37 protein-coding genes (1 of these 37 cut by a window edge) are annotated in these 53,262 nt (G+C 70.3%); 12 read left to right on the forward strand and 25 right to left on the reverse strand.

Annotated features, from left to right (window positions below; translation table 11 throughout):
- From BKH33_RS09055 to panC, 3 genes are all read right to left on the reverse strand, one after another.
- Positions 1–1,512, reverse strand: partial view of a lysine--tRNA ligase gene (locus BKH33_RS09055; RefSeq protein ID WP_003780545.1) — the 5' portion only. Its footprint begins 195 nt before the window's first position; the window shows 1,512 of its 1,707 coding nt (coding positions 1–1,512); its start codon is at positions 1,510–1,512; the stop codon falls past the left edge of the window.
- 105 nt (positions 1,513–1,617) lie between these two features.
- Positions 1,618–2,073: an aspartate 1-decarboxylase gene (gene panD, locus BKH33_RS09060; RefSeq protein WP_003780527.1), complete on the reverse strand. Its 456-nt coding sequence runs from the start codon at positions 2,071–2,073 to the stop codon at positions 1,618–1,620.
- Positions 2,074–2,173: 100 nt separating this feature from the next.
- Positions 2,174–3,214 carry a pantoate--beta-alanine ligase gene (gene panC / locus BKH33_RS09065; RefSeq protein ID WP_003780541.1) on the reverse strand — a complete coding sequence of 347 codons (1,041 nt, stop codon included), beginning with the start codon at positions 3,212–3,214 and terminating at the stop codon, positions 2,174–2,176.
- Between the two features lie 278 nt (positions 3,215–3,492).
- Here panC and BKH33_RS09070 point away from each other — a divergent pair, with 278 nt between their 5' ends.
- Complete coding sequence (locus tag BKH33_RS09070; protein ID WP_003780530.1) at positions 3,493–4,461, forward strand: Rossmann-like and DUF2520 domain-containing protein; 969 nt, start codon at positions 3,493–3,495, stop codon at positions 4,459–4,461.
- A gap of 1 nt (position 4,462) precedes the next feature.
- On the opposite strand, the gene BKH33_RS09075 is transcribed toward BKH33_RS09070, so the two are convergent.
- Genes BKH33_RS09075 through folP form a run of 5 tightly spaced genes read right to left on the reverse strand, consistent with a single transcriptional unit; the run spans position 4,463 to position 10,821 of the window.
- Positions 4,463–6,235, reverse strand: coding sequence for a PH domain-containing protein (locus BKH33_RS09075; RefSeq protein WP_076142702.1), 1,773 nt, complete (start codon positions 6,233–6,235; stop codon positions 4,463–4,465).
- Positions 6,232–6,744, reverse strand: a complete 513-nt coding sequence (locus tag BKH33_RS09080) for a PH domain-containing protein (RefSeq protein WP_003780542.1) — start codon at positions 6,742–6,744, stop codon at positions 6,232–6,234. The genes BKH33_RS09075 and BKH33_RS09080 overlap by 4 nt, the downstream gene beginning before the upstream one ends.
- Positions 6,741–7,241, reverse strand: coding sequence for a DUF3180 family protein (locus BKH33_RS09085; protein ID WP_075407857.1), 501 nt, complete (start codon positions 7,239–7,241; stop codon positions 6,741–6,743). Before BKH33_RS09085 ends, BKH33_RS09080 begins: the two co-directional genes overlap by 4 nt.
- Entirely contained in the window at positions 7,241–9,943 is a 2,703-nt protein-coding gene (gene folK, locus BKH33_RS09090; RefSeq protein WP_076142703.1) for a 2-amino-4-hydroxy-6-hydroxymethyldihydropteridine diphosphokinase, read from the reverse strand. The genes BKH33_RS09085 and folK overlap by 1 nt, the downstream gene beginning before the upstream one ends.
- Complete coding sequence (folP, locus tag BKH33_RS09095) at positions 9,940–10,821, reverse strand: dihydropteroate synthase (protein ID WP_003780528.1); 882 nt, start codon at positions 10,819–10,821, stop codon at positions 9,940–9,942. The genes folK and folP overlap by 4 nt, the downstream gene beginning before the upstream one ends.
- Positions 10,822–11,187: 366 nt before the next feature.
- Between folP and BKH33_RS09100 the strand changes: the two genes are divergently transcribed.
- The 3 genes from BKH33_RS09100 to BKH33_RS09110 all read left to right on the forward strand — a co-directional run bounded on the left by BKH33_RS09100 (position 11,188) and on the right by BKH33_RS09110 (position 17,352).
- Positions 11,188–13,686, forward strand: coding sequence for an ABC transporter permease (locus BKH33_RS09100; RefSeq protein ID WP_076076149.1), 2,499 nt, complete (start codon positions 11,188–11,190; stop codon positions 13,684–13,686).
- A 409-nt stretch (positions 13,687–14,095) separates the two neighbouring features.
- Positions 14,096–14,869, forward strand: coding sequence for an ABC transporter ATP-binding protein (locus tag BKH33_RS09105; RefSeq protein ID WP_003780537.1), 774 nt, complete (start codon positions 14,096–14,098; stop codon positions 14,867–14,869).
- On the forward strand, positions 14,869–17,352 hold the full coding sequence (locus BKH33_RS09110; RefSeq protein ID WP_003780523.1) for an FtsX-like permease family protein: 2,484 nt from the start codon (positions 14,869–14,871) through the stop codon (positions 17,350–17,352). The genes BKH33_RS09105 and BKH33_RS09110 overlap by 1 nt, the downstream gene beginning before the upstream one ends.
- Before the next feature lie 44 nt (positions 17,353–17,396).
- Here BKH33_RS09110 and BKH33_RS09115 read toward each other — a convergent pair whose 3' ends face one another.
- Positions 17,397–18,071 carry a response regulator gene (locus BKH33_RS09115; RefSeq protein ID WP_076070268.1) on the reverse strand — a complete coding sequence of 225 codons (675 nt, stop codon included), beginning with the start codon at positions 18,069–18,071 and terminating at the stop codon, positions 17,397–17,399.
- A 42-nt stretch (positions 18,072–18,113) separates the two neighbouring features.
- Between BKH33_RS09115 and BKH33_RS09120 the strand changes: the two genes are divergently transcribed.
- Complete coding sequence (locus tag BKH33_RS09120) at positions 18,114–19,331, forward strand: sensor histidine kinase (protein WP_076142704.1); 1,218 nt, start codon at positions 18,114–18,116, stop codon at positions 19,329–19,331.
- A 382-nt stretch (positions 19,332–19,713) separates the two neighbouring features.
- On the opposite strand, the gene BKH33_RS09125 is transcribed toward BKH33_RS09120, so the two are convergent.
- The 9 genes from BKH33_RS09125 to dacB all read right to left on the reverse strand — a co-directional run bounded on the left by BKH33_RS09125 (position 19,714) and on the right by dacB (position 29,238).
- A complete protein-coding gene (locus tag BKH33_RS09125) occupies positions 19,714–20,037 on the reverse strand; it encodes a DMT family transporter (protein WP_003781084.1) in 324 nt (107 codons plus the stop codon).
- The gene (locus BKH33_RS09130) at positions 20,034–20,507 is read right to left on the reverse strand and encodes a DMT family transporter (RefSeq protein WP_428978950.1); all 474 of its coding nucleotides are present in this window, start codon (positions 20,505–20,507) and stop codon (positions 20,034–20,036) included. Before BKH33_RS09130 ends, BKH33_RS09125 begins: the two co-directional genes overlap by 4 nt.
- Positions 20,504–20,914 carry a YvaD family protein gene (locus BKH33_RS09135; RefSeq protein WP_003781072.1) on the reverse strand — a complete coding sequence of 137 codons (411 nt, stop codon included), beginning with the start codon at positions 20,912–20,914 and terminating at the stop codon, positions 20,504–20,506. The genes BKH33_RS09130 and BKH33_RS09135 overlap by 4 nt, the downstream gene beginning before the upstream one ends.
- A 49-nt stretch (positions 20,915–20,963) precedes the next feature.
- Entirely contained in the window at positions 20,964–21,536 is a 573-nt protein-coding gene (folE, locus tag BKH33_RS09140) for a GTP cyclohydrolase I FolE (RefSeq protein ID WP_003781077.1), read from the reverse strand.
- Between the two features lie 52 nt (positions 21,537–21,588).
- Positions 21,589–23,655 carry an ATP-dependent zinc metalloprotease FtsH gene (ftsH, locus tag BKH33_RS09145; RefSeq protein WP_003781090.1) on the reverse strand — a complete coding sequence of 689 codons (2,067 nt, stop codon included), beginning with the start codon at positions 23,653–23,655 and terminating at the stop codon, positions 21,589–21,591.
- An 815-nt stretch (positions 23,656–24,470) separates the two neighbouring features.
- The gene (locus tag BKH33_RS09150; protein WP_003781075.1) at positions 24,471–25,781 is read right to left on the reverse strand and encodes a hypothetical protein; all 1,311 of its coding nucleotides are present in this window, start codon (positions 25,779–25,781) and stop codon (positions 24,471–24,473) included.
- Between the two features lie 215 nt (positions 25,782–25,996).
- Positions 25,997–26,551 (reverse strand): hypoxanthine phosphoribosyltransferase, encoded by a 555-nt coding sequence (gene hpt / locus BKH33_RS09155; RefSeq protein ID WP_003781095.1) that lies wholly within the window; start codon positions 26,549–26,551, stop codon positions 25,997–25,999.
- A 113-nt stretch (positions 26,552–26,664) separates the two neighbouring features.
- Entirely contained in the window at positions 26,665–27,792 is a 1,128-nt protein-coding gene (locus BKH33_RS09160) for a zinc-dependent metalloprotease (RefSeq protein WP_232621476.1), read from the reverse strand.
- Between the two features lie 54 nt (positions 27,793–27,846).
- Positions 27,847–29,238, reverse strand: a complete 1,392-nt coding sequence (dacB, locus tag BKH33_RS09165; protein WP_003781767.1) for a D-alanyl-D-alanine carboxypeptidase/D-alanyl-D-alanine endopeptidase — start codon at positions 29,236–29,238, stop codon at positions 27,847–27,849.
- A gap of 236 nt (positions 29,239–29,474) precedes the next feature.
- Here dacB and BKH33_RS09170 point away from each other — a divergent pair, with 236 nt between their 5' ends.
- Positions 29,475–29,975 (forward strand): inorganic diphosphatase, encoded by a 501-nt coding sequence (locus tag BKH33_RS09170; protein ID WP_003781763.1) that lies wholly within the window; start codon positions 29,475–29,477, stop codon positions 29,973–29,975.
- Between the two features lie 54 nt (positions 29,976–30,029).
- Here BKH33_RS09170 and BKH33_RS09175 read toward each other — a convergent pair whose 3' ends face one another.
- Positions 30,030–31,439 (reverse strand): C40 family peptidase, encoded by a 1,410-nt coding sequence (locus tag BKH33_RS09175; protein WP_081392077.1) that lies wholly within the window; start codon positions 31,437–31,439, stop codon positions 30,030–30,032.
- 789 nt (positions 31,440–32,228) lie between these two features.
- On the opposite strand from BKH33_RS09175, the gene BKH33_RS09180 reads away from it, so the two are divergent.
- The 4 genes from BKH33_RS09180 (at position 32,229) to BKH33_RS09195 (ending at position 37,293) form a co-directional block, all read left to right on the forward strand.
- Positions 32,229–33,608 carry an O-acetylhomoserine aminocarboxypropyltransferase/cysteine synthase family protein gene (locus BKH33_RS09180; RefSeq protein WP_003781760.1) on the forward strand — a complete coding sequence of 460 codons (1,380 nt, stop codon included), beginning with the start codon at positions 32,229–32,231 and terminating at the stop codon, positions 33,606–33,608.
- Positions 33,609–33,619: 11 nt separating this feature from the next.
- Positions 33,620–34,840, forward strand: a complete 1,221-nt coding sequence (gene metX / locus BKH33_RS09185) for a homoserine O-acetyltransferase MetX (protein WP_003781766.1) — start codon at positions 33,620–33,622, stop codon at positions 34,838–34,840.
- A 264-nt stretch (positions 34,841–35,104) separates the two neighbouring features.
- Complete coding sequence (locus tag BKH33_RS09190) at positions 35,105–36,064, forward strand: alpha/beta fold hydrolase (protein WP_003781765.1); 960 nt, start codon at positions 35,105–35,107, stop codon at positions 36,062–36,064.
- Positions 36,065–36,222: 158 nt separating this feature from the next.
- Positions 36,223–37,293, forward strand: coding sequence for an alpha/beta hydrolase (locus BKH33_RS09195; protein WP_003784837.1), 1,071 nt, complete (start codon positions 36,223–36,225; stop codon positions 37,291–37,293).
- A 19-nt stretch (positions 37,294–37,312) separates the two neighbouring features.
- Here the strand turns inward: BKH33_RS09195 and BKH33_RS09200 are convergent, their stop codons facing one another.
- The 5 genes from BKH33_RS09200 to BKH33_RS13890 all read right to left on the reverse strand — a co-directional run bounded on the left by BKH33_RS09200 (position 37,313) and on the right by BKH33_RS13890 (position 45,795).
- The gene (locus BKH33_RS09200) at positions 37,313–37,960 is read right to left on the reverse strand and encodes a response regulator (RefSeq protein ID WP_003784842.1); all 648 of its coding nucleotides are present in this window, start codon (positions 37,958–37,960) and stop codon (positions 37,313–37,315) included.
- On the reverse strand, positions 37,957–39,210 hold the full coding sequence (locus BKH33_RS09205) for a sensor histidine kinase (protein ID WP_003784840.1): 1,254 nt from the start codon (positions 39,208–39,210) through the stop codon (positions 37,957–37,959). Before BKH33_RS09205 ends, BKH33_RS09200 begins: the two co-directional genes overlap by 4 nt.
- A 43-nt stretch (positions 39,211–39,253) precedes the next feature.
- Positions 39,254–41,233 carry a serine hydrolase domain-containing protein gene (locus BKH33_RS09210; protein WP_232621477.1) on the reverse strand — a complete coding sequence of 660 codons (1,980 nt, stop codon included), beginning with the start codon at positions 41,231–41,233 and terminating at the stop codon, positions 39,254–39,256.
- A gap of 356 nt (positions 41,234–41,589) precedes the next feature.
- On the reverse strand, positions 41,590–43,551 hold the full coding sequence (locus BKH33_RS09215) for a serine hydrolase domain-containing protein (protein ID WP_232621478.1): 1,962 nt from the start codon (positions 43,549–43,551) through the stop codon (positions 41,590–41,592).
- Between the two features lie 180 nt (positions 43,552–43,731).
- Entirely contained in the window at positions 43,732–45,795 is a 2,064-nt protein-coding gene (locus BKH33_RS13890; protein ID WP_076076168.1) for a restriction system modified-DNA reader domain-containing protein, read from the reverse strand.
- Between the two features lie 503 nt (positions 45,796–46,298).
- Between BKH33_RS13890 and BKH33_RS09230 the strand changes: the two genes are divergently transcribed.
- Both BKH33_RS09230 and BKH33_RS09235 read left to right on the forward strand, forming a co-directional pair.
- Positions 46,299–48,869 (forward strand): bifunctional lysylphosphatidylglycerol flippase/synthetase MprF, encoded by a 2,571-nt coding sequence (locus tag BKH33_RS09230; protein ID WP_043539892.1) that lies wholly within the window; start codon positions 46,299–46,301, stop codon positions 48,867–48,869.
- Positions 48,862–50,340, forward strand: coding sequence for an alpha/beta hydrolase (locus BKH33_RS09235; RefSeq protein ID WP_003785364.1), 1,479 nt, complete (start codon positions 48,862–48,864; stop codon positions 50,338–50,340). Before BKH33_RS09230 ends, BKH33_RS09235 begins: the two co-directional genes overlap by 8 nt.
- A gap of 51 nt (positions 50,341–50,391) precedes the next feature.
- Here BKH33_RS09235 and ppdK read toward each other — a convergent pair whose 3' ends face one another.
- Positions 50,392–53,097, reverse strand: a complete 2,706-nt coding sequence (ppdK, locus tag BKH33_RS09240) for a pyruvate, phosphate dikinase (protein WP_003785367.1) — start codon at positions 53,095–53,097, stop codon at positions 50,392–50,394.
- Between the last annotated feature and the right edge of the window lie 165 nt (positions 53,098–53,262).

The raw sequence follows: 53,262 nt of genomic DNA on the forward strand, positions 1-53,262 counted from the left end.
GCGCTCGCGCTGGACCACGGGGTCGGCGAGCTCGGAGTAGGCGGTGGCGGTCTCGAAGCCGCGCACGTAGAGGTCCCACTTCTCGGTCAGGCCCGGCTTGCTGCGGTGGTAGCGGGTCAGCGGCGAGGTGTCCTCGGGGAAGTCGTAGACGAAGGTGGGCGCCCACAGCTTGTTGCCGACGAGCTCTTCGAAGATGTCCTCGACGACCTTGCCGGCCACGGCGTAGTCGTCGATCTCCAGGCCGATCCTCTCGGCGTGGGCGACGAGCTGCTCGCGCGGGGTCTCCACCGTGATCTCCTCGCCGAGGGCCTCGGAGACGGAGGTGTAGAGGTCGATCTTGTCCCACTCGCCCGACAGGTCGTACTCGGTGCCGTCGGCCAGCGTGACGACCTCCCCGCCCTCGGGCAGGTCGAAGGCGTCGCGGGCCGCCTGCTGGACGAGGTTGCGGGTCAGCTCGGCCATGCCGTCGTAGTCGGAGTAGGCCTCGTAGGCCTCCAGGGCCGTGAACTCCGGGGAGTGGGAGGAGTCGGCGCCCTCGTTGCGGAAGTTGCGGTTGATCTCGAAGACGCGGTCGACGCCGCCGACCACGGCGCGCTTGAGGTAGATCTCCGTGGCGATGCGCAGGTAGAGATCCATGTCGAAGGCGTTCATGTGGGTGATGAACGGGCGCGCGGCCGCCCCGCCGTGGATGACCTGCAGCATGGGGGTCTCCAGCTCCAGGTAGTCGCGGCGGAAGAAGTTCTCGCGGATGGAGCGCACGACGGCGGCGCGGGTGCGCACCATGTCCCGGGCGGCGGGCCGGGTGAGCAGGTCGAGCTCACGACGGCGCACGCGCTGCTCCTCCGAGAGCGTCACCGCCTCGCCGGCCTCGTTGGTCCAGGTCTTGGGCAGGGGACGCAGCGCCTTGGAGGCGATCCGCCAGGCGGGGACCTCGACGTCGTCGTCCCCGGCGGAGGCGACCTCGGCGCCCTCGCGCAGGACGGGCTCGGCCATGACGGACAGCTCTCCGCGACGCGAGGAGATGACGCGGCCGTGGACGAAGAGGTGGTCGCCCAGGTCGACGTCGGCCTTGAAGGCCGCGAGCGCGGTGTGCCCCTCGGCGGGCAGGGCCTTGGCCGAGAGCATGGCCTGCAGGGTGGCGCCGGCCCCGTCCTGGAGGGTGACGAAGCACAGGCGACCGGTGTTGCGCAGGAAGACGACGCGCCCGGCGACGCCGACGACGTCGTCGGTCTCGTCACCGGCCTCGAGGTGGGAGTAGCCCTCGCGCACGGCGGCGATGGTGGTGGTGACGGGTACGGAGACCGGGTAGGGGTCCCAGCCCTCGCCGCGCAGGCGCTCGCGCTTGCCGGCGCGGACCTCGAACTGCTCGCCCGGGCCCGGGTCGGCCTTGGGCTGCTTGGGCTGGTCCGCCAAGCCGTCCGAGGGGTTCGGGGTCTTGGCCGACTTCTGCGACTGGGTGCCGGCGGCGTCGGTGGCGGTCGGGTCGGGGCTGGGGGTGCTCTCGTCTGTCACGTGAAGGAGTCTAACGGCGCCCGCCAGCCCCGGCCGCTCCCTGGGGCCCGAGGACGCCCGAACCACATCCGATCCTGGTCACACCGGGTGGCCGGCGGGGCGGGGTCAGGCTCGGGCCTCGGCCAGGGGGATGCCGGAGGGGCGCAACCCCTGGAGGCGGGCGAGGTCGGAGTCGGCCGGGACCTGACCGGGGTCGGTGCCCCGCTCGACGATCCGGTTGGCCGCGTCGACGAAGACGACATGGGGCAGGTAGGTGCGGGCCTCGGCGTCGGACATCTGGGAGTAGGCGATGAGGATGATGACATCGCCGGGGCTGACCAGGTGGGCGGCGGCACCGTTGACGCAGATCTCTCCGGCGCCGCGCTCGCCGGGGATGACGTAGGTGGACAGGCGGTTGCCGTTGGTGCAGTTGCAGATGTCGACACGTTCGCCGGGCAGCAGGTCGGCCGCCTCGAGCAGGTCGACGTCCACCGTGATCGAGCCGACGTAGTCGAGGTCGGCCTGGGTCACGGTGGCACGGTGGATCTTGGACGTCATCATCGTCCGTGTACGGGCGCTCATCGCGGCTCAGCGTAGACGGCGGTGGGCCCGGCGCACTGTACGGTGCGGCACAGGGTGAGCGACCCGACAGGTACGCGGGCTGCGGGGCACGCCGGGGTGCCTACGGGTGCAGGTCGATGAGGGTGTTGTCGATGAGGCGGGTGGTTCCCACGCGGGCGGCGACGGCGAGCAGGCCCACGGCGGGCAGCCCCTCCCCCGTGTCCTCGCGCACCGGCGCTCGGCGTGGCAGGCCGAGGCCGGCGTCGGTCAGGTCCTCGAAACCGGCGGGGTCGACGAGGGCCACGTAGTCGATCTCGACGCCGTCGGCCGCCTCCAGGGACGCCAGGGCGGCCCGGCGGATCGCGGCCGGGTCGAGGCGGGTGCCGGAGCCGGCCGCCTGCGCCGCAACGTCCTGACCTGCCTGGAGGGCCCGGGAGAGGGCCAGGGCCTGGCGGCGCTGCTCAGGGCTGAGGTAGGCGTTGCGTGAGCTCATGGCCAGGCCGTCGCTCTCGCGGCGGATGTCGACCGGCACGATCTCCACCGGGACGGCGAGGTCGCGCACCATGGCCTCGATGATCGCGAGCTGCTGGGCGTCCTTGCGGCCGAACAGCGCCCAGCGCGGCGCGGTCAGGTGCATGAGGGTGAGCACCACCTGGCACACACCGGCGAAGTGGGTGGGACGGGTGCGGCCCTCCAGGACGGTGGCGATGGGGCCCGGGTCGATGCGAACGGCCGGCTGCCCGGCCGGGTAGATGACCTCCGGGGTGGGGGCGAAGACGACGAGCCGTCCCACACCCAGGGCGCCGTCAACGCCGGTGAGGGTCTGTGTCAGTCCGGCCAGATCCCCCTCGAGGTCGCGCGGGTAGGAGTCGAGGTCCTCGGTGGGGGCGAACTGGAGGGGGTTGACGAAGATGGTCACCACGACGGTACCGGCCGGCCCGACGCGCCGGGCGGCCTCACGCACGAGATCGAAGTGGCCCTCGTGGAGGGCACCCATGGTCATGACGACCGCGCGGGGGTCCGGGGCGTCGGCCAGGGCGGCGGCGAGCTCGTCGCGGCTGCGGGCCAGGACGGTTGCGGCGCCGGCGTCGCCGGGAGCGGCAAGACGTGAACGGGGGGCGGGAACAGGCGTCGGTGCGGGTTCAGTGCTCACGAGCCCCACGCTAGTCGCCCCACTGGGCCGTGCCGAATCCGCCGACCGCAAGCTGGCATAGCACGGTGAAAGTGTCCACGGTGGCGACTTTTCCGAACCGAATCCGAGAACCGAAGCCATCTCGATTCACGTCTTCGCAGGTCACAGGGGTCGACTTGAGCGAGAGTCTGCCGGCGGCCGGTCGAAAAGTCGCCACAACGGACAGAATCGCTTCATGCAGGTCGCTTCGGTCCATCCGATGACGGCGGGCGCGCCGCCGGGAGCGGCGGGCATGAGAGCATCGGGGCATGAGCGAGGTTGGCGGTATGGGTCTCGGCACGAGTCCGAGTGAGCACAGTGGCGCCGGTGCGGCGCGGCCCGGCCGGCTGGGCGTCGGCATCATCTCCGCCGGACGCGTCGGTGCGGTCCTGGGCTGCGCGCTGCGGGCGGTGGAGCATCAGGTGGTCGGCGTCCACGCCGTCTCCGAGGACTCGCGCGAGCGCGCCGAGATGCTGCTGCCGGGCGTGCCGGTCCTGACGGTTGAGGAGATCGTCGAGCGCGCCGAGATGGTGCTGCTGGCCGTACCGGACGATGCGCTCGAGCCACTCGTCCAGGGGTTGGCTGACCTGGGCCGCTGGCAGTCGGGGCAGCTGGTGGCCCACACCTCGGGCCGCTACGGCGCCGCCGTGCTGGCGCCCGCCCGACGCTGCGGGGCGATCCCGCTGGCCATCCACCCGGCGATGACCTTCTCCGGGTTCTCCACGGATGTGGCCCGGCTCGTCGGCTGTCCCATGGCCGTGACCGCCCCGCCGGCGGTGCTGCCCATCGCACAGGCGCTCGTCGTCGAGCTCGGCGGGGAGCCCTTCGTCCTGGAGGAGTCGGCGCGCCCGGCCTACCACGCGGCCCTCGCCCACGGCGCCAACCACCTGCTCACGGTGGTCACGCAAGCCGTCCGGGTGCTGGCGGCCGTTGGGGTCGAGGACGGGGCGGCGACGCTCGGCCCCCTGCTCACGGCGGCCCTCGACCGGGCCCTGCACGAGGGCGAGGCGGGCCTGACCGGCCCGGTCTCCCGGGGCGACGCCGGAACGGTGGCCGCCCACCTGGAGGCACTCGGCTCTCTGCGCGACGGCGAGGGGCAGAGCCTCGACGACGTCGTCGCCTCCTACCGCCGGCTGGCCGCCGCCACCACCGACCGCTGCGAGGCCACCGGTCGGCTTACCGCCGAGCAGGCCCGGCGCCTGCGCGAGATCCTGGCCCCGGAGCAGCTCGAGGGCTGACCTAGGAGGGCTCAGCGGCCTGCGTGCCGGCGACGGCTCGCGCGAGCCACCGGTCGAGCTGCTCGGCGCTGGAGCGGCGCAGCGCCCGCTCGCTGATCCGCGCCGCGAGCGCCTTGGCGTCGGCGGCATCGAGGTTGGTGATCGAGGTGGGGACCTCCTGGGCGACCATGTCGAGCCGGAGGGAGGCCAGGGACCGCCTGCGCGCCAGCGGTCCCTGGCGGAGGCGCAGGGACTGGATGCGTTCGTAGGGGAAGACGGCGACTCGCCGCCGCCAGCGGCCGTGGCGGATGATGACGCAGGTATCGGTGAGGGCGATGGCCGCGCGCCGCCAGGTCAGAGGACGGAAGATCCGCCCGCGGCGGCTGAGGCGCACGAAGCCGCGCTCGGCCGAGCCCGCCGGGGCCTGCGGGTCACCGACGCCATCGTCGTCCCGGCCGGTGAGGGCCTGGGCGAGCAGGGTGTCCGGGTCGGGCACGCCCAGGTCGGGGACCACGAGCCACAGTGCGCGCAGGGCGGTGTCTCGAATCCCCACGGGCAGGAGCAGGTTGCCGAACTGTCGGCTCTGGCCGTCCTGGGACCGGTCCTCGCGACCGGCCACGGTGACGTTCACCTTCCACCAGTCCTTGCCGCGCCACAGGATCGGCCCGGTGAGACCGACACCGTGGACCCGCCCGGGCGGCAGCGTCCGAGAGGTCTCGGCGGTGAGCCCGTAGCGCATCCGGATGCCGCTGGGAGTGGCAGCGGCCTGGAAGTTCCAGGCGCTGTTGAACTGGGTCCACACGATGGTCGCCACCGCGATGACGATCGTGACATAGGAGGAGGTTATCGTCAGTGCTTCGCCGCCGGTCATGGAGTCCGTGATGATGCTGAGGACCCCTACGGCAAGCGTGCCGACGAGCGTCAGCGCAAGCACATAGACCGAGGAGCTGCGCAGCAGGGACCCGAGGAGGGTGGCACCGTCGACGCTGTAGAGCGGTTGCTCCTGGTAGTGGGAGGCCCGCAGCTGCGTCGAGCGCCGCATGGGGACGGGGGTGCTCCCCGGGTCCGCGGTCTCCCCCGGGTCGACGCACGCGGGCCTGGCGGTGGGAGCGGCATCGTCAATACTGCCGGTGTCGCAGCCCGCTCCGCTCGCCCCGACGGCGCTGTCCTCCGGAGCGGGTCCGGGCGCGTCGATCTGTCCGGCGGCCAGGTCGAGGATGCGGTCGCGCAGGGCCTGCAGCTCGCGGGTGGTGAGGAACCCGATGACGACCCGCGAGTCCCGGCCGCCGGCGACCTCGACGGTCAGCTGCCCCAGACCGAGGATGCGCCCGAGCAGGGGATGGACGACGTCGACGGACTGGATGCGCGGCAGACGGGCCGTACGCAGCTTGCGGCTGAGGATGCCCGAGCGCAGGTAGACGCCGTCGGCGTCCACGGCGTAGGCGCGCCGCCACCAGCTGAGCAGACCGAGCCCCGCCCACGCGACGATGAGCGCGACGAGGCCGAGCAGGTAGTAGCCGATCTGGTCCCCCAGGGAGAAGCCGTGCTCGCGGATGAAGCGATAGGCGCGTACGACGTCGTCGAGGTTCTGGACCGTGACGAAGGCGAGGACGCCGGTGGCGATCTTCCAGCCCTCCAGGAGCGGCGTGATGACAGTGACCCGGTGCCAGGTGACGTTCTCGGGCAGGGGCAGGTCCCGGGAGGCCGGCGCCTCGCCCTCCCGCTTGGAGTCCTCATCGGCCTGCCGGGCGGCCTCCAGACGGCTTCCCCAGCTCGAGCCCCGCTCGGGGCTCACAGCCCGGCCATCCTCTCCTCGCCACGCTGGGACAGGACCCGGCGCAGGTTCTCCGCCTCAGCCACCGGCAGACCGTTGATCGTGGCGTCGGTACTGGCCGAGGCCGTGTGGAGCCTGACCTCGGCGATGCCCAGCCAGCGGGCGAGCGGCCCCTGGGAGGTGTCCACGAACTGCATGCGTCCGTACGGGGTGACGGTGATGGAGCGGAACATGACGCCGTGGCGCCACAGAAGGTGGTTGTCCGCCAGGGCGTAACCCATGGCCCGCACCTGGCGCGGAATGAGCCAGAGCTGCCAGACGAGCAGCGCCGCGAAAATCCCCGCCGGGATGAAGAACGCGGAGGAGACGAGCACCCCGGGGACGGCGAAACCGATGACGAGGACGGCACTGACGATGCCCGCCCCCAGGAGACGAGCGGTGATGAGCCTGGACGAGACCGGGTGGAAGACGACGCCGTCGGGGGCGAAGGGGTCGGTGCCGGCAGCGGGCGCAGAGGCGGATGCGGTCACGCGGGCGCCCCCGGTCCTTCGGGGGCTCGCCCGGAAGCGCTGGACGAGCCATCGTCGTCACCGTCACCGGAGATGGAACACCACTGCTCGACGACGAAGCCGACGACGCACCACACCAGGCATGCCGCCATGCAGCCGATCGAGGTCCACGCCAGGTGGGTCATGTCCGGCGAGCGAGGCGTCACCAGGGCCAGGATGAGCCCTCCGGCGTAGACGCCGCCCAGGACCGCGCCCACGATGGCCGAGGCCTGGGCGGCAGCCGCAGTGGTGGCGGCACCGGTGAGGGTGATCCAGGTGCGCTCGCGGGCCCGCAACCGCCGCACCGCCAGGCCGCATACGAGGACGATGCCGGAGATGACCAGCGCGGTCACCGCCCCCCAGGGGGTGAGGACCGGGATCCAGCCGAGGTGGCGCAGAAGGAGGTCTCCGGCCACCCAGGAGGCGACCGCCGCGGCGGTGAACCAGGCGACGGCGCTGGTCCAGCGGGTGCGCCGCATCAGACGTCCTGGCGGGGCCCTGTCCCCTGGGAGCCACCACCGATGACGTCGTTCCACTGGAGGGGGGACTGCCAGGCGTCCCCAGCGGCGTCATCCTGCGGCTGAGCGGCCGGGGCACCCTGCCCCTGCTGGCCGGCATAGTTCGCGTAGCTGCCGACGTCCTGCTGGTTGCTGGGGAACCCGCCTGCACCATCGACCTGCCCGGGGGCGTAGGCGTCCTGAGGACCGGCTGCCCCGGCCGACCCGGATGCCTCAGGGGCCGAGGCCGCCTGGTAGGGCGAGTCGATCTGCGGGGCCTGCCCGGACCAGGCGCCGGCATCGTAGGAGGACTCGAACGGAGCCTGGTCGAAGGGCGCCGGCTCAACCGGTGCCTGCGAGCCGAGGGGCTGCGCCGAGGAGGCCGGTGAGCTGCCGGAGACGCTGTTGGCGTAGTCGGCGGCCAGGGAGGCATTGGCCGCATTGGCCACGGAGGACTCGTCCCGGGTGGCGTCGTAGACCCTCTGCGGCTCGGCGTCTGCGGCCTCCTGCTCCACCGGGGGCTCCACGTAGGGGCCGGTGGGCTTGTCCGGCAGGGAGTCGGAGTCGAGCCAGTCGAAGGCCAGCCACCGCAGGCCGCCACGGTCGGGGGCGTTCTCAGCGAGCTCGGACACGGAGTGCCCGGCCAGCTCGGCGAAGGGGTCGGCCTGGCTCCACGGCACGAGGACGAAGGCGCGCTCGACGGCGTGCGGGTGCGGCAGGGACAGCGCCGGGTCGGCGGAGGTGACGCCCTCGACCTCAATGAGGTCGACGTCGAGGGTGCGCACGCCCCACGGCTCGGTGCGCACGCGGCCGGCGGCGGCCTCCAGGGAGTGGCAGACCTCGAGGAGCTCGCGCGGCGAGAGGGTCGTCATGGCCATGACCACCGTGTTGAGGTAGTCGGGCTGCGGCTCGGCGCCCTCGGCGACGACAGCGACGGTGCGGGCCAGCGGCGCCACCTGCGTGACCTCGATGCCCTCCGTGTTCTTCAGTCCGTGGACGGCCGTGCGCAGGGACTCCACGACCGCGCCGACGTTGGCACCCAGGCTGAAGACGACGCTGACGGGCTGGGCGGGGCGCTCGGCGAGCGGGTCGGCCGGCACGGCGGGAGAGGCGGGCGCCTGCTCGGCTACCGGAGCGGTTCCGGGGGCCGCGATGCCGGGGAACCCGGGCTGCACCGGCGCCGAGGCCTGCTGCGCGGCGTACGAGGCGTCGGCGGGCTGGGAGAAGTCCTCGGAGTAGGAGGGCTCGGAGTAGGAGGGGACGATGCTCTCCTGGCCCTCCTGGCTCCCGGCTCCGGAGTACTCACCGGGCGCGGCGAAGGGGCCGGGCTCGGCCAGGGGCTGGGCGGCTGAGACGGATGAGGCATCGGCGAGGCCGTCTGCGGCAGCCGTCCCGGCGTCGGACCCGAAGCCGTTGAGGGTGGGCAAGGAGCCGTCGGCGTCAGCGCCCGCCGCGTCGACCGGCTCATCGTAGGTTGCTCCGCTGTAGGCGGTCTCGTTGTGGGAGCCGACCTCCTCGGAGGAGGCCACGTGGCGACCCTCGCGGGGCAGCTGAATCGGGAGCTCGCCCGCGGCGGAGGCCGGTTCGGACGGGGCTCCGGCGTCGGCCACCACCTCATCGGCGTAGCTGGGGGCGACGGGCTCCGCCTCCGGCTCGGGGGTGGCCGCCGGTACACCCAGGGCATCGGCTGCCAGGCTCACGAAACCGTCAGCGCCGGCGGTCCGAGCGGCGGAGGTGGCGGTGGGCGCACTGGTCGAGGGGGTGTCCAGCAGGCCCGCCGCGGCGGAGGCATCGGCTGCCGGCGCGTAGGACTCGCTGGGAGGCTCCGGGGCCTGGGAGGAGGACGCCGCCGAGGCGGAGGAGTCCGTGACCCAGTCCGGCACCCAGGACTGGGTCGGCGCGCCGGCCCCGCTGGAAGCGCTGGGCTCGGCCGGCATCGGTGTGGGGACGGAGGGCGCGGCGGCCGCGAAGGAGGATCGGGCCGGTGCCTCAAGCGGAGAGGCGGGCGAGGGCGTCGGGGTGATGGGCGGTTCAGGTGTCGGCACCGTCGGAGCGACCGCAGCGTCTCCTGCGAACGAGGCTCCGGTGAAGTCGGGGACCTCCGTCACGAGGGGGGCCGCGGGAGTGGAGGCGGGCGGCTCGTAGGCGGGCGCCGCGGGCGAGGCGGCGGCCACCGGGGAGGCCGAGGACGAGGGCGTCCCGAAGGACTGGGCGGAGACCGCGACCGGCTCCTCGCCCTGAGCGGCCCAGGCGGCCTGGCTGGTGGCGGGGGCGCCACCGTGGCCCGCGGCGGCATCGGCCACCCGGTGGATGGTCACCGAGACGTCCTCGAAGGCGACGTCGAGGGGCGCCTCGGGCTTGTGCACGGTGACCTCGGCGGCGACGACGCGGGGGAATGACAGGACCCGCTCGGCGATCCGGTCCGCCAGGGACTCGATGAGGTTGACCGGCTCGCCCTCGATGATGCTCACGATGCCGTTGGCCACGCGGGAGTAGTCGACGGCGTCGGTCACCGAGTCGGTGACGGCGGCCACGGCGGTACCGCGCTGCCCCAGGTCGAGGACGACGTCGACCGTGAAGAGCTGGCCCTCCTCGCGTTCGAAGGGCAGGACGCCGTGGTGTCCACGGGCGGACAGTCCGACGAGGCTGATCCGGTCGGTGGTCGCGGAGACGGTGGTGCTCACTGGTGTTCCTTCCAGAGGGAGGCGGTGCGAACGGCGGCCCGGTTGGCCGGGACCTCGTGGACTCTGACGGCCCAGGCGCCGGCGGCGGCGGCCAGGGCGGTGGTGGCGGCGGTGACGGCGTCGCGCTGGACGGGGGTGGCGTCCGCCTCAGCGGCCTGGGCCAGGAAGCGCTTGCGGGAGGAGCCGACCAGGAGGGGCTGCCCCAGGTCGGCAATGAGCCGGGCGGTGGCGGCCAGCAGCTCCCAGGACTGCTCGTGGGTCTTGGCGAAGCCGAGGCCGGGATCCAGGACCACCTGGGAGCGGTCGACCCCGGCGGCGTCCAGCTCGTCCAGGCGCTCGCGCAGCTCGGCCTCCACTCCGGCGACGACGCCGCCCGGGTAGTCGGTGAGGCGGTCCATGGTCTCGGGGTCGCCGCGCCAGTGCTGGCAGACGTAGACGACGCCGGCGCGGGCGATGAGGGCGGGCATGGCGGGGTCGGCCAGGCCCCCGGAGACGTCGTTGATGATGTGGGCACCGGCGTCGATGGCGGCCTCGGCGGTGGCGGCGTGGATGGTGTCGACCGAGACGATCGCGCTGCCGGCAGATCCATCGGTCCCGTCGGCGAGGAGCGCGCGCACCACGGGCAGGACGCGGGAGATCTCGGTGTCGACGTCGACCCTCTGGGCGCCGGGACGGGTGGACTCCCCGCCGATGTCGATGATGTCGGCGCCCTGGGCGATGAGCTCACGGGCATGGTCCACGGCTGCCTCGGGATCGGTCCAGCGGCCGCCGTCGGAGAAGGAGTCGGGGGTGACGTTGAGGACGCCCATGAGGAGCGTCCGGTCGCGAGGCACCCGCCCCGGCAGGGGGGCCGGAGCGGCGTCGGGAAGAATCGTCACGGGGCCAGGCTAACGGTTGGTCCGGCGCTACGGGAGGACCGAAACATCTTCAGCCCGCCGCAAACTGAGAGCCAGGACACGATCCGTTCGGGTCGAGGCGGCCGGCATCGACCAAGAATTCACAGAAGACGCGGAGCCGTGTCGTCCATGAGTTTTTGGTTGAGATTGATGGACCTCACGACCTCGGTGCGACTGACCGGTCGCCCCTCATTCGAAAGGCGGAGACGCCTCCGCAGCCCGTCCCTTCGACGCATTCCGGTTCTTCTCCTTGATTTCTAGCCTCAAGGCATCCACCGATGACTCCGGGACCACGCGACTCGTCCACCACGGCTCCCGCTGGGAAAGAAAATGAGAAGAGGACTGCTGATGCCCGCCCTGCTCGATCTGCGCCGCAGTGCTGCCGCCTTCGTGGCGGTGGCCATGAGCGCGGCCCTCATCGTCTTCGCCTTCATCGTCTCCGACTCCGTTCGGACCAGGGTCACCGAGAGTGCTCGCGCCAGTGTCGGTAACGCCGACGTGGGGGTCCTGGCGGACCGCAAGGACGACGCTGCCGGAGGCAGGATCTCCGAGCGGGCCGTGCAGCAGGTCTCCGCGGCTGACGGGGTCGCATCGGTGCGTCCCTATGTGGAGGGAGGGGTCCTGGCCGGCCGCCAGGGCGCAGCTCAGGAGAGCAGCCTCCTGGTCCTGGACGTACCGGCGCTCACGGGCAGCACCCGCCTGGTGGAGGGCCGCCTGCCGCAGGCGGATAACGAGATCGCCGTCTCGCCCGCCGTCCTGGAGCGGCAGCAGAACGTGAAGGTCGGCAGCGCCCTCACGGTGAAGGCCTCCGAGGACGCCTCCTCCACGACCGTGAACGTCGTGGGCGTGGTCCGGCCCGGGGCTGACGTCACCCGGTACGACGCCGAGGACACCCCCTACATCTTCGCCACGGGCCAGGCGCAGGCCGCCATGGGGCTTCCCGACGACCCCGCCGTCCTCTACGTCACTGGGAAGGCGGGGACCAGCGACAAGGAGCTTCTCAGCTCCGTCACCGAGGCCCTGGCCACCGCGCAGCCAGGCGCACAGGCCTACACCGCCTCCGAGATCGTCACCATGCGCGCCAAGAGCTCCGACGGCGCCGCCTCCAGAACGATCACTCTTCTGCAGATCATCGCTCCCGTGTGCGCCGTCGTCTCCGGGATCGTCATTGCCACGACCTTCACGACGCTCATGGCGCGCCAGACCCGCCAGATCGGTCTGCTGCGCTGCGTGGGCGCGACCCGCCGTCAGGTCGTGGGCTCCGTGCTGCGAGCCGCCCTGCTCACCGGGCTGGCGGGGTCCGTCGCCGGAGCCGTCGTCGGAGCCGCCATCGCGGTACCCGTCATCCGCTCCGGCCTCATCGAGGAGGTCGAGTCCCGTCACCTGACCATCTCCTGGACCTCCTTCGCCCTGGCGGTCCTGGTCGGCACCGTGGTGACCCTGGTCTCCGTCCTGAGGCCGGCGCGCCAGGCCAGCCGGGTGTCTGCGCTCGTGGCGCTGACCGGGCAGACCGCCGGCCATGAGTCGCTGGGCAGACGGCGGGTGGCTGCGGCCGTCGCGGGGGCGGTCGTCGCCGCGCTCGGCCTCGGCCTCATCCACGGCGGAGTTACCTGGCGGGTCCTGGAGATGATCGGGACGGGGGCGGTCGTCGCCGTCCTCGGGATCATCCTTGCGCTTCCCCTGCTCGTCGTCGGGGCGTCCCGCCTCGTCGGATCGGTCTGCGGCCAGGAGCGCAGACCTATCCTCCACCTGGCCACCCGCAACCTGGCCCACAACCCCGGCCGCGCCGCGGCGACCACCGCGTCCCTGCTCGTCGCCGTCGCGGTAGCGGCCGCGATGTCCAGTGGCCTGTCCAGCGTCGCCGCCTCCATGCAGACCTACGTCGGTTACCACACCCCAGTCGACATCACCGTGGGAGAGCTGAGCGCGGGCCAGGCCCCCTCCTCGACCGTTGCGAGGATCGCCGCCGTTGACGGCGTGGAGGGCGTCGTCCCCGTGCCGCGGCTCGAGGTCACCATGACCGGCGGTCGCCAGAACAACCGGAAGGAGACCCTGACCGTCTCCGCTGTCGACAAGGAGAAGGTCTCCCCGGTCCTGCGCTCCCGGGAGGCGCTGGAGGCTCTCGACGACCGGGTTCTCCTGCTGGACCGCACCTACGACATCGCCGACGGAACCCCCGTGACTCTCACGGGGCCCGCCGGCAGCGTTGACCTGACCGTCCGGGTGAAGGAGGGGCTCGACGCCGCCGTCACCCCCGTCGTCGCGGATCGGCTGGTCGGCAACGCTCCGACCGCCTCCCTCCTGTGGGTGCGCGCCGACGGCGATGGCTCGGATCGGGCTCCTGTCTCCGCCGTCCGCGAGGCAGTGGCGGGCAGCGGCCTCTCCGTCGGCGACTCCCAGGAGGGCCGCACCAACCTCACTGATCAGGTCCGCAAGGTCTCCATAGCGATCGGCGCCATGCTGGTCTTCACCCTGCTAATCGCCCTGTCAGGCCTGGCCAACACCATCGATATCAGCGTCCTGGAACGCACCCGAGAGATTGGGGTCCTGCGCGCCACCGGCACCCAGCGCAGCGAGATCAGGCGCCTGCTCATCACCGAGGCCGTCCTCACCGCGCTCCTGGGCGGCACCATCGGCATCCTGCTCGGCTGCGGGGTGGGTGTCGCAGGGGCGGCCGCCCTGCTCACAACCGACTCCACCAGCTTCCTGACCGTCCCGGTCCCATGGCTGGCCCTGATCCTGGTCGGCATCCTTCTGATGTCCGCCGCGGTCGGTGTCCTGGCCTCGCTGCGTCCCGCGGAGAGCGCCAGCCGGATCCCGCCCGTCCGCGCCCTCGCTCAGGACTGAGGAGAGCCACTCTCCGCTCCCTCTCTACCGTCCCTCTGCTCCCCCCTCTGCCATGGGGGCCTGAGAAACGGCTGCCCCGCGCCCTGGAACCAGGGCACGGGGCAGCCGCACCTTCGTACCGCCTCGCCTCCGCCTTTCGGTGGACAGGGGGCTCACGCGTCCCGTCCTTCGACGCATTCCGGTGCGATGGCGCCGTTTCTAGGCTTTTTCACGTCAACAGGGCAGCCCCGGACACGAATCAAGCGACCGACCCTGCCCGCCACACGAGTCAGCCAACGAGAAGGGTCCTGAGATGACGACTCAACCCCAGCCCCCGTCCTCCGGCCACACTGCCAATCCCGCTCCGGTCCCCCAGGGAGCGCCGGTCGCTTCGGGAGCACCGGCGGCACCTGCCGCTGCTGCCGCCCCGATGCGCGTCGTCGAGGCCCGCGGCCTGACCAAGGTCTACGGTGAGGGCGAGGCCCGGGTCGTCGCCCTGGACTCAGCGAGCCTGGTGGTGGGACGCGGCGAGTTCGTGGCCATCATGGGCCCCTCCGGCTCGGGCAAGTCTACCCTCCTGCACTGCCTGGCCGGCCTGGACACGCCGACCTCCGGCAGCGTCCTCATCGCCGGCCAGGACCTGTCCGGCATGAAGGACAAGCAGCTCACCGCCGTGCGCCGCGATCGCCTCGGCTTCATCTTTCAGTCCTTCAACCTGCTGCCCACCCTGAGCGCCGAGGAGAACATCCTCCTGCCCCAGCGCCTGGCCCACCGCAAGCCGAAGCGGGACTGGTACGACGCCATCATCTCCACCCTGGGGATCGGTGACCGCCTGTCCCACCGGCCCAACGAGCTCTCCGGAGGCCAGCAACAGCGCGTGGCCGTGGCCCGCGCCCTCGTGGGCCGCCCCGAGGTGGTCTTCGCCGACGAGCCCACCGGGGCGCTGGACACCGCCTCGGCCGCCTCTCTGCTGGAGACCCTGGCCACTATGTGCGAGCACCTGGGACAGACGGTCGTCATGGTCACCCACGACGAGCAGGCAGCTGCCACCACCAACCGCATCATCCGCCTGCGCGACGGGCGCATCACCGGGGTCGAGGCCGTGCGACGCCCGGCCGGTACTCGCGTGGCCGGGTCCGGCGCGCGCCACGCCGCCGGCCCCTCCCCCGCTGCCGGACCTGCACCCCGGATGGAGGCCCGCTGATGCCCTCGCTGCTCGATCTGCGGCGCACCACCGCCGCTCTCGTGGCCGTGGCCATGAGCGCCGCCCTCATCGCCTTCGCCTTCATCATCTCCGACTCCTTCCGCACTCAAACGCAGACCAGCGCGCGGGTGTCCGTGGGTGACGCCACCGTCGTCGTCCAAGATGGTCGTGGGGCAAACAGCACTGAGAACGCCCTGGACGACGCCCTCCTCAACCGGGTCTCCGCCCTCGACGGCGTCGACTCTGTCCGCGGCGCGCACTGGGACATGCTGTGGCTCGACCTGCCCAAGCAGCTGCGAGGCGCCGCCGGGGTCCAGGTCGCCGCGCAGGACGTCCCGGCACTCACCAAGTTCACCACCCTGAGCAGCGGCCGGCTTCCCGCCGCCACCGGCGAGGTGGCCATCGACTCCATGCTCGCCGAGCAGCAGGGCCTGAGCGTCGGCGACACCATCCGCTTCAGGACCAAGGATGGCGACGACGCCAAGGCTGTCCGCTCGGCCCCCACGGTGGTCGGCATCATCTCCGCCGGGGCCGACAGCAAGGAGACCGGCACCGGCGTCCTCTACGCCACCGCCGAGCAGCTCCAGGCAATGGGCACTCGCATGGACTACCGGAGCCTGTACGTGAACGCGAAACCGGGAACGGACACCGGCGCACTCCTCACCAAGGTGTCTCAGACCGTTCACGCGGTCCAGCCCGCCGCGTCGGTTCAAAGCAGAGACGAGGCCATCGCCCAACGAGCCCAGGCACAGACGGGCGGCACGATGATCGCGACCATCATCAACCTCCTGGCCCCGGTCTGCGCGGTCGTCGCCATCATCGTCATCGCCACCACCTTCAGCACCCTGGTGGCGCGTCAGACGCGCATGGTCGGCCTCATGCGCTGCATCGGCACAACCCGCCGTCAGGTGATGCTCGCCGTCCTGCGCACTGGACTCATGACAGGTCTGGTCGGCTCCGTCCTGGGCGCTGCGCTCGGGACCGGTCTCGGCGCCATCATGGTGTCATCGGGGATCTTCGCGGACCTCAAGGCGGATCAGCTCACCATCTCGCCCGTGTCTCTCGGGCTCACCATCGCCCTGGGGACACTGGTCACCCTCATCGCCGTACTCCGCCCCGCCCGCTCCGCCACCCGCATCTCACCGCTCGTGGCGCTCACCGGACAGGTCGCAAGCACCAAGCAGGCCGGACGCCGAAGGGTGTGGGTCGCCGTCGCCGGAGTCATCGTTGCCGTCATCGGTGCGGCCGTGGTCACCCTCGGCATTCAGGCATCCGATATCTTCATCACAGCATGTGGAAGCGCTTTGGTCGCACTCGGCGCGGTCCTTGGCCTCCCGCTGCTCGTCACCGCCATCATCGGCTTCATCGGCAGAGTCAGTGGCGACACTCGACTCCCGGTGCTGCACCTTGCTACCCGCAACCTGGCTCGTAACTCCGGACGGTCCGCCGCGACCGCCGCCACGCTCTTCGTCTGCGTCCTGGTGGGATCAGCGCTCTTCGTCGGCCTGTCCTCCCTGAACGCCTCCTTCGACGCCATCCTCGGCCACAGCTCACCCGTGGACGCCAGAATCTTCGGGGTCACTCCGCAAACCGATACCGCGCAGCTGACGAAGCAGGTCAAAGCGGTCGATGGCATCAAGGACGTGACTTATGTTCCATCCCTCGGCCTGACCCAGACCATCGATGGAGAGTCGAAGGACATCAATGTCGACGTCATCGACACCGGCGCTATCGCACCTATTGCACGGTCCACCAGCGGCTTGGAAGGCCTCGATGACAAGACCCTTATTGTCGGTGGTATCTATAACATTCCAGATGGCTCCACAGTCACCCTGACCGGCGCTGCCGGCAGCGTTGAGCTGACGGCCCACGTCCAGGAGGGTTGGGGGGCTGTTGTCAGCCCGGCAGTGGCTCAGCGCCTCAACGGCGACACCCCCACCAACACCACCATGTGGGTTCGCTCCACCGGCAGTTCCATGACATCCGATACCGAGCGCTCCCTCAATGCGGCTGTCCGAGGTCAGACTCTGATGGTCCAGGGAAGCGCCGCCGCCAGTGAGCAGATGTCATCCCTCATCACGAGGATGGCCCTGATCGTCTGCCTGGTTCTGGGCGCCGCCCTCGTCATCGCCCTGTCCGGGCTGGCCAACACCACGGACATCTCGGTCCTGGAACGCATTCGAGAGATCGGGGTGCTGCGCGCCACCGGCAGCGCTCGCTCAGAGATCAGGAACCTCATCGTCACCGAGGGAGTTCTCGTGGCGACCGTGGGAGGGGGCCTCGGGCTCCTCATCGGAACGATCCTCGGCGCAGCGGGCACGGTCGCGGCAGGAGGGGCCGCTACGGGCATGTCCGTGCACATCCCCTACCTCGCGCTCCTCGCCCTGTTCGCCGCGACCCTGGCCGTCGGCCTGCTGGCCTCGCTGCGCCCAGCCGGGCGGGCCGCCTCGGTGCCGCCGGTCATGGCCCTGTCCGAGGAGTGAGGAGACGGGTGTTGAGGGCTGCTCCAGTGCCCGGGGCGGAGGGCTCAGGCCCCCTGGGTCTTGTGGACGGCGACGACGAGCTTGAGTCGAGACGGGACGTCGTACTTCTTCATGAGGTGGGAGACGTGGGTCTTGACCGTGGACTCGGCGACGACGAGCTGCTCGGCGATCTCGGCATTGGAGTAGCCCTCGCACAGGAGGGTCAGGACCGCCTGCTCTGCCTCGGTGACGTCGGGGGCCTGGGCCGTCTGCGGAGGCCGCAGGTGGCGGGTGACGAGCCGGGAGGTGGCGGCCGGGGAGATCGTGGTCCCGCCCGCGCTGGCGGCGATGACGGCGCGAATGATCTCCTCGGGCGAGGCGTCCTTGAGCAGGAAGCCGTTGGCGTGCTGGGCGAGCGCGGTCACCATCGCCTCGTCGTCGTCGAAGGAGGTCAGCACGACCACGGCTGTGCGGGGCCACTGCCGGCGCACCCGGGTGAGCAGCTCCAGACCGTCCATCTCAGGCATGCGCACGTCCGTGAGCAGGACGTCCACGCGGATCTTGTGAAGGAAGGCCAGGGCGTCGGCGGCGCGCGAGAAGGTGCTGGCCACCTCGATGCGCTCGTCCGAGCTCAGGTAGGCCCGCAGCGCGTGCAGGACGAAGGGGTCGTCGTCGACGATGGCGACGCGCAGGACCTGCGAGGCGGCAGTGGGACCATCAGTAACGTCGGGGACCGTCATGGAAGAATATTATCCGGATCGGTTCAGGGGAAGGTGGAGACAGTGGCCGACATTCTGGCGGGCCTGCTGCAGCCCACGCGGTACACGACGTGGCGACCGACCTGGCGGCTGCATCTGGCGCACGCCTTCCTGGCCGCACTGATCACTCTGTTCTCGATCACGGCGGCATGGCCGCTGTACACGTCCATGATCGCCTTCGCGATCGTCGGGGGCCTGGCGCTGGCGCTGTGCAGCCGCTTCCCGTGGCCGGGGGCCCTGCTGGGCAGCGCGTCGGCGTGGGCCGGCACATTGATGATGACTGATGTGCCCATCTCCCCGGGCATCATTCCCTGGCTGTGCACCGCGATCCTCGTGGCGCGCGGGTTTCCGCGCATGCCCGCCTACAGCCTGGTGGTCTTCTCACTCGTGCTCTTGATCGCCGACGCCCGGTGGGGCGAGACCAGTGAGGGCTGGGTCTCGCTGCTGGCGTGGTGGGTTGTTGTCGGGGGCGGGGCAATCACTTTGGCCGAGCTCATCCGCAGCCCACGCGACCAGGCCGAGCGCTCCTTGCACACCTACCGCGAGAGCATGGAGCGCCAGCGCCTCCTGGTGGTCACCGAGCTGCATGACACCGTGGTGCGGGACCTGACCCACGCGGTCATGACGGCCGAGCAGGCCCGGCTCGCGCACCCCGAGGACACCGCGTTGGCGCCCGAGCTGGACGCGATGACGGCGGCGGTGCGCGCGGCGGTGGAGCAGATGCGGCACGCGCTGCGCGCCATGAGCGACATCCGTGGAGGCGAGCGGCTGGACATCGAGGCGACCTCCGCGCCGCGTCCCCTGGAGGAGGTCGTTACCGACGCCGCGGCCGCCCTGAGACACCGGGGGGCGCACCTGGAGGTCGAGGGCCTGGAGCTGCTCGGGGTCCCGGTGATCCCGCCGGGCGTGCGCCTCCAGCTGCTGCGGGTGCTGGGCGAGCTGGTGACAAACATGTCGAAGTACACGGCCCCGCAGGGGCGGGCGCGTCTGGTCATCGAGTCCGACGGGCGCTCCCTGGAGGCGATGGCAAGCAATGACGTCGGTTTTCCGGGGCAGGCCGGCGGCGTGTGGGCCAGCGGCGCGCCGGGCAGTGGCGTACCGGGCTATGACGCCTTTTCCTCGGGCCTGGGCCTGGAGGGGGCCCGGCGCCGCGTCGAGGCCCTGGGCGGCAGCCTGAGCGTGAGCCAGGGCGAGGGCCGCTGGACCACCGTCTTCAGCGTCCCCTTCCAAGCGGCCCGCTGAGCCCGCGCCCGTCGGCGCAGTCACCGTTTCCGGGCGGGGACATTCCGCGCGGCCGGGTACGGATGGTGCCCGACGGGGACACGTCGCGCGTTCGGGGACGGTCGTCCTGTCCCCGAACGCGTGGACTGCACCCGTCGATGTCGAATGTCCCCGGCCGAGCGAGCCTTCTGCCCACACCACGTCCCTCAGGGGGCGCTCGGCCAGTCCGCGCGGGACGGGAACGAGCCGATCGTGTCCAAATCGGAGACAAAGGCTCGGAACGGACACACGTTGACGAAAGAAAACCGCATGATTCCGCGGTTCGTATGGGCGGGCAAGGAGTGCTGGCAGTCCTTTGTCACCGATTTGGACATTCTGGCCCGTGATCGCCTTCGGTGCGTTGTCAGTGCGCGCTGCCGAGCTCGACGAGGAGCACGCCCGCCATGATGAGCGCGATGCCTGCCACCATGGTGCGAGTCAGTGGCTCACCGAAGAGAAGCCTTGAGGCGATTGCCGTCACGGCCACTCCCCCGGCCGACCAGATCCCGTAGGCGACACCGAGCCCCAGCCCCTCCTTGAGGGCCAGAGTCAACATGGCGAAGGCCCCAAGGTAGCCGGCCATCACGAGGCCGTACCACCGCAGCCCTCTACCGTCGGAGGCGAGCTTGAGCGAGAGTGTGCCGGTGGTCTCGGAGGCGATGGCCGCTACAAGGTAGACCCCGCTCATGACGCCTCACCGTCCTTGTGCTGCGTGCCTGCGTGCTGCGCCCCGACCTCAACGAGGAGCACCCCGGCCATGATGAGCGCAATGCCGAGGGCGACGAGCACCGTGATCGGCTCACCGAAGACAAGCATCGACAGCACCGCGGCCAGCGCCACACCCAGGGCACCCCAGAGTCCGTAGGCGACGCCGAGCGGCATGCCGGCCTTGAGTGTCAGCGACAGAAGGATGAAGGCCAGCGCGTACCCGATCCCGACAACGATGTAGAAGCCCGGATGGTTCAAGGCCTGGCGCAAGGCGAGGGTCGCCGACACCTCGGAGACGATGGCGCCTCCGAGAGCCGGCCAGGCGCACACGCCGCGGCCCGTTGTCCCCGGGCGATCCTTCAGCGCACCGAGCACCGTCGCGGCTGCGGGCGCGCCTGGGCGGAACGCGTTCCCCCATGTCGACGGGCACAGCGCGTCCTTGACCGTCACGACTGGTTCTCCGCGGTCTCGAGCCGCCGGCAGACCATGGAGCCGAGGGCGAGTGCCGGGATGATCATGAGCAGGGCGTTGGGCCCCCACCACAGCGGGTCGAAGTCACGGTAGAAGGACCAGAAGGAGATCGCCATGAACCCGGCGCAGAAGGTCAGCATGAGCCCGACCGTCAGCACCAGGTCCCCGATCCTGCTGCCCACGCGCGTCAGGTAGGCGCCGAGGAAGACGGTCAGGGCGGCGGCAAGGTCGAGAGGGAAGAAGGACCAGTTCCAGGCCTGGATGACCTGGTTGGAGTAGTCCTTGAACCGCAGGTGCTCGGGAATGAGGTTGAGGAAGACGGCCGTCCAGTAGAGCAGCAGCCCGGCATCGACCGCTACCAGCAACTTTTTGTACGTGGGGCTCATTCGCCCACTATTTCACCGACATTCTCCGGTGTCGAGGCCTCACCAGCCCTCAGGACCGCCGGCCCAGGACCAGGCTCATGGCCTCGGAGCGGGTGGCGGCATTGCGCATGATGCCACGCACGGCGGAGGTGACCGTGTTGGAGCCGGGCTTGCGCACGCCCCTCATGGACATGCACAGGTGCTCGGCCTCGACGACGACGAGCACGCCCCGGCACTCCAGGCGCTCGACGAGGGCGTCGGCGATCTGCCGGGTGAGGCGCTCCTGGACCTGGGGGCGCCGGGCGTAGCCGTCCACGAGGCGCGCCACCTTGGACAGGCCGGTGACGCGCCCGTCCTCGCTGGGGATATAGCCCACGTGCGCCGACCCGTGGAAGGGCAGCAGGTGGTGCTCGCACACCGAGTACATGGGGATGTCGCGCACGAGGACCATCTCCTCGTGCCCGACGTCGAAGACCCGCTCGACGTGCTCGGCCGGGTCCTGCCCGAGGCCGGCGAACATCTCCGCGTAGGCGCGCGCCATGCGCTCGGGGGTGTCGCGCAGCCCGTCGCGGTCGGGGTCCTCCCCGATGGCGACGAGCAGGTCGTGCACCGCCCGCCGCACGCCCTCGGCGTCATAGCTCATGATCGGCCTCTGCTTCCGTGTGCCTGCCGGGCCCGCCGGGGCCCGGGCCGGCTCACTGGTTGTAGCCCCAGAAGTCGTCGCTACCGTGGGAGTCGCCGGACTCACCGCCAGGGGCGGAGGCGGCCTCGACGACGGGCAGTGACTCGTCGCTGCGCCACAGGGGCCGCTCGGGCTGCTTGACGACGCCCGCGAAGATCCTCTCCAGGTCCTTCTCCAGGAGCGTCTCGCGGCTGAGGAGCTCCTCGGCCAGCTGGTCGAGCACGGCGCGGTTGCGGGTGAGGATCTCCCAGGCCTCCCGGTGGGCGTCGTCCAGCAGGGAGCGGACCTCGGCGTCGACGGTGGCGGCAACCTCCTCGGAGAAGTCGCGGTTGGTGGCGTTGAGCCCCAGGACCGTCTCGTTCTCGGTGGTGCCGAGCTTGACGGCGCCCACCGCGCTGGTCATGCCGTAGTCGGTGACCATCTTGCGGGCCGTGGAGGTGGCCTTCTCGATGTCGTTGGAGGCACCGGTGGTGGGGTCGCGGAAGATGATCTCCTCGGCGGCCCGCCCGCCCATGGCGTAGACGAGCTGGTCGAGCAGCTCGTTGCGGGTGGTGGAGTACTTGTCGTCCTGGGGCATGACCTGCGTGTAGCCCAGGGCGCGCCCGCGCGGCAGGATCGTCACCTTGGTGACCGGGTCGGAGTAGGCGCCGGCGGCCGCGCACAGGGCGTGACCGGCCTCGTGGTAGGCGGTGACGCGCTTCTCGTGGTCGCGCATGACGCGGGTGCGCTTCTGCGGGCCGGCGATGACGCGGTCGATGGCCTCGTCCAGGGCCCGGTTGTCGATGAGGTGGGCGTTGGAGCGGGCGGTGAGCAGGGCGGCCTCGTTGAGGACGTTGGCCAGGTCCGCGCCGGTGAAGCCGGGGGTGCGCTTGGCCACGAGGTCGAGGTCGACGTCGTCGGTCAAGGGCTTGCCCTTGGCGTGGACCTTGAGGATGGCGGCCCGCCCGGCCATGTCCGGGGCCTCGACGCTGACCTGCCGGTCGAAGCGGCCGGGGCGCAGGAGGGCGGGGTCCAGGACGTCGGGGCGGTTGGTGGCGGCGATGAGAATGACGTTGGTGTTGGCGTCGAAGCCGTCCATCTCGACGAGGAGCTGGTTGAGGGTCTGCTCGCGCTCGTCGTGCCCGCCGCCGGTGCCCGAGCCGCGGTGACGGCCGACGGCGTCGATCTCGTCGACGAAGATGATGGCGGGGGCGTTCTCCTTGGCCTGGTCGAACAGGTCGCGCACGCGCGAGGCGCCGACGCCGACGAACATCTCGACGAACTCGGAGGCGGCCATGGAGAAGAAGGGCACGCCCGCCTCGCCGGCGACGGCCTTGGCCAAGAGGGTCTTACCGGTTCCGGGCGGGCCGTAGAGGAGGACGCCCTTGGGGATCTTGGCGCCGACGGCGCGGAACTTCTCCGGCTCGGAGAGGAACTCGCGGATCTCCTGGAGCTCCTCGACGGCCTCGTCCTCGCCGGCGACGTCGTCGAAGGTGACGTCGGGCATCTCCTTGGAGCCGACCTTCGCCTTGGAGCGGCCAAAGCCCATGGCACCGTTGCGCCCGCCGCCCATGCGGCTCAGGAGCCACCACATGAAGCCGCCCAGCAGCAGAGCGGGCACGAGCAGCTGGATGAGCGAGGACCACCAGGTGGTGGTGGGCACCACGGAGTTGAAGCCGTCCTTGGGAGCGGCGGCCTGGACGAGGCGGTCGACCTGCTCGGCCTGGGCGTCGGTGAAGGAGAACTCGACCTTCTTGCCCACCGGGCGCGCCTCGACGTCCTTCTTCTTGGGCTGGACGTAGGTGGTCTTGAGGTCCAGCTCGACGCGCTGAGTGCCGTCGATGACGGTGATCGACTCGATCGTGTCCGGCTTGTCCCGCAGGAGCGTCAGGCCGTCGGAGGTGTCGATGGTGCGGTAGCCGAACATCGAGGAGAAAACGGCCCAGCCGAGGATGACGACCAGAAGGAAGGGCACCAACCACAGGAACGGGTTGCCCAGGGTGTCGCGGAGCTTGCGGTCGCGCTTGTTGCGGTCGTTCTTACCGGCCTTGCCCGGCTTCTCCGAGTCCTTGCGGCCGGGCTCGCGCCCAGAATCTTTCATCGTGCGGTAGGTCCCTTCAACATACTGATTCCTCAGACGTTAGCGGATAGCACGGCAAAGGTCCCATTGCGCTTGCTCACGTTCGCGCCGGGCGTGGCCGGGAAGATCCGGGGATGCGGGCCGATTAGCGGCTTCCTTCTCCCGAGAACGCGCCTGAGGGCACGGGGGTTGAGGCCCAGGGATCAGTCTGCGGCCCCTATGGTGCGTCCGCAAGACTATGACTGCCAGCTCCGCGACACCCCCATAGCAGGATTTCTCAGTGCACCTCAGCATCAAGTCGTAATTCGCTGCGAAAGGAACTGCTACCCGGCTTCGTTCGAACTTACAGACAACACCGGGAGACCTCTTCACGGGGTTCGTCGCTGTGGTTGCCAGCAGAGTCAGCGGATGAGCGGCGACCAGTGTCCACACAGCGGACATGAACTCCCCGGAGACACCAGGAGGCGAGCAAGAACCACAGAATTTCAACGCCTTCCACCAGCCACATAGGCTGTGGAACCGGCCATGTCCGCTGTGTGGACACGAAGCACTCGCGCACCGCAGGAGAACGGCCCATCCGACCACAAATCGTTGGCGGCAGGCACCATGCCCGCGTTGCTCTCAGATGGATTCGTGACAGGTGAGCTCGCAGGACTCCAGGAGACGTCACGCAGCCGAAACGCCTATACCGCAGGGATCGGCCAAGCGAACACCAAGAAAAGCGGGCGGCACAAGGAACTCAGCAGCCGCCCGCTCGTCGCCTGCTCACGAGCGGCAGGAAGCCTGTAGACCGGGAGACCGGGCCGGGTGGCCCGAGCCGACCCACGCAACCCGCTTCAGCCGCGGCGCAGGCGCAGGACGATGAGGCCACCGGAGAGCAGGATCGCCGCCATCGACAGCACGCCGATCGCCACACCGGTCACCGGCAGCCACCGCTCCCGGACGTTCTTGGCGGAGGACCGCTCCGCAGCACTCGCGCGCCCCTTGCTGCTCTGGCTGCCACTGGCACCCACGACGACCTCGTTGTGGTCGTCCTTGCCAGCTTCACCCGAGGACTGCGAGCCCGAGCCCGATCCGCCGTCGGGCACCGAGCCACCATTGGCGGACGGAGCCCCCGAAGCCGGAGTCGGCTGAGGCTTCGCCTGAGGTGAGGCCGACGACGTCGCCTGCGGGGCCGTCGTCGCACCGGTCCCGGCACCACCGCTGTCCTTCTGCTGGTCCGGAGCAGCCGCACCGCCCGCGGGGGCCGACCACTGCGGACGCGCCACCATGGACACCTCGGCCGCCGCCTGGGCATCCAGCGCCTGGACCTGCACGCCCCCGGACGAGCCTCGGGCGATCTTGCCGTCCCCCATGTAGATGCCGACGTCGTACACGTTGCCGAAGACCGTGGACTGGGCCGGGGCTGAGCCGGAGCCGCCCTGCTCGTCCGGCAGCGACTTGGAGAAGAAGACGATGTCCCCGGCGCTGAGAGCACCGTTCGAGTTCAGCCAGAGAAGCCCCTGGCCGTTGAACCAGCCGGCCAGGTCATCCGGCTTCCAGGACCCACCGAGGTCCTGCCCGATCTCGGCCCGGTACCCCACCTGAGTGTTCTGATCCGCCACGTACGTGGTGTGCGAGTAGTCCCAGCCGGAGAGCACCATGCCCACCAGCGCCGAGGAGGTGATCGCGTACGGGGCGGGGCCGCTGGCGTGCACATTCGCTCCCGACAGCGGCGTGGGACGCGACGCGTCGGACACGAGGGACCCGCCGGCGTCGGCGAAGGACTGCACCCGCGCCACCACGTCATTGGCGGCGGCGCCGTCCGAGGCGACGGTCGGGGCGACCGGGAGCCCCTGCGGCACGGCCCACTGGCCGTCGGCCAGCATGACGGAAACGGCGCCCAGCGCTCCCTCGGGAATCTTGCTCTCAACCGTGTAGGTCAAGCCACCACCGTCACCCGGCGCCTCGTCGCCGAGGGTAGTGAGAGTGCCGGAAGCGCCGCTGACCTGCGCCATCTCGGCGACCGTATCAAAAGTGTTGCCTGCGGCCGGCTCAGCGGCGACCGGGGCCATCATCGGCATGCTCAGTGAGGACGCCAGCACCACCGCACCAGCGAGGCCGACCAGCCCCGAGGCGCGTCGACGCACAGCCTTCTTCACCGCCACCAACAGTCCTTCCACTTTCACCCGCCGGGATGGGGTATCCGCAGCGTTCCACACTCGTTATCGTAACGTAACGTACACGACTCCGACCACCTGCCGCGGCGGCCAGAATGCAGGTCACGGGGCTCATGAACCCCGCCCACCATCGAGGTTAGGAACGCCTTACCCTTGATTCTCCCGTCTTACCCTCAGGTTTTGACAAGGTTGACCTGCGTCAGTCAGCCTCCGTAGACCTCAGGACGCAACGTACCGATGAACGGCAGGTTGCGGTACCGCTCGGCATAGTCCAGTCCGTAGCCGACGACGAACTCCGTAGGAATGTCGAAGCCGACGTACTTGACGTCCACCTCGACCTTGGCGGCGTCGGGCTTGCGCAGAAGTGTGGCGATCTCCACCGAGGCCGCCCCGCGGGAGGACAGGTTGCCCACCAGCCAGGACAGGGTCAGGCCGGAGTCGATGACGTCCTCGACGATGAGGATGTGGCGGTCGGTGACGTCGGTGTCCAGGTCCTTGAGGATGCGCACCACGCCGGAGGACTTGGTGCCCGATCCGTAGGAGGACACCGCCATCCAGTCCATCGGCGCGCTCATGTGCAGCCGGCGCGACAGGTCCGCCATGACGTAGACGGCCCCCTTGAGCACGCCCACGAGCAGGGGGTCACGGCCCTCGTAGTCGGCGTCGATCTGCGCGGCCATCTCGTCGAGGCGCTGCCCGATCTGCTCCTCGGTGATAAGGACCTGCTGAAGGTCCGAACCCATATCCGTGGCGTCCATCCGCCCTGCCTTCCTCATGCGTCGTCATGGTTTCGCGGGCCACCGGGGCCCGGGGAGGGTCACCGGTCCGCGTCGACGCCACAAGCCTGCCACACCGGGCCCGACCTGGCACTTCACCCCACGCGGCGCACCCACACGTCGGGGCGGGCGATCTCGGCCGGGGTGGGCAGCAGCGCGGGGTCCGTCCACACGACGTTGAGCCCCTCGTGCCCGATCCGCGCCACGACGCTGCGCACGAAGGCGGTGCCGTCGGCGTACTGGGCCTCCTTGGCCTCCAGGCCCATGAGCCGGTGCAGCAGGAGCGAGCCCAGCCCGGGGCCGGGCCCGATACCGGCGTCGGCCGCGCGGCTGCGCGAGAGCACCGCCCGCAGCCGGTGCACCGAGGGCATCCGGTTGGGATGCACATCGTCCAGGACGACCTCGGCGTGCCCCTCGAGGAAGGTGAGCGCGGACGCCAGCGAGGCGACCTCCGAACGCTCCTTGAAGTTCGTCAGCCCCTCGAGCACACGCCCCCGGCCTGCTCGCGCCGCGATGCGCGCAGCCCTCCCCGGCCGCCTCCTGAGGCCCTGCTCCCCCGTCCCGTCGGCGACCTCGCCCCCGCCAGGCCCGCCGTAGACGGCCTCGACGACGGCGCCGATCACCATGCGCATGGAGTCGCTCAGGTAGGGGCCGAGCCAGGGCGCGGCCGCGAGCTGAACGGCGTGCGTCATCTCGTGCAGGCAGACCCAGGCGGGCAGGTCGAGCATGTCCAGGTCCAGCTGGCGGCGCATCGCCAGCACGTTGGGGGCCACGAGCAGAAGGTGCGGGGACGCCTCGCCTCCCCGGCCTCCGTCGCCGTCGCCCCCGGTCCCGGCGGCGGGCACCACCTGGCCCAGGAGCCGGGTGGCGAGCAGGCTCATCGCCCCGGCCATCTCGGCGGCCCCGACGAGCCGCACCGCCTCCGAGGCCTGCGGCGCGGACACCTGCTCCATGAGACCGCGCAGCGCCCGGGTGGAGGCGCGCACCAGCCCGGCCCGGTCGACGACGCTCACGCGCGTGGTCTCGGCGACCTGCTGGGCCGCCCGGTTCAGGCCGGTGATCCTGGCGACCCAGGCCGGCGCCTCCAGGGCGGAGCGGCGCAGGACCGCTACCGAGCTGGCGCGCGCCGAGCGCGAGGCACTGGGGCCGGCCGGGATGAGCGCGGTCAGGCGCTCCACCGTCCGCCAATCGACCAGCCCCGCCGCCGTGCCCTTGCTTGTCACCGCCACGCCTTTCTCGCCGATCTTGAGAGTCTAAGAGTTAGTGGTTCATCGGCGTCACGAGCAGCCGCAGGAGGCCAGGGGCGCCACGAAGCGGCTGTCGATCACGGCGGCGGCCGCCCCGCCGCCGTTGGCGGGGAAGTCGTTGGCCAGGATGGAGAAGGCCAGCAGGCGCCCGTCAGCGGTTGTGACGACGCCGGCCAGGGAGGAGGTCCGCTCCAGCGACCCGGTCTTGGCCCGCACGGTGCCGGCCGCCGTGGTGTCGTGCAGGCGGTTGGTCAGCGTCCCGTCCAGGGCGGCGACCGGCAGGTCGGCGATGAGCGTGCGTCCGGCCGACCCGCCCTCACCCCCGGCGGCCTTCGCGAGGATCTGGGCCAGGAGCCTGGCGGGCACCTTGTTGCCCTTGGCCAGTCCGGAGGCGTCCAGAAGCGTCAGACCGGAGGTGTCGAAGCCGTCCTTGCCCAGCTGGGCGATCACGGCCTTGGAGGCCCCGGCGAAGTCGGCGCTCTGCTTGGCGTGGACGGCCACGAGCCGCCCCTCGACCTCGGTCATCGTGTTGTCGGAGGTCTTCAGCGACAGGGCCAGGATGTCGGACAGCGGGGCGGAGGAGACCGAAGCCATCTCCCGAGCACCGCCGGAGGCGGCGGCACGCGACGGCTCGCCGTCGACCGTGATGCCGGCCTCGCTCAGGTGCTTGGCGAAGGCCTGGGCGGCCTCCATGGCCGGGTCGGCCGGGTAGCCCTGGTTCTGGGTGGCCGAGACGTCCACCATGATCGGCTGGACCTTGGCCACGTACATCTCGTTGCCGGACTCCCAGCCCTCGTTCCACTGGGCGCCGGTGAACAGGGTGTCGTCCAGGTGCAGGGAGACCGACGTCGTCCCCTGGGACTTGAGCTGCTCGGCGGTGGCGCGGGCGAGGTCGCCCAGGCCCGCGTGGCCGGCCGTGGCGCTCGGGTTGCCGGCGTCCTCGGCCAGCAGCACGTCGCCGCCGCCCACGAGGGTGAGGGTCTGGCCGTCCAGGACCGTCTTGGTCTGGAGCGTATGGCCCGGCCCCATGGAGGACAGGGCCGCCCATGCGGTGAGCACCTTGTTGGTGGAGGCCGGAGTCACCCCGGTGGAGGCCGATCGGTCCAGCAGCTCCTCGCCCGTGGCGACGTCGATGACGGAGGCCGTCACGTTTCCGCCGGTCAGGGCGGCGTCGGAGGCCACGCCCTGGGCGTAGCCGGTCAGGCTCGCCTTGGAGGGCGTAGGCGCCCCCTGATCCAAACCGGCGGGGGCCGTGGTCTTGGCGCTGGGGCCGGCCGGCGTCGGGAAGGGCTGGGGGGCGACGTCGGCGTAGGCGACCGTCACCGGGCCGGGTACCAGGTCAAGAGCATCGCCCAGGCTGTAGTAGCCGCCGAAAACCAGCAGGCTCGCCGCCGTCAGGGTCGCGGTCTGGACCTTGCGCATTCGTCCTCCGGACTGGGTTGTTGACAGGCTGGGATGGCCTGTATATCAGGTAGGTGGGGCGCACGGGAGGTCGCTGCCCGCCGATGCACCGACGTGCAGAGTACGCGTTTGCCGACCTCAGGCGCTGTCGTACGCCACACTAGTGCCATCAACACCCGCCCCGCCGGATCGACGCCGACCGTCAGGCACCGTTCCAGCGCCCAAAGAGCTGAAGACACGAGCGAAGGAGGCTCCCCGTGGAGTTCGACGTCACGATTGAGATTCCCAAGGGCAACCGCAACAAGTACGAGATCGACCACGAGACCGGCCGGATCCGTCTGGATCGCATGCTCTTCACCTCCACGCGCTACCCCGATGACTACGGTTACATCGACGGGACCCTCGGCGAGGACGGCGACCCCCTGGACGCCCTGGTCCTGCTGGAGGAGCCGACCTTCCCCGGCTGCGTCATCCGCTGCCGCGCACTGGGCATGTTCCGCATGCGCGATGAGAAGGGCGGCGACGACAAGGTCCTGTGCGTGCCCAGCGCCGACCAGCGCGCCTCCTGGCGTACCGACATCGAGGACGTCTCGGAGTTCCACCGCCTGGAGATCCAGCACTTCTTCGAGGTCTACAAGGACCTGGAGCCGGGCAAGTCGGTGGAGGGCGCCCACTGGGTGGGCCGCGAGGAGGCCGAGGAGGAGATCCGCCAGTCCTTCCAGCGCGAGGCCGACCACATCGCCCGCGGGGGCCACTGACACTGACGACGACGCGAGGCGGGGCCGGGCGCATTGCCCGGCCCCGCCTGCACGTTAGAAGCGCACCGCGTAGGGCATGATGCCGGAGTAGCGCATAGAGGTCACGCGCACGGTCATGCCGAAGGTCGGCGCCTCGATCATCGTGTCGTCGCCCAGGTAGATGGCCACGTGATAGATCCCGGACTGGCTGCCATCGGATGACCAGAAGACCAGGTCACCGGGCTGGGCGGCGTCGAGCGGCACCTGGGTGCCCTCCCCGTACTGCACACGTGAGGAGTGCGTGAGGTACACGCCGGCGGCCGCGTAGGAGACCATCGTCAGCCCGGAGCAGTCCAAGCCCGAGGCCGACTCCCCGGCCCACACGTAGGGGGTGCCGATGTAGCTCATGGCCGTGTTGATGGCGGTGGAGGAGGCGTTGCCGGAGCGCGACGGCGCGGCCTCCGGCGCGGGGGCCGGGGTGGGTGCCGGGGCCGGGGTGGGGGCCTCGTCCTCGTCGTCGCTCGCCTCGGGCTCGGGCTGGGATGTGGTGGCGGGCTCCTGGGCCGTGCTCTGGTGGCCGGGGGTGGGCTGGGGTGCCTGCTCCTGAGGGGCGGGAGTCGTCTCCTGAGGCTGGGCGGCCTGCCCGGCCTGCTCCGCCTGCTTCTGGGCGAGGTCGGCGGCGGCCTTCTCTGAGGCTGCCTTGGCCGCAGCCTGGGCGGCGGCCTCCTCGCGGGCCTTGCGCTCGGCCTCGACCTGGTTCTGGTACTTCGTCTCCAGCTCAACGGTGGTGTTGCGCTGGGTGGCCAGCTGGCTGATGAGGTTCTGGCGGTTGGTCTGAGTGGTGGTGACGGCGCTCTGCGCGTCGCGGGCGGCGGACTCGGCGTCGGACTTGGCGGTCTCGGCCGAGGTCTTGGCGGTCTCCTTGTCCTTGACCTTCTGGTCGGCGATGGACTGCAGGCTCGTGGCCACCGACTGGAGGGCCTCGACGTTCTGGACCTTGGCGTTGTTCTTCTCGCCGGCACGGTCCAGGGCGACGTCGGCGTCAGCCAGGTCCGCCAGCGACTCGCTGGTGAGGTACGGGGCGAGCGGGTCGAGCGGGTTGCCGCTCTCCTGGTAGGTCTGGACGACGATCGAGCCCAGGTCCGCACGGGCGGACTCGGTGTTGGAGGCGGCGGTGTCGGCGTTGGTCTGGGCGGTCTGGGCGTCGGTGGTGGCCGTGTTGAGGTCGTCGACGGCGGTCAGGTAGTCCTCGTTGGCGAGCTGCGCCTTGATCTGAGCGTCCTCCAGGTTGCTGCTCTCCTGGGCGAGCTGGGCCTCCAGGGAGGCGATGGAGGTGGAGGTCGAGCGCTCGGAGGCCTTGGAGCGGTCGATATCGCTCTGGTCCACGGGGTCGGCGAGCGCCGAGGGCGCCAGGGTGCATGCCAGTGCCACGACTGCGGTGGCAACGACACCGTGTCCGTGTCGTCTCTGAGGGGTCGGGCTCACAGGAGTTCTCCGTCGTGATGGGGCTGAACGTGAGGATGTCGCCTCACCCGGGGACCGGCGTTGACCCACCGCCAGGATCCGTTCCGCCAGATCACGGGGAGCGGGACGGACGAGGGGACGAAGGCGGTAGGTGCATCGGCCCAGATGTGACGCCACCACACTAGTCACTTAGACCTCGATTGAAAACAGAATTCACTGTATTCACAATCGTAACTTACGTTGCTGTAGTTCCCGAGTCTTGGCTGCGCTGACACGGTTTCTCCACCTCGTCATACTTTCGTGACCCGCATGACATCCGGCACAACCAACCGTTCGTGCAGGTCAGCGACGGTTTCGTGGGGCCCGCCGAAACCTGCGGAGAGCCATCCCGGACCCGCCGCCTCAGGTCCGCGGACGGCGGGCCCGACCAGCGCCACCGCTCACTTGGCGGACACCCATTTGGACCGCCGACGGAGGAAACCGCTAAGGTCGGAGCATGTTCCGTCGTCCTGAGGCCCTCCGGCCGGACGCCCCCACCACGGGGCGAATGCGCAGCTGACGCGCACGCCGCCGTCGGCCCACGTGCGCGTCCCCGCCCTCACCCACACCATCGCAGACATTGCAGCAACGGTGACGGCGGACGAGTGAGCGCCACGATCCTCGCCCTGGACTGCGAGCCCCGGCCCCGCCGGGCGCAGCCGGTCGCCGGGCGGAACCGCCCGCGAGCGCGCCGCAATCAACGGCACAGCGCGGTCTCCGCCCGTGGCACTGACATCGCCGCCGGTCACCGGGAACCATCAAGGAGTCCTCATGACCGACCAGAACCCCAGCACCCCCGAGCAGGCCGCCGTCCCCTCCCCCACGAACCCGGCGGGCTGGCGCTTCGAGACCAAGCAGGTCCAGGCCGGGCACGACCCGCTGGCCGAGCCGACCCACTCACGGGCAATCCCGATCCACCAGACCACCTCCTACGTCTTCGAGTCGGCCGAGCAGGCGGCCGCCCGCTTCGCCCTGAGCGACCTGGGTCCGATCTACACGCGCCTAACCAACCCGACCAATGACATCGTCGAGCAGCGGATCGCGGCCCTAGAGGGCGGCGTCGGGGCGCTGCTAACGGCGTCGGGCATGGCCGCCGAGACCCTCACCTTCCTGACGCTGGGCGGGGCGGGCGACAACATCGTGGCCTCCCCCTCCCTGTACGGCGGCACCACGAACCTGCTCACCCACACCCTGCCCCGGCTGGGGATCGAGACACGGTTCGTGGCCGACCCCGGCGACCCGGCGGCCTGGGCGGAGCCGGCTGACGAGCGCACCATCGCCTTCTTCGGGGAGACGATTCCCAACCCGCGTGGCGACATCCTCGACATCGAGGCGATCGCGGCGGCCGCCCACGAGCTGGGTATCCCGCTGGTCGTGGACAACACGGTGGCCTCGCCGTTCCTGACCCGCCCGATCGAGTGGGGAGCGGACATCGTGGTGGCCTCGGCGACCAAGTTCCTGGGCGGGCACGGCTCCTCCGTGGCGGGCGTGATCGTGGACTCGGGCAACTTCGACTTCGCCGCCCAGCCCGAGCGCTTCCCGCAGTTCAACACGCCCGACGAGTCCTACCACGGCCTGGTCTACGCCCGGGACCTCGGGGTGGGCAGCCCGCTGGGCGCGAACCTGGCCTTCATCCTCAAGGCCCGGGCCGAGGGCCAGCGCGACCTCGGCTTCCCGCTGGCGCCGCACTCGGCCTTCCTCATCGCCCAGGGCGTCGAGACGCTCTCGCTGCGCATGGAGCGTCACGTGGACAACGCCCTGGCGGTGGCCACCTGGTTGGAGGGGCGCGACGACGTCGCCTCGGTGCGCTACTCGGGGTTGACCTCCAGCCCCTACTACGAGCTGCACCGCAAGTACTGCCCGCGCGGGGCGGGCTCGATCGTCACCTTCGACCTGCCCGGTGGGCGCGAGGCGGGGGCGGCCTTCATCGACGCACTGGCCCTGTTCTCCAACCTGGCCAACATCGGCGACGTGCGCTCCCTGGCGGTCCACCCGGCCACCACCACGCACTCCCAGCTCGACGACGCGGGCCTGGCCGCGGCCGGGATCAGCGCCGGTACCGTGCGCCTGAGCGTAGGGATCGAGCACATCGACGACATCCTGGCCGACCTCGAGCGGGGGCTTGAGGCGGCCCGGACTGTCGGGGCCTGAGGCGGCTTCCCATGAGCGCAACCACGTCTTCCTCCTACCCCGTCTCCCGCGGCAGCGCCGAGACCGAGCCGGCCGCCTTCGGTGTGGGGACCGCCTCCTCCAAGCTCGTCGACCGCAAGGCAGGCTCCCCCACCGGGGCCTGGCGGCCGGGGGACGAGCCGGGGCGCCGTCGGTTCCTGGAGATCGGGGACCTGCCCCTGGAGTCCGGAGAGGTCCTGCCGAACACGGTCCTGGCCTTCGAGACCTGGGGGGAGCTGAGTCCGCAACGCGACAACGCGGTCCTCGTGCTGCACGCGCTGACCGGCGACTCCCACGTCACCGGTGAGGCGGGGCCCGGGCACCCGACGCCGGGCTGGTGGTCGGACCTGGTGGGGCCAGAACGGGCCATTGACACCGAGCGCTACTTCGTCGTGGCGGCCAACATCCTGGGTGGCTGCCAGGGCTCGACGGGCCCGTCGTCGACGGCGCCGGACGGGCGGCCCTGGGGGTCGCGCTTCCCGTGGCTGACCACGCGCGACGCCGTCGAGGCAGAGGCCCGCCTGGCCGACGCCCTGGGGATCGAGGTCTTCCACCTCGTCATCGGGGCGTCACTGGGCGGGCACCGGGCGATCGAGTGGGGGGTCACCCACCCGCAGCGGGTGCGCAACCTGGCGCTGGTGGCCACGGGTGCCTCAACAACCGCCGACCAGCTGGCCTGGTGCCATCTGCAGGAGCTGGCGATCGTGGCCGACCCCTTCTTCTTCGACGGCGACTACTACTCCCACTCGGTGGGGCCGGTGCGGGGGCTGGGGCTGGCGCGGGCGCTGGCTCACACCACCTACCGCAGCGCCGCCGAGCTGGATGAGCGCTTCGGGCGGCGCCACCAGGGCGAGGAGGACCCGGCGGTGGGCGGGCGCTACCAGGTGGAGTCCTACCTCGACTACCACGCCGGCAAGCTGCTGGCGCGCTTCGACGCCAACACCTACCTCATCGTCACCCACTCGATGATGGTGCACGACGTCGGCACCGGGCGCGGCGGCATCGAGGCGGCGCTGGCGACGGTGCAGGCGCGCACGCTCGTAGTGGACGTGGACTCCGACCGACTCTTCCTGCCCGCCCAGGCCGAGGAGCTGGCCGGCGGCATTCCGGGAGCGAGGCGCGAGACGATCACCTCCCTGCACGGGCATGACGGCTTCCTCATCGAGGCCGAGCAGATGGACACGATCCTGCGCGACTTCCTGGCCGGGGCATAGACATCAACATTTTCTTCACACACGACGCGGCTCCGGGTCGTTTCTGAAGTTTTTGTCGGTGAGTGAAGAATCGGTGAGCGAGAAAACCGTCTTGGCCCCTCCTCCCGGCTCGGGGCCCTGGCGCTATTGGGCCCGGCCGGGCAGAGCCGTTGGCGAGCAGATACCATCGACTCGTGGCTAACGATCGTTCGCTCTCGACGCGGGAGCGCCCCGGACTGGATCCGGAGGCGACCAGCGTAGAGGCCGGATTATGAGAGGCCCGGCATGAGACACGCACTGCCCGCCGCTGGACTCATCGGCGCCGGAATCGCCATCTACGGCGCAGCTCAGGCCCTTGGACTCAGACGAGCACGCGCCGCGGCCCGCGCGCGACTGATCACCCTGCCGGTACGAAGGATCGCGCTCAGTCACGGCGACGTCGCCTACATCGACTGCGGACCCGAGCCCATTGGAGGCAGCGGCAGTCCCGGCCGCGGCTCCGACTGCGAGACAGTGTTGTCGGTTCACGGGCTGTACGGCGGATACGACCAGGCCCTCGATAACGTCGGGAGCCTGTCCGAGCACTGCAGGATCATCGCGCCGTCACGCTTCGGCTACCCCGGCAGCACCGTGCGGGGCGATGGCTCACCGGCCGACCAGGCGGCTGCTTTCAACGAGCTGCTCGACCTCCTGGGGATCGAGCGGGTATTCGTCCTGGGAGCGTCAGCCGGCGGAACCTCCGCCATCCGCTTCGCCCTGGACCATCCCGACCGCGTCAAAGGACTCATTCTCCTGAGCTCGGCCGCGCCCTGGCCGTCCCGGCCCGCTACGCCGCCCGGTCGTATGGGGCCGCCAGCGATCATGAACCACGACTGGATCATGTGGCTGCTCTCGCCACTCTTCGGGCCCATCCTGGGCATGGCCCCCGAGACCGTCAACGGCATGCTCCCGCTCACCGAGCGCAGGACGGGAACGGACATCGACACCTCGATCACCAATCGGGACATGGCGGTGTACTTCGAGGACTATCCGATCGAGGAGCTCGAGCCGCCCGCCCTGCTCCTGCACGCCCTGGACGACAGGATGGTGACCTTCGCTCCCCCAGCGGGGCACGTGCAGTCATCCATGCACCGGTACCCGGAACTGACGACGGCGATCTTCCGCACCGGCGGGCACCTCATCGTCGGTCACGGCCGCCAGGTCGAGGACACGATCCTCCGCTTCATCGACAAGCACGCCGACTGATACCGGCCGTCGGGAACGCCAGCGCCTCACATCAACATTTTCTTCACACACGACGCGGCTCCGAGTCGTTTCTGAAGTTTTTGTCGGTGAGTGAAGAATCGGTGGGTGAGAAAACCGTCTTGGCGTCCCCTTCCGGCTCGCGGTGGGATCATAGGGACGTGAACGCAACGACCGAGCACGCACCGGTGGACGCCTGGGGGCCGGACTTCCTGGGCCCGGGCTTCGAGGCCCGCACCCTGGAGCTGCTGCCCGACGACGAGGACGACGGCGCCGTCGCCACCCTGGTGCGCCACCTGCCGGCCCTGGACTCGGGCGCCCTGCCGGGCACACCCACCAGCCCGCGCTTCATCTACCTCTACCTGCACGGCTGGAACGACTACTTCTTCCAGACCCACCTGGCCCGCGAGATCTCCCGTCTGGGTGGCGCCTTCTACGCCCTGGACCTGCGCCGCTACGGCCGCTCCTGGCGCGAGGGCCAGATGCTGGGCTGGTGCACCTCCCTGGCCGACTACGACGAGGACCTGGGGCTGGCCCTGTCCGCCATCCGCGCCGACCAGGGCTGGGAGACCGAGCTCGTCCTGTCCGGCCACTCCACGGGCGGGCTCGTCGCCTCACTGTGGGCGGACCGCCACCCGGGGGCCCTGCGCGCCCTGGTCCTGAACTCCGCCTGGCTCTCGCTCCAGGGCTCCGAGCTCGTGCGCACCGTCGGCGACCCGGTCCTGCGCACCCTGGCGCTACGCGATCCGCGCATGTCGATCCTCGACGGCTGGGTCGACCCGGCGCGCGCCTTCTCCATCACCGACGGCTGGGACCCCGAGCGCGACGGCGAGCTGCCCGATCCCTCCTGGGCCGACGACCCCTACGTCACCGGCTGGGACATCAATCCCGCCTGGTCCATCAAGCCCTCCGCACCTGTGCGCGTCGGCTGGCTCCAGGCCGTCATGGAGGGCCACAACCGAGTCGCCCAGGGCCTGGACATCCGCTGCCCGGTGCTGTCCATGAGCGCCGCCACCACCCGGCTCGGAGTGACGTGGACGCCGGAGTCCAGGAGCGCGGACACGATCATCGATGCCGACGCCACCGCCCGGCGCGCCGTCATGCTCGGCAAACTGGTGACCATCGCGCGCTTCCCCGGAGGGGTCCACGACCTCACCCTGTCCGAGCCGCCCGTACGCGAGCAGGTCTTCTCCGCCCTGCGCCGCTGGATGTCCGCCTACGTGCTGCCCTGAGCCCTGCCCGGCAGGCGGCTCAGGCCAGCCCATTGCGGTAGGCCCATACGACGGCCTGGACCCGATCGCGGGCGCCGATCTTGGGCAGGATCCGCGTCAGGTGCGACTTGACCGTGCTGGTTTCGACGATGAGCTCGGCGGCGATCTCCGCGTTCGACATGCCGCTGGCCAGGAGCTGGACGACCTCACGCTCCCGCTCGGTGAGCACGCCGAGCGCCTCCCGATTCTCGACCTTGCCCTGGCGGCGGGCGAACTCGGCGATCACCCGGCGGGTGACGCTCTGGTCCACCAGGCCGTAGCCCAGGGCCAGGCGGCGCACGGCATCGACCAGCTCCTCCGGCTCGCAGTCCTTGAGGATGAAGCCGTCCGCCCCGGCCTCCAGAGCGCCGAAGACGTCGGCGTCCATGTCGAAGGTGGTGACGACCAGGACCGACGGGGTGCCGCCCTCCCGCTCGGAGACGATCTGGCGCGTGGCCGTCAGGCCGTCCCCCTCGGACATCCGCAGGTCCATGCACACGACGTCGGGACGGGTCGCGCGCACCACGCGCACCGCCTCCCTGCCGCCGGAGGCCTCTCCCACCACCGTGATGTCGTCGTTCTCCTCCAGCAGGATGCGGAAGCCGGCGCGAATCACCGCCTGGTCATCCACCAGAACCACCCTGATCACGCGTCCTCCTCCCGGTCCAACGGCAGGACCAACCGTACCCGCCAACCGCCGCCCTCCACCGGGCCGGCCTGGAGCGCACCGCCGACGGCGTCGGCCCGTTCCCGCATGACCGTCAGGCCGGTGCCGCCACCACCGGGGTCGGTCGGCAGTCGGCGGGCCGGGCCATTGAGCACGCTCAGCTCGAAGGCGGCCTCAAGGCGTGTCACTTTCACCGTGATCGGGGCTCCGGGAGCGTGCTGCAGGGCATTGCTGATCGCCTGCTGCGCCACCCGGAAGACGGCGGTGTCGGCCCGCTGCGACAAGACCGACATGCAAGCGGCGGCGTCTCCGGAGGGCACACCACCGGAGGTGCTGTGGGTGGTCCCATCACCCGGCTCGTCACCCAGAAGGCCATCGTCGAGCAGCTCGATGTCGACGCCGAGCGCCCGGGTGGAGGCGACCAGCTCAGGCAGGTCGCGCAGCCCGGGCGAGGATTCCTCGGCCTCCTCGTCACTGCGTAGCAGCCCCACCACGGAGCGGAGCCCGGAGAGGGTCTCCTTGGCCTGCCGGCGCAGCTGTTGAGTCGCCTCCCTGGCCGTCTGCGGGTCGCGGTCGATCAATCGCTCGAGCGCGGCCGCCTGCACGACGATCCCGGCCAGGTGGTGGGCGGCGACGTCGTGCAGCTCACCGGCAAGGCGGCGGCGCTCCTGGATGAGGGCCACCTCCAGCTGCCGTCCGTGCTCGCGCCTGAGGAGCTCCTGGCGGGAGTGCTCGTACCTGCGGCTGCTGGCCAGCGCCGCCCCGCCCAGCATCGGCACCAGGTAGATCGCCAGCGTCACCAGGGCATTGACCATGTGCAGCTGCCACGGCACAGAGGGTTGCCGCCAGGTGGCGATCGCCGAGTAGCTCAGGGACAGTGCGGCCAGGAGAGGCGCCGTTCGGCGCAGAGGAAACCGCATCCCCATGCCGAAGGACACCACGAACTGGCCGTAGCCGCTGGCGACGTAAGTTGCCGGAAGCAACAGCAATGTCACCGCCTCCGCCGACCACACCAGCGCCTGGCAGACCAGGGGGCGACTGCGCCACAGCACAAGCGCCAATCCCTCGGCCGCAAGCGGAACAGCCGTCGCGGCGAACCACGGCCAAGGGTGAGCCGGCACCGAGCTACTCGCGAGAAGCACCGCCGTTGGCTGGACCACCGCGAAAGCGAGGGCCAGCAGCACGTCGTTGCGCCGGATCGAGACCGGGCTGGTGGGATCGGACAGGCTCATGGCTGTATTGTCATCGACGGGCACCGACCTCGACGTCCCCCGGTCATATCCCGAGGCTGGGTGCCAGGGCGTTGCCGGCCCAGGCCCACCAGGCCAGAGCCACCAGCGCCGCCAGGAGAACAACCGACATGGTGATCCTCCGCCAGCCCGCCCGACGCCTCAGGGCGATGACCAAGTCGGCCGCTGCAGGAATGACGGCCACCACCCCCAGGGCCTGAAGGACCTGGGCACATCGTGCCACCGGGATCAGCCAGGTGAAGGAACCGTCGATAAAATTCGTTGGATTAGCCATAATGACGAGGAGCAGCCCGATCCAGGTGAGCTGGGCGGACAGCGCCACGACCCCGCCGCCCCGAGCCACGCGAGTCAGCCACGGCACCGAGGCGCCGACCTCCTGGCCCCGCTTGAGGGCCCGACGTCGTCGCAGCGCCCCGACCGGCCAGGCCACCGTCACCACCAGCAGCAGAACCAGGCAGACACCGAACACGGGAGCAAGCGCCTGCTGAACCGGCGTGGTAGGAAGCAGGGTGTAAGCCGGTCCCGGACTCAGGCTGACGACCTTGCCGTCCTTGACCTGCGCGGCAATGACCCCGGCACCGTCGACCTGGCGCCAGACCCACGGCTCGACCTCAACATACGGCGATTTATTAGGCACGAGATCTCCGTTGAAAATGAGTTTCCCGTCACCCGCATGCTCAATCGTCGCCGGGCCAAGAACAGGTACCCAGGCTGTCAGGAAGGTGGCCCAGAAGCTTCTGCTAACCACATAGGAGCCGGCTACCTGGCGGGCGCGGTCGGCGGAGTCCTTACCACCGGAGGCCTTGACCGCGTCTGCGGGGAAGTAGCGGTCGGCGAAGCCCTGAGCCAGGTCCTCGCGCAGGTTGTTCGAGGAGTCGCTGTCGTTGCCGTCACCGTTGTAGGAGATGAAGATGCCGGTCTTCTCCTCGGGGTAGAGCTCGAACTTGGAGTGCCAGCCCGAAATGTCGCCACTGTGCTCCACAATGCGCCGGCCGTGACGGCTGAGCTCGAAGTAGCCCAGGCCCATCTCCCCGGCCTTGGCCCTATTGCCGAGCCGCTCCTCCCCCAGTCCGGGGGACCACATCTGCTCCCAGGTCTCCTCACGCAACAGCTTCGGTGAGCGGCTCAGCTGAGCATTCATGAAGGCCGCGAAGTCCGGAGCCGAGACAGTCAGCGAATCGGCCGGGAAGTCACCCATGAGATCGAACGGAACCTCCTCACCCGTGGAGGTGTAGCCCGGACCCAGCGAACCGGCCAGCCCCGCGGGCAGAGGCTGCTCATAGGTGGAGGTAGTCATGCCCGCCGGCTCCAGGACGTGCTCACGCACATAGACCTCGAAGGGCTGACCACTCACCCGCTGCACGATGTAACCAGCCAAGGCGATCCCGTAGTTGGAGTACGCCGGGGTAGTGCCCGGCGCAAAGACCTGCACCGGCGGGTCACTCTTGACGGAAGCCTCCAGGTCCGTCATCGGGGCAACTTTCCACCTCTCCTCGAAGCCCGCCGAGTGAGTCAGCAAATGACGCAGGGTCAGAGGCTCATCAAAGCGCCGCTCAATCTCAAAGTCCAGGTAGGCACTGATATCGGCATCGAGATCCACCTTGCCCTGCTCCACCAGCTGCATCACCGCAATAGAGGTCGGAATCTTGGAGATCGAGGCCACCCGGAACAAGGACGTCTGCGGGTCCACGGCCACCGGTTGCCCACCCGAGGCACCCGTGTCAGCCCAACCGTAACCACGGGTGGTCACCACCTGACCGTCCTTGACCACGGTCACCACGGCGCCGGGGATGTCTCCGTTCTTGAGGGCATCGGGCAGTTTCCCATCCAACCAGGCGTTGACGTCCTCGGCCGTCAGCTGATGCTCCCCGGACGGAGGCTCACGCGGCGGCAGGCCAGCCGACGACGACGTCGAGCCACAAGCTGTCAGCAGGGACAGTGAGGCCAACAAAGCCACCACAACCAGGGCCATGGCCCTGCGCGTCACGTTGCGCGTCGCGTTCATGTTCATCTCCCCGGCCCGCGTGATCGGGAAAGCCGCGAGCCGCCTCAACCCTCACGTTTTCGGGCGGCTCTCCTCTACGGGCGCAGGACGTCAGGGGGCTTACGACCTGCGATGTAAGGGACTCGACCACACGAACGAGGCAGCAAGGACGCGACCCCGCTGGCTCGCCGGCCAGCGCAACAGTCCCTCAGGGACACGCGGCCGCACCCCATGGCTCGCGGACTGCGTCAGACGGTCCGACCTCAAGCCATAGGGTGCGGTCGCGAAAGCAGGATGATGGGCAGAACCGGCTCAAAAACGGAGGTCGGCAAGAGGTCAGGCCGTTGCGGTAGGACCACGCAACGGCCTGACCCCGGTCACATCCCGAGGCTGGGTGCCAGGGCGTTGCCGGCCCAGGCCCACCAGGCCAGTGCCACCAGTGCCGTCAGGAGAATGGCCGACATGGTGACTCGCCGCCAGCCCGCCCGACGCCTCAGGGCGATGACCAAGTCGGCCGCTGCAGGAATGACGGCCACCACCCCCAGGGCCTGCAGCACCTGAGCACATCGTGCCACCGGGATCAGCCAGGTGAAGGAACCGTCGGTGATAGTCGATGAATTGGCCACGAAAACAACGAGCAGCAGGGTCCAGGTGAGCTGGGCGGACAGAGCCAGGACCCCGCCGCCCCGAGCCACACGGGTCAACCACGGCACCGGGGCGCCGACCTCCTGGCCCCGCTTGAGGGCCCGACGTCGTCGCAGGGCACCGACCGGCCAGGCCACCGTGGCCACCAGCAGCAGGACCAGGCAGACACCGAACACAGGGACAAGCACCTGCTGGACCGGTGTCACGGGGATCAGGGTCAGCGCCGGTCCTTGGCTCAGGCTGACGACCTTGCCGTCCTTGACCTGGGCGGCAATGGCGCCCCGCCCGTCGACCTGCCGCCAGACCCACGGCTCAACCTCGACCAGCTGGGTCTCATCGACCTTGAGCTTCCCATCGCCTGTGTGCTCGATCGTGGTCAGCGCCAAAGCGGGCATCCATGCGGACAGGAAGGTGGTCCAGGAGGTCCTGCTGGGCATGTAGGAGCCGGCTACCTGGCGGGCGCGGTCGGCGGAGTCCTTACTGCCGGAGGCCTTGACTGTCTCGCCGGGGAAGTAGCGGTCGGCGAAGCCCTGAGCCAGGTCCTCGCGCAGGCTGCTCGAGGAGTCGCTGCCGTTGCCGTCACCGTTGTAGGAGATGAAGATGCCGGTCTTCTCCTCGGGGTAGAGCTCGAACTGGGAGTGCCACCCCTGGTTGTCTCCGCCGTGCCCCACCACTCGCTGGCCGTTACGGGAGAGGTCGAAGTAGCCCAGACCCATCTCCCCGGCCTTGGCCCGGTTGCCGAGCTTGTCCTCCCCCAGCCCGGGCGACCACATCTGCTCCCAGGTCTCCGCACGCAACAGCTTCGGTGAGCGGCTCAGCTGGGCGTTCATGAAGGCCGCGAAGTCCGGAGCCGAGACAGTCAGCGAGCCAGCCGGGAAGTCACCCATGAGCTCAAAGGGAACCTCCTCACCCGTGGACGTATAGCCGGGGCCCAACAAGTCGGCCATCTCCTTGGGCAGGGGCTGCTCATAGGTGGAGGAGGTCATCCCCGCAGGCTCCAGGACGTGCTCACGCACATAGGTCTCAAAGGGCTGACCACTGACCCGCTGCACGATGTAGCCAGCCAGGGCCATGCCGTAGTTGGCGTAGCCCGGGGTGGTTCCCGGCGCGAAGACCTGAGCCGGCGGATCATTCTTGACGTAGGCTTCCAGGTCCGTCGTCGGGGTGAGGCTGCCGTGTTCCTCGAAGCCCGCCGAGTGAGTCAGCAAATGACGCAGGGTCAGGGGCTCATCGAAGCGCCGCTCAATCTCAAAGTCCAGGTAGGCACTGATGTCGGCATCGAGATCCACCTTGCCCTGCTCCACCAGCTGCATCGCCGCAATAGAGGTCGGAATCTTGGAGACTGAAGCCACCCGGAACAGGGACTTCTGCGGATCCACAGCCACCGGATTCCCACCCGAGGCACCGGTGTCAGCCCAACCGTAACCGCGGGTAGTCACCACCTGCCCGTCCTTGACCACCGACACCACAGCACCCGGAATACCCCCGTTCTTCAGAGCATCGGGCAGCTTCCCATCCAACCAGGCATTAACATCCTCAGCCGTGAGCTGATGCTCACCAGACGGAGGCTCACGCGGCGGCAGACTGGCCGACGACGACGTCGACCCACAAGCGGTCAGCAGGGACAACGAGGCCAACAAAGCCACCACAACCAGGGCCACACCCCTACGCGTCACGTTGCGCGTCGCGTTCATGTTCATCTCCCCGGCCCGCGTGATCGGGAAAGCCGCGAGCCACCTCCAGACTCGCGGCCCCAGGCGGCTCTCCTCTACGGGCATGGGATGTCAGGGGGCTTACGACCTGCGATGTAAGGGACTCGACCACACGAACGAGGCAGCAAGGACGCGACCCCGCTGGCTCGCCGACTGCGCAGCTCAGGAGCTGCGGTCGGCGAGGTCGTCGCGCAGGTCCCCCAGGTGGGCGCCGCGCACCCCCACGCGCCATACGCGCCAGCCGTCGGCGTCGGTGACGTCCTGGGCGGCGTTGGCTGCCGAGGTCGGGTCAGTGAAGGAGCGACCGTCGGACAGGGTGATAACGCCCTCCACCGACAGGATGGCCTCGTGGTAGATGCCCCGGCGCAGCCGCTGCCAGATGAGCTGGGTCGGCTCCCCGAGCGTGGCCGCGACGGCCGCCAGCTCCGCGGTCTCCTGGACCAGGAGGGACTTCGAGGGATCCCCTCCCAGCGCCTCGGCCACCGGGTCGAGCGCGTCGGCCGACCCGCGCAGAGGCTCCCACGACACGAGCGGCACCGCACCAGTGGGCGCCTCCGGGCGGGCCTCGTTGGGGGCCACGGTGGACCACGCCTCAGCGGCCCTCGCCGAGTGCCCGCCGGCCTCGGGAGCGTCCGAGGCTTCGGCAGGCGCCGCTGCGGCATGCGAGGTGGGAGACGCTGATGACGCATCCTCCTGGGACGGAACCTGGGCAGCCCGTGAACGCCTTCCCATGCGGGTGTGGGAACCGACGTCGCGCGATGTATCGGAAGCCTCCGGGGCCGGCCTCGCACCGAGCGCACCATCGACTGCGGCCCCCAACGGCTCGTCCGAGCGAGCGGAGGCGGCTGAGGCCGCTGATCCGCCGCCCCCGGACAGGCTGCTCCCGCCGAGAATGTCAACGCCACCGGCCAGGGCCGCAATCGCCCGAGCCTCGGCGGCGTCGGAGGCATCAGATGCCTCGGGGACCTCAGCGGCCTCTGGCCGGCTCGACTCGACTGCCTCCGCGTTCTCAGGGTTCTCGTCTACAGCACCGGCCGCGGCGTTCGCATCGAGCGCGGGCAGGTTGCCCGTCACCTCACGCTCGTCGGCTTCGGGGAGGTAGGAAACGGTGTCGCTTGCAGCATGACCAGTGCCGTCACCGGCGGCGTCACCCACGGTGTCCTCGGGCGGGCTCTCCTCGGGGCCGACGGAGACCTCGGCGCCAGGGGCGTCAGCGGATTTCTGGGAGGCGTCGTCGGCCGGTCGGGACGCCGGGTCACCGCCCTCAGGCCGAGTGGTATCCGGGCCCTCGGCCGAATCCGCGGGTCCGTCCTCGGACCGGGCCTCGGCCCCGTCCTGATCGGCCAGGGCGGGCACCTGGGGCTGCTCGGCGGTCACGGCCACCGGCTCGAACAGCTCGGAGAGCGCATCGGCGGCACCCGTCGCGGCGAAGGCGCCCGCGGGAGTCGCGGTAAACGCGCCCACAGGAATGGCGACGTCACCGTCGCCGGCATCCGCCTCAGGCTCATCCACCGGCTCCGGCGGCAGGACGATCTCGATGGGGCCGGTCACAGGGCTCATCTGCTCGGCCTGCTCGGAGGCGTCGAGGGCACGCGAGCCGGCCGCGCCGGTAGAGGCCCCGCCGGCAGAACCGGCCAGGGCCGGGCGGGGCGCACGGGCCACGAGCAGCGGTCCTCCAGCGGCCACGTCCGTCCCGGAGATCTTCTCCACCACGACGACGATGCGGGACTCGTCCACGATCCGCACGTCCACCTCGTGGATCTCCAGCCCGGAGGAGGCCAGCACGCCCAGTCCCCCGACGACGTCGGGCTCCAGGGAGGCGCTGAGGATCGTCAACCGCGGACCGGGCTCGACCTGGGCGGGCATGGCCTCGCGGAACTCGTTCCAGTCCTGGCTGAAGGCCCCCAGCCCTCCTGCGTACCGGCTGGCGATCTCGCGGCGCCCCGCGGCAGCGGCCTGGGTCAGGCGTGACATGGCGGACAGCAGCCCGGCGGAGTCGACACTCTCCAGGACCTCGACGACGACGACCTGCCCGGTGGCGTCCAGGGCGGTCAGGCTCGCGCCGCCATCGAGCTCGTCCCAGGCCAGGGGAAAAAGCGGGCGGCGCAGGACATCGACGATCTGACGTTGGATGGCGACCAGACTGTGGGACAGGGTAATGGCGTCAGCGGAGCGTCCCAGGCGCACGGGCAGGAGGTGGTTGCCGTCGAGCTCGTACATGGCCATGGATGGGGCCGCCTTTCCTCGTCGTCCTGCTCCGCGATGGCCTCCGGTAGACTCAGGCACACGCGTGGGCAACTCAGGATCGAGTCGCCCACTGCCGCAGTGCCCGGCCGCCCTGTCACGACCGCCAGCACACGGCAGCGTATCTCATCACGGCAACGTAGGGCGGGCCGCCGCCTCATGACATCTGCCCACGCGCTATGAGAAATCCGCCGACGGACGCGCATGTCGTGGTTTTCTCTCAGGGTTATCCCTGATTCTTGGGAGAGACGGGTCTCATGGCTTCATCCGCCTCCAGGGGGATGAGGATGCCCACGAAGTGGATAAGAATATCGGCTGGCCGGCACCCCGGCCCCTCCCTCACCGATACCATCGGGCCTCCCATGAGCCCGCGGCTCTCCGCCGGCCCCTTGCGGGCCTCGTCATCGGACTCCGGCTCCTCCCGGGGAGCCGACCGGTCTTTATCCATCGTCAACCTCCCACCACCTACTGTTTGAGGAGTGTTCATGCCGTCGGCCTCGTCCACCACAACTCCCCCGGACGTACCCCAGAACGTGCCCTCTCAGGCAACCTCCGTCTCCTCGCAGTCGGCCTCGGCGAGGCCCTCCACAGAGCCCACAGAGCCAACCGCCCCCGCAGCCCAGCCCTCCCGCCTGAAGGCGCACGCGCACCGCGCCTGGCGGACCACCCGCGCCTGGCTGGCCCCGGCGCCGGCAGCAACAACCTCCGCGGCACTCATCGTCCTCGTCAACCTCGCCCTCGCCCCCTGGGGCCACCGGGGTGAGATCGCTCTGTCCGCCTTCATCAACCAGCCCCAGCGCGTGTGGACCCTGCTGACCGCGTGGGCGGCCCCCGGACTCCTGGTGCCGGTGGCAAGCGCCATCATGCTGCTGTCCGTCGGCGTCCTGCTGGAGCGTCTCCTGGGGACACGGCGCTGGTTGGTCACGAGCGTCGTCTCCACCGCCGGGGGCATCGCCCTGGCGCAGGCTCTCTACCCTTTCATCGGGCAGGTGTGGGAGACATGGTCCCCCTACCTCGTCCACGCCCCGATCCGGGGCGTCACCCTGCCCATCACCGGCCTGGTGGCGGCCTCCACCAGCGTCATGCGCCCGTCCTGGCGGCGACGCGTGCGCCTGGCCATGTTCGCCGTCCTTATCGTCTCGGCCGCCGTGACCGGCACCGTGGGCGCCCTGGCCCGCCTGGGGACCGGCGTCATCGGCCTCATCGTGGGCGTCGTCCTGGAACGCGGGCAGCAGACCGCCCCCTCCCAGGAGCTGCCCAGGCGTGTGGAGCGCGAGCTCGTCGCCTTCCTGGTGGCCTGCTGGGCGGTGAGCTGTGCCCTGGCGGTGGTGAGTAACGCCGCCGGCCCCCTGGCCGACGCCCGCTTCGGACTGACCCCTGCGATCCTGCCCAAGGGCGCCGCCGTCTCCCCGGTTGAGCTGCTCCTGCTGTGCATGCCCGCGCTTCTTCAGCTGGTTCTGGCCGATGGCCTGCGCCGCGGACGCCGCTCGGCGGCCCTGGGCACCATCGCGCTCCAGATCTTCCTGGGCGCTTGTGCGGCCGTGTTCGCTTTCGTGGACAAGATCGACGCTCAGCACCCCGAGCCGGCTCCCGAGACGCCCCAGCCCCTGCTCGGCTGGGCGCTGTCCGGGCATCTGCTGATACCGCTCCTGCTCAACATCGTGGTCATCAGCCTCGTGGTGTGGAAGCGGGGCTGCTTCACCCTGGGATCGTGCCCCGGCGTCATCCGCCGCGCCGTCACCGCCTGGGTCCTGACCGTCGTGGGCGGGGCGGCCGTCACTGTCCTCGGCGGCATGCTCATCCCCCGGGACTTCGCCCCCTACGCGAGCTGGCCCGACCTGCTGGAGACCTATGTGTCCTATCTGCTACCCGTGAGCACCGGCGGCATCCTGGGACTCATCGTGGCCCCCCTGACCCCCTTGGCCCACCTCCTCATCAAGGCGACACCGGTCCTGGTGTGGCTCCTGACGATCCTGTGGGTCTGGCTGGCCCAGTCGGCGCCCGCCCGTACCCGAGTCTCCAGCCGCGAGGAGCTGACCGAGCTGGTACGCGCCCGCGGCGCAGGAACCCTGGGCTGGATGCTCACCTGGGAGGGCAACGAGGCCTGGGTCAACGAGACGGGCACGGCCGGATTCTCCTACCGCCCCAGCCGCGACGTCGCCCTGACGGTCGGAGACCCCGCCGCCGCCGACGCCGACGTGGCCCAGGCTGTGCGTGACTTCGCCGGTTTCGCCACCGACGCCGGACTCATCCCCGCCCTCTACTCGGTGCACGCCCCGGCGATGGAGGCCGCCCGCGCCATGGGCTGGACGATCCTGCAGGTGGCCGAGGAGGCCGTCCTGGACCTGCCGGACCTGGCCTTCCGCGGTAAGGCCTACCAGGACGTGCGCACCGCCCTCAACCACGCCCGCAAGGAGGGCATCGAGGCCGTGTGGACCACCTTCCGCGACTGCCCGGCCGGCCGGCGCGACCAGATCCGCGCCATCTCCCAGGCCTGGGCCAGCGACAAGCCGCTGCCGGAGATGGGATTCACCCTCGGCGGCCTGGCCGAGCTCGACGACTCCGAGACGCGGCTGCTGCTGGCCGTCGACGCCGACGGCACCGTCCAGGGCGTCACCTCCTGGCTGCCGGTCTACCGCGACGGGAGGATCGTCGGCCTGACCCTGGACTTCATGCGTCGCCGCGAGGGCGGCTTCCGCCCCGTCATGGAGTTCCTCATCGGACGCGCCGCCCAGGACGCCCAGGCCGAGGGCCTGGAGATCCTGTCCCTGTCCGGGGCGCCACTGTCCCGCTCCGCCCCGGCCGACGGCGGCGCCTCCTCACGCTTCGACCCGCTCCTCAACCTCCTGGCCTCCGTGCTGGAGCCGGCCTACGGATTCGGCTCCCTGCACGCCTACAAGCGCAAGTTCAAGCCGCGGTCAGTGCCGATGTACCTGGCGGTTCCCGATCTGGTGGACCTGCCCACGGTGGGGATCGCGATCGCCCGGGCCTACCTGCCCGGTCTCAAGCCCTCTCAGACGGCGCGCTTCGCCCAGGTGCTGATGAACCGTGACTGAGATCGGCGGTGCTGGTGTGGCCACCGCCGACACCGCCACCGCTAGCAGCACCGCCGGCAGCACTGCCGACGTGCAGGCCTCGGGCGGCGTCGTGGGCGCCCTCAAGGCCGTCCACATCCTCCAGCCCTGGCTGGGGGCGGCCTGTGCGGTCGTTGCCATGGCGGTCATCACCTGGCTGTGGTGGCGGCGCACCCGCCACCTGCCCTGGACCCGCCAGCTCATCGTGCCCGCCGCCGGAGCCGCGAGCGCGGCGACCTTCTGGCTGGTCGTGGACGTCATCTGGCATCCCATCGCCGACGGCGTCGGCTGGTTCGTGTGGACCTGGGTGGGAGTCGTCGGCCTCGTCATCGCCCAGCTGGTCACCGGCAACCGCACCGAGGGACGCCACCAGACGGTGCGTTCACGCAACCGCCGCCTGGTGCGAGCCACCGAGTCCGCCTCTAGCCTCGTAGCCGTGGTGGCCTCCTCCCTGCTGGCAGTCAACACCTTCTTCGCCTCCTACCCGACCCTGGCATCCGTCCTGGGCTACGGGGTGGCGACCACGCCACTCAACCGTCTGCAGAGCGCCGCGGCCCGGTCCCCGGCACCCGTGCGCGGACACGGGACGCTGGAGGAGACCTGGAGACCGCCGTCGGACATGCCCGCCCGTGGTGAGGCGGTCACCGCCGACATCCCGGCCGGCGACCAGTCCGGAACGAAGGGCTTCACACCGCGAGGGGCCTTCATTTACCTGCCGCCGGCCTACCTGGGCTCACAGCGCCCGGCCCTGCCGGTCCTCGTCCTGCTCACCGGGCAGCCGGGAAGCCCGTCGGACTGGTTCGAGCTCGGGGGCCTGAAGGACACGATGGACGCCTACGCGGCCGACCACCACGGCCTGGCCCCGGTGGTCGTCGTCGCCGACCTTCTGGGCAGCCCGTACGCCAACCCCCTGTGCTCCGACACCGAGGCAGGCGGTAAGGTGGCCACCTACCTGGAGAAGGACGTCCCGGCCTGGATCAGGGCGAACCTGCAGGTCGACGACGACCCCGCCCACTGGGCGGTGGCCGGCCTGTCCAACGGGGGCACCTGCGCGATGCAGGTCGTCACCCGCTCCCCGGGCGTCTACCGCACCTTCCTGGCCATCAGCGCAGAGGAGCACCCCACGCTTGGCAGCGTGGAGCGCACCATCTCCCAGGGCTTCGGCGGAGACCGCGCCGCCTACGAGGCCAACGACCCGATCTCCCTCATGGCCGCCGCCCCGCCCGGCCGCTACGACGGCATCGCCGGCATCCTGTCGGTGGGCCGCCAGGACACGAGCTACCGCGGGGCCGTGCCGGTCCTGGCCGAGGCCGCCACAAAGTCCGGAATGACGGTGAGCACCCGCCAGTACGACGGCGCCCACACCTGGGCCGTGTGGGGACCGGCGCTGGCCGACCAGGTCGACTGGCTGGGCAGGCGGCTGGGTATCGCCTCGCCGTCGCCGGTCTCCTGATCGCGGCCCCGGTCCCCACAGCGCCGTTCGTCTGCGGGGCTCGTTACTCGGCTACTCGTCCTTGTCCTCGACGGCAGCGCGCCCGGCCTCCAGGCGGGCGACCGGCACGCGGAAGGGCGAGCAGGAGACGTAGTCCAGGCCCACGCGGTGGAAGAAGGTGATGGACTCGGGGTCGCCGCCGTGCTCGCCGCACACGCCCATCTTCATCGTCGGCTTGGTGGCGCGGCCGCCCTCGACTCCCAGGCGCACCATGCCGCCCACACCGTCGACGTCGATGGTCTCGAAGGGGGAGGATCCGAAGATGCCGTCGTCGATGTAGCGGCCCACGAAGGAGGACTCGACGTCGTCGCGCGAGAAGCCCCACGTGGTCTGGGTCAGGTCGTTGGTGCCGAAGGAGAAGAAGTCGGCCTCCTCGGCGATGTGTGCGGCGGTGACGGCCGCGCGCGGCAGCTCGATCATGCAGCCCACCGGGAAGTCGAGCGCGTAGCCGGAGGCCTCGGAGACCTCTCGCAGCACCAGCTCCACGCGCTCGCGCGCCAGCTGGAGCTCGCGCACCGATCCGATGAGCGGAATCATGATCTCGGGGTGCGGGTCGCCGCCGACCTTGAGGCGCTCGACGGCGGCCTCGGCGATGGCGCGCACCTGCAGCTCGATGAGGCCCGGCATGGTCAGCAGCAGGCGGGCGCCGCGCAGGCCGAGCATCGGGTTGGACTCGTGGATCTTGCGCACCACGGCCAGGAGGTCCTCGTCGGCCGGGTCCAGCTCGCCGCGCTCTCGGTCCACGGCCACCTTGACGCTCAGCTCGGTCAGGTCCGGCAGGAACTCGTGCAGCGGCGGGTCGATGAGGCGCACCGTCATGGGCTTGCCGTTCATCGTCTCGAACATGGTGATGAAGTCGCCCTTCTGCAGCGGCAGGAGGGCGGCCAGGGCGGCCTCGCGCTCGTCGTCGGAAGCGGCCAGGATGAGGTTCTGGACGAACTGCTTGCGCTCTCCCAGGAACATGTGCTCGGTGCGGCACAGCCCCACGCCCTGGGCGCCGCGGTGGATGGCGTGGCGGGCGTCGTCAGGGGTGTCGGCGTTGGCGCGCACCTCGAGGCGGCGCACCTTGTCCGCGTGGCGCATGAGGCGGTCCACGGAGGTGACGAGCTCGCGGGTGTCGACGTCGCCGGCCACGTCAAGGGCATCAGCCAGGCCCCGGCGCAGGTAGGTCATGACCGGGGAGTCGACGACGGCCACCTCGCCGAGGAAGACCTCACCGGTGGTGCCGTCGATGGCGATGATGTCGTCACTGGTGAACACCTCGTCGCGCCCGGCCACACGTAGGGTCTTGCCAGCGATGTCGACCTCGAGGGCCTCGGCGCCGCACACACAGGTCTTGCCCATGCCGCGGGCGACGACGGCGGCGTGGCTGGTCTTGCCGCCACGAGCCGTGAGCACACCGGCAGCCGCCACCATGCCGGGCAGGTCGTCGGGGTTGGTCTCGCGGCGCACGAGAATGACGTGCTCGCCCTGCTCGGAACGGGCGATGGCCTCCTCGTTGTCGAAGACGATGTAGCCCACGGCGGCGCCCGGGGAGGCGGGCATGGCGCGCGTGAGCAGGTCACGGGCGGACTCGTCGTCGAACTGGGGGAACATCAGCTGGGTGAGCTGCTCGCCCGAGACGCGCGTGAGGGCCTCATCCATGGTGATGAGCTTTTCGTCGACCAGCTGGGTGGCCACGCGGAAGGCGGCCGCAGCGGTGCGCTTGCCCACGCGGGTCTGGAGCATCCACAGCCTGCCGCGCTCGATGGTGAACTCGATGTCGCACAGGTCGCGGTAGTGCGTCTCCAACCGGTGCATGATGGAGCGCAGCTCGTCGTAGGAGTTCTTGTCCAGGTGCTCGAGGTCGGCCAGGGACAGGGTGTTGCGGATGCCGGCGACGACGTCCTCACCCTGGGCGTTGACCAGGTAGTCGCCGTAGACGCCGGTGCGCCCGGTGGAGGGGTCGCGGGTGAAGCACACGCCGGTGCCTGAGGTCTCCCCCATGTTGCCGAACACCATGGTGCACACGTTGACGGCCGTTCCCAGGTCGTGGGGGATCTTCTCGCGACGGCGGTAGATGTGGGCGCGCTCGGTGTTCCAGGAGCGGAAGACGGCCTCGGTGGCCATGTCAAGCTGGGAGCGGGGGTCCTGCGGGAAGTCGATGCCGGCGTGCTCCTTGACGATGGCCTTGTACTCCTCGACCAGCTCCTGGAGGGCGTCCACGGGGAGCTCGTAGTCCATGGAGACGCCCCGCGCGTCCTTCTTGGCGTCCAGGGCGTCGGAGAAGTGGTCGCCGTCGATGTCCAGGACGGTCTTGCCGAACATCTGGATGAGGCGGCGGTAGGAGTCCCAGGCGAAGCGCTCGTCGGAGCTGGCGGCGGCCAGGCCCTTGACGGAGACGTCATTGAGGCCGATGTTGAGGACGGTCTCCATCATGCCGGGCATGGAGAACTTGGCGCCGCTTCGCACCGAGACGAGCAGGGGGTCCTCGGCGGCGCCGAGCTCGCGCCCCAGCTCCTCCTCGACTCCACGCAGAGCGGTAGTGACCTGGACCGAGAGCTCCTCAGGGACCTCGCCGCTGGCCAGGTAGGCGCGACAGGCGTCGGTGGTGATGGTGAAGCCGGGGGGAACGGGGAGAGCCAGCCGGGTCATCTCCGCCAGATTCGCTCCCTTGCCTCCCAGGAGGTCCTTCTGGTCCTTGTCACCCTCGCTGAAGCGGTACACGTACTTGGGCATCGATGCCCCTTTCTGATTCGGGTCGTTCTCGGGTCTGACTCAGATCGTCCTGATGCAGGCGTGACGCGGCGACGCGTCGTTCACGATATGACTCTAGTGTGACTTCAGTCCTAGACCAAACACGCCGACTCCAGCGCGCCTCCTCCCGGCGCGCCCGCCGACGCC

Origin of the sequence: Actinomyces naeslundii, assembly GCF_001956585.1 — a bacterium.
GTDB lineage: Bacteria > Actinomycetota > Actinomycetes > Actinomycetales > Actinomycetaceae > Actinomyces > Actinomyces naeslundii.

Bases quoted from the DNA above. Each gene is read 5' to 3' on its own strand.
- panD (WP_003780527.1), bottom strand. From the start codon at position 2,073: ATGAGCGCCCGTACACGGACGATGATGACGTCCAAGATCCACCGTGCC.
- BKH33_RS09070 (WP_003780530.1), top strand. From the start codon at position 3,493: ATGAGCGAGGTTGGCGGTATGGGTCTCGGCACGAGTCCGAGTGAGCAC.
- BKH33_RS09085 (WP_075407857.1), bottom strand. From the start codon at position 7,241: ATGCGGCGCACCCGCTGGACCAGCGCCGTCGCCTGGTTCACCGCCGCG.
- BKH33_RS09100 (WP_076076149.1), top strand. From the start codon at position 11,188: ATGCCCGCCCTGCTCGATCTGCGCCGCAGTGCTGCCGCCTTCGTGGCG.
- BKH33_RS09105 (WP_003780537.1), top strand. From the start codon at position 14,096: ATGCGCGTCGTCGAGGCCCGCGGCCTGACCAAGGTCTACGGTGAGGGC.
- BKH33_RS09110 (WP_003780523.1), top strand. From the start codon at position 14,869: ATGCCCTCGCTGCTCGATCTGCGGCGCACCACCGCCGCTCTCGTGGCC.
- BKH33_RS09115 (WP_076070268.1), bottom strand. From the start codon at position 18,071: ATGACGGTCCCCGACGTTACTGATGGTCCCACTGCCGCCTCGCAGGTC.
- BKH33_RS09125 (WP_003781084.1), bottom strand. From the start codon at position 20,037: ATGAGCGGGGTCTACCTTGTAGCGGCCATCGCCTCCGAGACCACCGGC.
- BKH33_RS09135 (WP_003781072.1), bottom strand. From the start codon at position 20,914: ATGAGCCCCACGTACAAAAAGTTGCTGGTAGCGGTCGATGCCGGGCTG.
- folE (WP_003781077.1), bottom strand. From the start codon at position 21,536: ATGAGCTATGACGCCGAGGGCGTGCGGCGGGCGGTGCACGACCTGCTC.
- ftsH (WP_003781090.1), bottom strand. From the start codon at position 23,655: ATGAAAGATTCTGGGCGCGAGCCCGGCCGCAAGGACTCGGAGAAGCCG.
- hpt (WP_003781095.1), bottom strand. From the start codon at position 26,551: ATGGACGCCACGGATATGGGTTCGGACCTTCAGCAGGTCCTTATCACC.
- dacB (WP_003781767.1), bottom strand. From the start codon at position 29,238: ATGCGCAAGGTCCAGACCGCGACCCTGACGGCGGCGAGCCTGCTGGTT.
- BKH33_RS09180 (WP_003781760.1), top strand. From the start codon at position 32,229: ATGACCGACCAGAACCCCAGCACCCCCGAGCAGGCCGCCGTCCCCTCC.
- metX (WP_003781766.1), top strand. From the start codon at position 33,620: ATGAGCGCAACCACGTCTTCCTCCTACCCCGTCTCCCGCGGCAGCGCC.
- BKH33_RS09190 (WP_003781765.1), top strand. From the start codon at position 35,105: ATGAGACACGCACTGCCCGCCGCTGGACTCATCGGCGCCGGAATCGCC.
- BKH33_RS09205 (WP_003784840.1), bottom strand. From the start codon at position 39,210: ATGAGCCTGTCCGATCCCACCAGCCCGGTCTCGATCCGGCGCAACGAC.
- BKH33_RS09210 (WP_232621477.1), bottom strand. From the start codon at position 41,233: ATGAACGCGACGCGCAACGTGACGCGCAGGGCCATGGCCCTGGTTGTG.
- BKH33_RS09215 (WP_232621478.1), bottom strand. From the start codon at position 43,551: ATGAACGCGACGCGCAACGTGACGCGTAGGGGTGTGGCCCTGGTTGTG.
- BKH33_RS13890 (WP_076076168.1), bottom strand. From the start codon at position 45,795: ATGGCCATGTACGAGCTCGACGGCAACCACCTCCTGCCCGTGCGCCTG.
- BKH33_RS09230 (WP_043539892.1), top strand. From the start codon at position 46,299: ATGCCGTCGGCCTCGTCCACCACAACTCCCCCGGACGTACCCCAGAAC.
- ppdK (WP_003785367.1), bottom strand. From the start codon at position 53,097: ATGCCCAAGTACGTGTACCGCTTCAGCGAGGGTGACAAGGACCAGAAG.